This is a genomic window from Acidimicrobiia bacterium (genome assembly GCA_041394025.1).
Taxonomy (GTDB): Bacteria; Actinomycetota; Acidimicrobiia; order IMCC26256; family JAOSJL01; genus JAOSJL01.
This window is the reverse complement of record JAWKJA010000002.1, coordinates 747,672-805,342: the sequence shown is the minus strand read 5'-3', so window position 1 is coordinate 805,342 and position 57,671 is coordinate 747,672. Positions and strand designations below refer to the sequence as shown.

General features: G+C 69.9%; 51 protein-coding genes and 1 riboswitch (1 of these 52 only partly in view). Of the genes, 48 read left to right on the top strand and 3 right to left on the bottom strand.

Translation table 11 applies throughout. The features are described from left to right. From R3A49_03720 to R3A49_03690, 7 genes are all read left to right on the top strand, one after another. Window positions 1-397, top strand: partial view of an alkaline phosphatase family protein gene (locus R3A49_03720; protein MEZ5169837.1) — the 3' portion only. Its footprint begins 698 nt before the window's first position; the window shows 397 of its 1,095 coding nt (coding positions 699-1,095); its start codon lies beyond the left edge, outside the window; it ends in the stop codon at window positions 395-397. A gap of 237 nt (window positions 398-634) precedes the next feature. Further along, window positions 635-4,135: a DNA polymerase III subunit alpha gene (gene dnaE / locus R3A49_03715; protein ID MEZ5169836.1), complete on the top strand. Its 3,501-nt coding sequence runs from the start codon at window positions 635-637 to the stop codon at window positions 4,133-4,135. A gap of 56 nt (window positions 4,136-4,191) precedes the next feature. Next, window positions 4,192-4,848, top strand: coding sequence for an NADPH-dependent F420 reductase (gene npdG / locus R3A49_03710; GenBank protein ID MEZ5169835.1), 657 nt, complete (start codon window positions 4,192-4,194; stop codon window positions 4,846-4,848). A gap of 2 nt (window positions 4,849-4,850) precedes the next feature. Beyond that, window positions 4,851-6,017, top strand: coding sequence for a cysteine--tRNA ligase (cysS, locus tag R3A49_03705; protein MEZ5169834.1), 1,167 nt, complete (start codon window positions 4,851-4,853; stop codon window positions 6,015-6,017). 75 nt (window positions 6,018-6,092) lie between these two features. Then, complete coding sequence (gene thrS, locus R3A49_03700) at window positions 6,093-8,060, top strand: threonine--tRNA ligase (GenBank protein MEZ5169833.1); 1,968 nt, start codon at window positions 6,093-6,095, stop codon at window positions 8,058-8,060. A gap of 45 nt (window positions 8,061-8,105) precedes the next feature. Beyond that, window positions 8,106-8,633, top strand: coding sequence for an HIT domain-containing protein (locus R3A49_03695; protein ID MEZ5169832.1), 528 nt, complete (start codon window positions 8,106-8,108; stop codon window positions 8,631-8,633). After that, window positions 8,630-9,160 carry a hypothetical protein gene (locus tag R3A49_03690; protein ID MEZ5169831.1) on the top strand — a complete coding sequence of 177 codons (531 nt, stop codon included), beginning with the start codon at window positions 8,630-8,632 and terminating at the stop codon, window positions 9,158-9,160. The genes R3A49_03695 and R3A49_03690 overlap by 4 nt, the downstream gene beginning before the upstream one ends. 1 nt (window position 9,161) lies before the next feature. Here R3A49_03690 and R3A49_03685 read toward each other — a convergent pair whose 3' ends face one another. Beyond that, entirely contained in the window at window positions 9,162-11,156 is a 1,995-nt protein-coding gene (locus tag R3A49_03685) for an elongation factor G (GenBank protein MEZ5169830.1), read from the bottom strand. A 193-nt stretch (window positions 11,157-11,349) separates the two neighbouring features. Here R3A49_03685 and R3A49_03680 point away from each other — a divergent pair, with 193 nt between their 5' ends. The 23 genes from R3A49_03680 to R3A49_03570 all read left to right on the top strand — a co-directional run bounded on the left by R3A49_03680 (window position 11,350) and on the right by R3A49_03570 (window position 36,146). Next, the gene (locus R3A49_03680; protein ID MEZ5169829.1) at window positions 11,350-12,069 is read left to right on the top strand and encodes a CDP-alcohol phosphatidyltransferase family protein; all 720 of its coding nucleotides are present in this window, start codon (window positions 11,350-11,352) and stop codon (window positions 12,067-12,069) included. A gap of 14 nt (window positions 12,070-12,083) precedes the next feature. Beyond that, a complete protein-coding gene (locus tag R3A49_03675; GenBank protein ID MEZ5169828.1) occupies window positions 12,084-13,031 on the top strand; it encodes a phosphatidylinositol mannoside acyltransferase in 948 nt (315 codons plus the stop codon). A gap of 19 nt (window positions 13,032-13,050) precedes the next feature. Beyond that, window positions 13,051-14,148, top strand: coding sequence for a glycosyltransferase family 4 protein (locus R3A49_03670; GenBank protein ID MEZ5169827.1), 1,098 nt, complete (start codon window positions 13,051-13,053; stop codon window positions 14,146-14,148). 146 nt (window positions 14,149-14,294) lie between these two features. After that, the gene (locus tag R3A49_03665) at window positions 14,295-14,846 is read left to right on the top strand and encodes a LemA family protein (protein MEZ5169826.1); all 552 of its coding nucleotides are present in this window, start codon (window positions 14,295-14,297) and stop codon (window positions 14,844-14,846) included. A gap of 102 nt (window positions 14,847-14,948) precedes the next feature. Then, window positions 14,949-15,803 (top strand): M48 family metallopeptidase, encoded by an 855-nt coding sequence (locus tag R3A49_03660; protein MEZ5169825.1) that lies wholly within the window; start codon window positions 14,949-14,951, stop codon window positions 15,801-15,803. A 61-nt stretch (window positions 15,804-15,864) separates the two neighbouring features. Then, window positions 15,865-16,935 carry a DUF3048 domain-containing protein gene (locus R3A49_03655; protein ID MEZ5169824.1) on the top strand — a complete coding sequence of 357 codons (1,071 nt, stop codon included), beginning with the start codon at window positions 15,865-15,867 and terminating at the stop codon, window positions 16,933-16,935. A 77-nt stretch (window positions 16,936-17,012) separates the two neighbouring features. Continuing rightward, window positions 17,013-17,924 carry a pyridoxal 5'-phosphate synthase lyase subunit PdxS gene (pdxS, locus tag R3A49_03650; protein ID MEZ5169823.1) on the top strand — a complete coding sequence of 304 codons (912 nt, stop codon included), beginning with the start codon at window positions 17,013-17,015 and terminating at the stop codon, window positions 17,922-17,924. 69 nt (window positions 17,925-17,993) lie between these two features. Beyond that, window positions 17,994-18,545 carry a pyridoxal 5'-phosphate synthase glutaminase subunit PdxT gene (gene pdxT, locus R3A49_03645; protein MEZ5169822.1) on the top strand — a complete coding sequence of 184 codons (552 nt, stop codon included), beginning with the start codon at window positions 17,994-17,996 and terminating at the stop codon, window positions 18,543-18,545. Beyond that, entirely contained in the window at window positions 18,542-19,294 is a 753-nt protein-coding gene (locus tag R3A49_03640) for a YebC/PmpR family DNA-binding transcriptional regulator (protein MEZ5169821.1), read from the top strand. Before pdxT ends, R3A49_03640 begins: the two co-directional genes overlap by 4 nt. Next, entirely contained in the window at window positions 19,294-19,887 is a 594-nt protein-coding gene (locus R3A49_03635; protein ID MEZ5169820.1) for a nucleotidyltransferase family protein, read from the top strand. The genes R3A49_03640 and R3A49_03635 overlap by 1 nt, the downstream gene beginning before the upstream one ends. Window positions 19,888-19,941: 54 nt before the next feature. Continuing rightward, the gene (gene ruvC, locus R3A49_03630) at window positions 19,942-20,616 is read left to right on the top strand and encodes a crossover junction endodeoxyribonuclease RuvC (GenBank protein MEZ5169819.1); all 675 of its coding nucleotides are present in this window, start codon (window positions 19,942-19,944) and stop codon (window positions 20,614-20,616) included. Beyond that, window positions 20,613-21,203 (top strand): Holliday junction branch migration protein RuvA, encoded by a 591-nt coding sequence (gene ruvA / locus R3A49_03625; GenBank protein ID MEZ5169818.1) that lies wholly within the window; start codon window positions 20,613-20,615, stop codon window positions 21,201-21,203. The genes ruvC and ruvA overlap by 4 nt, the downstream gene beginning before the upstream one ends. Continuing rightward, window positions 21,204-22,232 (top strand): Holliday junction branch migration DNA helicase RuvB, encoded by a 1,029-nt coding sequence (gene ruvB, locus R3A49_03620; protein MEZ5169817.1) that lies wholly within the window; start codon window positions 21,204-21,206, stop codon window positions 22,230-22,232. Window positions 22,233-22,369: 137 nt separating this feature from the next. Beyond that, complete coding sequence (gene yajC / locus R3A49_03615; protein ID MEZ5169816.1) at window positions 22,370-22,699, top strand: preprotein translocase subunit YajC; 330 nt, start codon at window positions 22,370-22,372, stop codon at window positions 22,697-22,699. Between the two features lie 6 nt (window positions 22,700-22,705). Continuing rightward, entirely contained in the window at window positions 22,706-24,325 is a 1,620-nt protein-coding gene (gene secD / locus R3A49_03610) for a protein translocase subunit SecD (protein ID MEZ5169815.1), read from the top strand. Beyond that, window positions 24,322-25,767 (top strand): protein translocase subunit SecF, encoded by a 1,446-nt coding sequence (gene secF, locus R3A49_03605; protein MEZ5169814.1) that lies wholly within the window; start codon window positions 24,322-24,324, stop codon window positions 25,765-25,767. Before secD ends, secF begins: the two co-directional genes overlap by 4 nt. A gap of 83 nt (window positions 25,768-25,850) precedes the next feature. Beyond that, entirely contained in the window at window positions 25,851-28,103 is a 2,253-nt protein-coding gene (locus tag R3A49_03600; GenBank protein MEZ5169813.1) for a bifunctional (p)ppGpp synthetase/guanosine-3',5'-bis(diphosphate) 3'-pyrophosphohydrolase, read from the top strand. 141 nt (window positions 28,104-28,244) lie between these two features. After that, the gene (locus tag R3A49_03595) at window positions 28,245-29,621 is read left to right on the top strand and encodes a hypothetical protein (protein MEZ5169812.1); all 1,377 of its coding nucleotides are present in this window, start codon (window positions 28,245-28,247) and stop codon (window positions 29,619-29,621) included. Then, the gene (locus R3A49_03590; GenBank protein MEZ5169811.1) at window positions 29,618-30,286 is read left to right on the top strand and encodes a prepilin-type N-terminal cleavage/methylation domain-containing protein; all 669 of its coding nucleotides are present in this window, start codon (window positions 29,618-29,620) and stop codon (window positions 30,284-30,286) included. The genes R3A49_03595 and R3A49_03590 overlap by 4 nt, the downstream gene beginning before the upstream one ends. A 49-nt stretch (window positions 30,287-30,335) precedes the next feature. Continuing rightward, a complete protein-coding gene (locus R3A49_03585) occupies window positions 30,336-31,982 on the top strand; it encodes a hypothetical protein (GenBank protein MEZ5169810.1) in 1,647 nt (548 codons plus the stop codon). 89 nt (window positions 31,983-32,071) lie between these two features. Continuing rightward, window positions 32,072-33,364: a histidine--tRNA ligase gene (gene hisS / locus R3A49_03580; GenBank protein MEZ5169809.1), complete on the top strand. Its 1,293-nt coding sequence runs from the start codon at window positions 32,072-32,074 to the stop codon at window positions 33,362-33,364. Continuing rightward, window positions 33,354-35,111, top strand: a complete 1,758-nt coding sequence (gene aspS / locus R3A49_03575) for an aspartate--tRNA ligase (protein ID MEZ5169808.1) — start codon at window positions 33,354-33,356, stop codon at window positions 35,109-35,111. The genes hisS and aspS overlap by 11 nt, the downstream gene beginning before the upstream one ends. A 138-nt stretch (window positions 35,112-35,249) precedes the next feature. After that, complete coding sequence (locus tag R3A49_03570; protein MEZ5169807.1) at window positions 35,250-36,146, top strand: hypothetical protein; 897 nt, start codon at window positions 35,250-35,252, stop codon at window positions 36,144-36,146. Between the two features lie 205 nt (window positions 36,147-36,351). Here the strand turns inward: R3A49_03570 and R3A49_03565 are convergent, their stop codons facing one another. Both R3A49_03565 and R3A49_03560 read right to left on the bottom strand, forming a co-directional pair. Beyond that, entirely contained in the window at window positions 36,352-37,035 is a 684-nt protein-coding gene (locus R3A49_03565; GenBank protein ID MEZ5169806.1) for a hypothetical protein, read from the bottom strand. 1 nt (window position 37,036) lies between these two features. After that, window positions 37,037-37,696, bottom strand: coding sequence for a SigE family RNA polymerase sigma factor (locus tag R3A49_03560; GenBank protein MEZ5169805.1), 660 nt, complete (start codon window positions 37,694-37,696; stop codon window positions 37,037-37,039). 200 nt (window positions 37,697-37,896) lie between these two features. Here R3A49_03560 and R3A49_03555 point away from each other — a divergent pair, with 200 nt between their 5' ends. The 18 genes from R3A49_03555 (at window position 37,897) to R3A49_03470 (ending at window position 57,584) form a co-directional block, all read left to right on the top strand. Beyond that, a complete protein-coding gene (locus R3A49_03555; GenBank protein ID MEZ5169804.1) occupies window positions 37,897-39,276 on the top strand; it encodes a replication-associated recombination protein A in 1,380 nt (459 codons plus the stop codon). Continuing rightward, entirely contained in the window at window positions 39,263-39,622 is a 360-nt protein-coding gene (locus tag R3A49_03550) for a DUF948 domain-containing protein (GenBank protein MEZ5169803.1), read from the top strand. Before R3A49_03555 ends, R3A49_03550 begins: the two co-directional genes overlap by 14 nt. Before the next feature lie 4 nt (window positions 39,623-39,626). Then, window positions 39,627-39,890 carry a hypothetical protein gene (locus R3A49_03545; GenBank protein MEZ5169802.1) on the top strand — a complete coding sequence of 88 codons (264 nt, stop codon included), beginning with the start codon at window positions 39,627-39,629 and terminating at the stop codon, window positions 39,888-39,890. Window positions 39,891-39,900: 10 nt separating this feature from the next. After that, on the top strand, window positions 39,901-42,537 hold the full coding sequence (alaS, locus tag R3A49_03540; protein MEZ5169801.1) for an alanine--tRNA ligase: 2,637 nt from the start codon (window positions 39,901-39,903) through the stop codon (window positions 42,535-42,537). Beyond that, entirely contained in the window at window positions 42,524-42,991 is a 468-nt protein-coding gene (ruvX, locus tag R3A49_03535) for a Holliday junction resolvase RuvX (protein ID MEZ5169800.1), read from the top strand. Before alaS ends, ruvX begins: the two co-directional genes overlap by 14 nt. After that, a complete protein-coding gene (gene mltG / locus R3A49_03530; GenBank protein ID MEZ5169799.1) occupies window positions 42,984-44,165 on the top strand; it encodes an endolytic transglycosylase MltG in 1,182 nt (393 codons plus the stop codon). Before ruvX ends, mltG begins: the two co-directional genes overlap by 8 nt. Then, a complete protein-coding gene (aroE, locus tag R3A49_03525) occupies window positions 44,162-45,025 on the top strand; it encodes a shikimate dehydrogenase (protein MEZ5169798.1) in 864 nt (287 codons plus the stop codon). The genes mltG and aroE overlap by 4 nt, the downstream gene beginning before the upstream one ends. A gap of 96 nt (window positions 45,026-45,121) precedes the next feature. After that, entirely contained in the window at window positions 45,122-46,324 is a 1,203-nt protein-coding gene (locus R3A49_03520) for a DUF4388 domain-containing protein (protein ID MEZ5169797.1), read from the top strand. Window positions 46,325-46,441: 117 nt separating this feature from the next. Further along, entirely contained in the window at window positions 46,442-48,130 is a 1,689-nt protein-coding gene (locus tag R3A49_03515; GenBank protein MEZ5169796.1) for an ATPase, T2SS/T4P/T4SS family, read from the top strand. A gap of 107 nt (window positions 48,131-48,237) precedes the next feature. After that, on the top strand, window positions 48,238-49,794 hold the full coding sequence (locus R3A49_03510) for a PilT/PilU family type 4a pilus ATPase (protein MEZ5169795.1): 1,557 nt from the start codon (window positions 48,238-48,240) through the stop codon (window positions 49,792-49,794). A gap of 17 nt (window positions 49,795-49,811) precedes the next feature. Continuing rightward, window positions 49,812-51,032 carry a type II secretion system F family protein gene (locus tag R3A49_03505; GenBank protein MEZ5169794.1) on the top strand — a complete coding sequence of 407 codons (1,221 nt, stop codon included), beginning with the start codon at window positions 49,812-49,814 and terminating at the stop codon, window positions 51,030-51,032. 317 nt (window positions 51,033-51,349) lie between these two features. Next, window positions 51,350-52,264 carry a cation diffusion facilitator family transporter gene (locus R3A49_03500; protein MEZ5169793.1) on the top strand — a complete coding sequence of 305 codons (915 nt, stop codon included), beginning with the start codon at window positions 51,350-51,352 and terminating at the stop codon, window positions 52,262-52,264. A gap of 158 nt (window positions 52,265-52,422) precedes the next feature. Beyond that, a riboswitch (cyclic di-GMP riboswitch) is annotated at window positions 52,423-52,522 on the top strand. A gap of 88 nt (window positions 52,523-52,610) precedes the next feature. Continuing rightward, entirely contained in the window at window positions 52,611-53,117 is a 507-nt protein-coding gene (locus R3A49_03495) for a type II secretion system protein (GenBank protein ID MEZ5169792.1), read from the top strand. 113 nt (window positions 53,118-53,230) lie between these two features. Further along, complete coding sequence (locus R3A49_03490; protein ID MEZ5169791.1) at window positions 53,231-53,998, top strand: prepilin peptidase; 768 nt, start codon at window positions 53,231-53,233, stop codon at window positions 53,996-53,998. Between the two features lie 166 nt (window positions 53,999-54,164). After that, a complete protein-coding gene (locus R3A49_03485; protein MEZ5169790.1) occupies window positions 54,165-54,365 on the top strand; it encodes a helix-turn-helix domain-containing protein in 201 nt (66 codons plus the stop codon). Continuing rightward, entirely contained in the window at window positions 54,350-56,218 is a 1,869-nt protein-coding gene (gene pilM, locus R3A49_03480; GenBank protein MEZ5169789.1) for a pilus assembly protein PilM, read from the top strand. Before R3A49_03485 ends, pilM begins: the two co-directional genes overlap by 16 nt. Continuing rightward, complete coding sequence (locus R3A49_03475; protein MEZ5169788.1) at window positions 56,211-56,915, top strand: hypothetical protein; 705 nt, start codon at window positions 56,211-56,213, stop codon at window positions 56,913-56,915. Before pilM ends, R3A49_03475 begins: the two co-directional genes overlap by 8 nt. A gap of 3 nt (window positions 56,916-56,918) precedes the next feature. Further along, on the top strand, window positions 56,919-57,584 hold the full coding sequence (locus R3A49_03470; protein ID MEZ5169787.1) for a hypothetical protein: 666 nt from the start codon (window positions 56,919-56,921) through the stop codon (window positions 57,582-57,584). The last annotated feature ends 87 nt before the right edge of the window (window positions 57,585-57,671 follow it).

The window sequence follows — 57,671 nt, the reverse complement described above, 5'->3', positions numbered from 1 at the left end:
CGCCGATCACGGTCACGTGCAGGTCGGTCCGGACGGCTGGGTGGAGCTCGACGGGCTCCGCGAGCTCGTGGCGTCGTGCTCGGGTGACGGCCGGTTCCGCTACCTGCATGCGGAGCGGGGGAGCGCCATGGAGCTGGCAGCAGCGGCCCGCGAGGAGTTCGGGCACGTGGCGTGGGTCTTCGAACGCGACGAGCTGCTCGACGACGGCTGGCTCGGGGCCGAGGTCGCGGCGTCGGCCCGTCGCCGCGTCGGCGACGTCGTCCTGGCCGCGCGGGAGCCCGTCGGGTTCGTGGACCCGGCGCTTCCGCGCGAGACCTCCCTGGTGGCGGCCCACGGGAGCGTCACGCCCGACGAGATGCAGGTGCCGCTCCTGGCCGCGACGGGCGGGGGCCCGTGAGGTACCACGCGAGCGTGCGCCGGCCGGCGTCTCGGCCGGGTGAGGGAGCCCCGCCGGGGCGGGACGCGCGCTAGGATCGACGCGCCGAGTTACACCGATGTAGTTCTCCACAGGCTTCCCCGGAACCTGTGGAGAACTCTCGCCGGGGGGACTGAACACCGACATGGCCGACGTGCACCACGAGTCGTGCTCCGTGAGCGACATGCCCGTGAGCGGGCGGTGCGGAGTCGGCCGGCCGTGAGCGCGTCCTTCGCCCACCTGCACCTCCACACCGAGTACTCCATGCTCGACGGCGCCTCGCGGATCGACGAGGTCGTGGCGGCCGCCGCCGGCGACGGCCAACCGGCCATCGGCATCACCGACCACGGCAACATGTACGGGGTCCTCGACTTCTACCGCTCGGCGCGTGACGCGGGCCTCGACCCCGTCATCGGAACCGAGGCCTACTTCGTCACGACCCCGCGTACCGAGCGGCCCAAGCGCTCCGAGCACGAGATCTTCCACCTCACGCTGCTCGCGGAGAACGACGTCGGGTACCACAACCTGATGGCGGTGTCCTCACGCGCCTACCTCGACGGCTTCTACTACAAGCCGCGAGCCGACTGGGATCTTCTCGAGCGCCACAGCGAGGGCCTCGTCGCCACCAGTGGCTGTCTCGGCGGGCTCGTCTGCCAGCTCCTCCAGAAGAACGACCGGGCGGGGGCCGAGAGTGCCGTCGAGCGCTTCCAGAGTGTGTTCGGGCGCGACTCGTTCTTCGTCGAGCTCCAGGATCACGGATTGGCCGAGGATCACCTCGTCAACCCGCAGCTCGTCGAGATTGCCCGGCGCCTCGACGCCCCACTCCTCGCCACCAACGACAGCCACTACACCCACAAGCACGACGCCGAGGCGCACGACGCATTGTTGTGTGTGCAGACCGGCTCCACGATGGACGACCCGAACCGCTTCACCTTCGACGCCGAGGAGTTCTACCTCAAGAGCGCACAGGAGATGCGGGATCTCTTCGCGGACCACCCCGATGCCTGCGACAACACGCTGCTCGTCGCCGAGCGGGCACAGGTCGAGATCGAGTTCGACCAGCCGGTCCTTCCCGAGTTCCCGGTTCCCGAGGGCCACGACCAGGACACCTACCTCCGCCACCTCACCGAGGAGGGCGCCCACCGCCGCTACGGCGACACTCTTCCGCCACACGTCGCGGAACGGATCGACTACGAGCTCGGGGTCATCTCCGCGATGGGCTTCTCGGCCTACTTCCTCGTGGTGTGGGACCTCGTGCGCCACGCCCGCAGCCGCAGCATCCGGGTCGGCCCGGGCCGGGGCAGCGCCGCCGGGTCGTGCGTCGCCTACTGCCTCGACATCGTCGACATCGACCCGATCCGCTACGACCTGCTGTTCGAGCGCTTCCTCAACCCCGGCCGCAAGCAGATGCCCGACATCGACATGGACTTCGACAGCCGCTACCGCGGCGAGATGATCAGGTACGCCGCCGAGCGCTACGGCGAGGACCGTGTCGCCCAGATCGTCACGTTCTCCACCATCAAGGCGCGCGCGGCCGTGCGCGACGGTGCCCGCGTCCTCGGGTTCCCGTATTCCGTGGGCGACAAGATCGCCAAGCTCATGCCACCGCTCATCATGGGTCGCGACACACCTCTCGCTGCATGCCTCGAGAAGACCGACAAGCACGCAGAGGGCTACAAGATGGCGGCCGACCTCCGCGAGCTGTACGGGTCCGACCCCGAGGCCAAGCGCGTCATCGACGTCGCACGCGGCCTCGAGGGGATGCGGCGCCAGGACGGCATCCACGCCGCCGCGGTCGTGATCACGCGCGACCCGCTCACCGAGTACGTTCCCATCCAGCGCAAGCCGCAGCCCGGTGGCGACCTCGACGACGCCCCGATCGTCACGCAGTACGAGATGCACGGGGTCGAGGACCTGGGCCTGCTCAAGATGGACTTCCTCGGGCTCCGCAACCTCGACGTGATGGAGATCGCTCTCGACCTCGTGGAGGACAGCACCGGCGAGCGTCCCGACATCGACCGCGTCCCCCTCGACGACGACAAGACCTTCGCGATGCTGCGCGCCGGCGACTCCATCGGCGTGTTCCAGCTCGAGGGGGGCCCGATGCGCTCCCTCATGCGATCTCTCGCGCCCACGACGTTCGAGGACATCTGCGCGCTCGTGGCTCTGTACCGACCGGGCCCGATGGAGTCGAACATGCACACCGACTTCGCCGACCGCAAGAACGGCCGCAAGCCCGTCACCTACTACCACGACGACCTCGTCGAGATCCTCGAGCCCACCTACGGGCTGATGATCTACCAGGAGCAGCTGATGCGCGTGGCCCAGAAGCTCGCCGGCTACTCCCTCGAGGAGGCCGACAACCTCCGCAAGGCCACGGGCAAGAAGATCCGCGAGCTCATCGCCGAGCACCGCTCGAAGTTCGTCGAGGGATGTGTCACGCAGGGCCACGACCGTGCGTTCGGTGAGGAGATGTTCGACATCATCGAGCCGTTCGCCGACTACTCCTTCAACAAGTCGCACTCCTTCGGGTACGGGCTCGTCGCCTACCAGACCGCCTGGCTCAAGGCGAACCATCCCCGGGAGTACCTGGCCGCGTTGCTCACGAGCGTGAAGGGCGACAAGGACAAGAGTGCGGTCTACCTGAACGAGGCGCGCCGGCTCGGTGTCGAGGTCCGGGTTCCCGACGTCAACGCCTCGGAGAGTGACTTCACCGTTCGCGACGGGGCCATCCGGTTCGGCCTGTCGGCGGTGCGCAACGTCGGCGAGGGCCTGGTGGGCCTCATGATCGACGAGCGCCGTGCCACCGGCCCGTTCGAGGACTTCTACGACTTCTGCGAGCGCGTCGACCCGGTCGTTCTCAACAAGCGGACCATCGAGTCCCTGATCAAGGCGGGTGCCTTCGACTCACTCGGACACCCCCGGCAGGGACTGCTCAGCGTGTTCGAGACGATCGTCGACCGCACGGTCGCCCGGCGGCGCGAACGCGACGCCGGGATCATGAGCCTCTTCGGCGACGTCGGTGGCGACCTCGAGAACGGCAGCGGCTTCGGCGAGCGAGAGCCGATCCCCGACGGGGAGTTCGACAAGAAGAAGCGCCTCGGCCTGGAAAAGGAGATGCTCGGGCTCTACGTGAGCGAGCATCCGATGCTCGCGGCGCAACGGTCACTGCGTCGCTACGTCGAGTGCGGGCTCTCCGAGCTCCGTGAGCTGAGCGACGGCGAGACGCGCACCACCGCCGGCGTCGTCACGGCGCTGGCTCGCCGCTACACCAAACGCGGCGACCTCATGGCCACGTTCACCCTCGAGGACATGGATGGTGCGCTCGAGGTGATGGTGTTCCCCAAGACGATGGTCGCCTTCGGCCACCTCCTCCACGACGACGCCGACGGCGAGATCGTGTGCGTCAAGGGCAGGGTCGACCGTCGCGACGACCAGCCGAAGATCATCGCCATGGAGATCACCGCACCCGATGTCGTGTTCGACGGCGGCCCCCCCGTGCGGCTCCGCGTCCCGGTCGGGTCCCTGGCCCCGGAGAGGGTGCGTGACCTGAAGGCGCTCCTCCTCGAGCACCCCGGTGACAGCCCCGTCTACGTGCAGCTCGAGGGCCCCGACAAGACGACCGTCGTTCAACTCGGCGACGAGTTCGTCGTCGACTCCTCCAACGGGCTCTACGCCGAGCTGCGGATACTCCTGGGTGACGGCTGTGTGGCCTCGTAGCCGCACCCGCCACGCGCAATCCCGACGGTCCACGCCCGGTCTGCCAACCTAGGCCCGTGCAGATCGGGATTTTCGGGGCCACGGGCCCCGCCGGGCGTGGCCTCGCCGCGCGGCTCGCGTCCGTCGGCCACGACGTCGTCGTCGGGTCCCGCGACCCTGCGAAGGCCCAGGCGATCGTCGAGGAGCTCCGCACGCGCTGGGGGGGCCGGGTCGCCACGTTGCGGGCGGCCGACAACGCCGAGGCCGCCGCAAGCGACATCGTCGTGATCGCCACGAAATGGGATGCAGCAGCCTCCACCGCCGAGCAGCACGCCGACGCCCTGGCAGGCCGGATCGTGGTGTCGATGGCCAACGGCCTCCAGAAGGTGGGGAACGAGTTCCGCGCCATCCTCCCCGAAGAGGGGTCGATCGCGCTGGCCATTCAGGCGGCGGCACCCGACGCGCGTGTCACGGCGGCGTTCCACCACGTTCCAGCCGCTGTCTTCGCCGATCTCGACACGGCCATGGAGGACGACATCACCGTCGTCGGTGACGACGACGCCGCGCGGAGGGCCGTGATCGAGCTCGTCGGCTCGATTCCGCACGTCCGTGCCTTCGACGGCGGCTCCCTGCACAACTCGGTCGGCCTCGAGGCATTCGCGGCGGTCCTGCTCACCGCCAACCTCCGCCACGAGGGCCGGGGCAGCGTATCGCTGCGCGGCATCGAGCCCTGAGCGTGGGGCTCCGTCTCTACGACACCGCCCGCCGCGAGGTGGTTCCCTTCGAACCACCCGAGACCGTGCGCATGTACGTGTGCGGTATCACCCCCTACGATTCGACCCATCTGGGCCATGCCGCGACATACCTGGCGTACGACCTCCTGATCCGTCGTCTCGAGGAGCTCGGCCACGACGTCCGGATGGTTCGCAACGTCACCGACGTCGACGACTCGATCCTCCCGAAGGCCCGCGAGCTCGCCGTTCCCTACCTCGAGCTCGCGGAAGCGGAGATGCGCCGGTTCCGCAGCGACATGGAGTCCCTCGGGATGCGCCCCGCCGTCGCCGAGCCCCGCGCCACAGAGGCCATCCCCCACATCCAGGATCTCGTCGGTCGACTCCTCGAATCGGGTCACGCCTACCTCACGCACGGCACCGTCTACTACGACGTGTCCCGGTTTCCCGACTACGGCAAGCTGTCGCACTACCCGGAGGACCAGATGGTCCGACTGGCCCGTGCCCGCGGCGGCAACCCCGACGACCCCAGTCGGCGGGCGCCGCTCGACTTCGTGCTGTGGCAGGCCTCCGGGCCCGACGAACCGGCGTGGCGGGCACCGTTCGGAACGGGTCGGCCGGGCTGGCACATCGAGTGCTCCGCCATGGCCATGCACGAGCACGGCCCGACCCTCGACCTCCACGGCGGTGGCACCGACCTCATCTTCCCGCACCACGAGAGCGAGATCGCCCAGAGCGAGGCGCTCTCGGGCGAGCCGTACGCACGCCACTGGATGCACTCGGCGATGGTGAACTACGAGGGCGAGAAGATGTCGAAGTCGCTCGGCAACCTCGTGTTCGTCAGCGACCTGCTCGACACTGCCGACCCCCGGGCGATACGCCTGGCGCTGCTCCGCCACCACTACCGCGCCGGCTTCGAGTGGTACGACACCGACATCGAGGAGGGCACGGCGCTCCTCAACCGGCTCACAGCTGCGGCGAGGCGCGACTCCGGTCCCGACCCCCGGCCGTTCTCCGCGAGGGTACGCGCCGCGCTCGACGACGATCTCGATGCACCGCGCGCGCTGGAGGCGCTCGACGACCTGGCGAGCGCCATCCTCTCGGGCGGCTCCGACGAGTCGGCGCCGTCGACACTTTGCGAGCTGTCGGAGCTCATGGGCGTCGGCCTCTGACACGCTGCGACGTCCGCACCTGTCCGGGTAACAGTCGCGGGGTTCACAGGGGGCCGCTGGTAACGTCGCCCGCCGATGAGCGACCTCACCATCACGCTTCCCGACGGCTCCACGCAGCAGCACCCCGCTGGTGTGACGGCAGGGGAGATCGCGTCCGGTATCGGACAGCGCCTCGGCCGTGACGCCCTCGCCGCGCGTGAGGATGGCGCCTGGACCGACCTCGACCACCCGATCGAGCGCGACGTCGCCCTGGAGATCATCACGCCCGCGTCGCCCGAGGGTCGTGAGGTCCTGCGTCATTCCACGGCGCACGTGCTCGCCCAGGCCGTGACGGACCTGTTCCCCGGTGCCAGGTTCGCGATCGGCCCGGCCATCGAGGACGGCTTCTACTACGACTTCGAGCTCCCCGGGGGAGAGCACTTCTCCGAGGGGGATCTCGAGCGCATCGAGGAGAGGATGCGCCAGATCGTGGCGGACGACGAGGAGTTCGTGCGCGACGAGGTCGACCGGGACGACGCGCTGCGGATCTTCTCCGACCAGCCCTACAAGCGTGAGATCATCGAGCGCGTCGACCCGACGGACTCGTCCGAGGTCGAGGACGGTGAGGTGATCTCGCTCTACCGCAACCCGCGCGACGGCGCCGACGAGTTCGTCGACCTCTGCCGCGGCCCGCACGTCCCGTCCACGGGCCGTCTCGGTGCATTCAAGCTCCTCCACGTCGCGGGGGCCTACTGGCGCGGTGACGAGAAGCGCCCGATGCTGCAGCGGATCTACGGCACCGCGTGGGAGTCGCAGAAGGCACTCGACGAGCACCTGGAGCGGCTTGCCGAGGCCGAGCGGCGCGACCATCGGCGCCTCGGAGCCGAGCTCGACCTCTTCTCCTTTCCCGAGGAGCTCGGAGCCGGGCTGGCGCTGTGGCACCCGAAGGGCGCTGCGGTACGCCGCGTGATGGAGGACTACTCGCGCGACGAGCACGAGGCCGCCGGCTACGACCTCGTGTTCACACCCCACATCGCCAGGTCGAACCTGTGGGAGACGAGCGGTCACCTCGACTTCTACGCCGAGGGCATGTACCCACCCATGGAGGTGGAGGGCGCTCAGTACTACCCCAAGCCCATGAACTGCCCGTTCCACATCCTGATCTACAGGTCCCACACGCGCTCGTACCGTGACCTGCCCGTACGGATCTTCGAACTGGGCTCCGTCTACCGCTACGAACGGTCGGGTGTTCTGCACGGTCTCCTGCGGAGCCGTGGCTTCACGCAGGACGACAGCCACATCTTCTGCTCGCGCGATCAGATCGTCGACGTGCTGAGCGAGCTCATCGAGTTCGTGACCCGGCTGCTACGGGCCTTCGGCTTCGAGGACTTCGAGGCCGACGTGTCGACACGCCCCGAGGGGAAGTCCGTCGGCTCGGGGACCGACTGGGACCTGGCGACGGCGGCGCTCATCGAGGCCATCGGGGCGACCGAGATCCCGTTCGAGGTCGCGGAGGGGGAGGGGGCCTTCTACGGCCCGAAGATCGACATCCACGTGCGCGACGCCATCGGGCGGCGCTGGCAGCTCTCGACGCTCCAGGTCGACTTCCAGGAGCCCGCTCGCTTCGGGCTGAGCTACGTCGGCTCCGACAACGAGAAGCACCAGCCGATCATGATCCACCGTGCGCTGTTCGGCTCGATCGAACGGTTCTTCGGCCTTCTCATCGAGCACTACGCCGGAGCATTCCCCACGTGGCTGGCGCCGGTGCAGGTCACGGTGCTGCCGGTGGCCGACCGCCATGATCCGTACGCCCTTCGCGTCGCCGACCGACTCGAGTCGGAGGGATACCGGGTCGAGCGCGTCGACGCCTCGCACGATTCGCTCGGCGCCCGTGTCCGCGATGCCCGCCTCGCCAAGGTTCCCTATGTTCTCGTGGTCGGTGACGCCGACGCGGAGGCCGGGACCGTGGGCGTGAACCGGCGTGGTGTGAAGGAGCCCGAGCGCGACGTTCCTGTGGACCTGTTCGTGGACGAACTCGCCGCGTCTGTTGCTGCTCGATCATGACGGAGTTCAGCCCGTGACCTGTCCTGTGGCGCCCATCGCCTCGTCATGAGCATCGAGCGGATCTGGGCGGGGTGGCGTTCGTCCTACGTGGAGGGCGTGGCCGACGACAACCGCTCCGAGGGCGAGGCGGCGACCGGCGATCTCTTCGAGCGCCTGGCCGATGCAGATCCTGACGAGGCTCTCGTGCTCGCCCGCGACGCGTCGGTGTTCGCCGTCATGAACGCGTACCCCTACTCGTCGGGCCACTGCATGGTGGCGCCGCTACGCCGGGTCGGTCCGCTCGAGGACCTCACCGACGAGGAGCTCACGGCCCTGACCCGGATGGTGCGCGACGCCACGGTGGCCGTGAAGGCCGCCTACCGCCCCGACGGCGTGAACATCGGCATGAACCTCGGCACGGCGGCCGGTGCCGGGGTCCCGGGCCACCTGCACGTCCACGTGCTGCCGCGCTGGGCGGCCGATACGAACTTCATGACGACGGTCGCGGAGACTCGCGTCATGCCCGAGGACCTCCGCACGAGCTACGAAAAGCTGCGTGCGTCCTGGCCGGGCGGCTCGGGGACAGCGGAGTGAGCGACGCAGACGCAGGCGACGTGGTCGACCACGAGGTCTCCGACGACGTCGTCGACGAGGGTGACACGCTGCCCGACGATCTCGACGTCACGGCGTATGTCGGTCCCTACACGTTCCCCGACATCGCCCGGCGGCGCATCGCCGGCACGCTCTATCTGATCACCGCTGCCGGCTGCCTCGTGGCGTGGCTGCTGGGAGCGACCGCGGCGTTGCTCGTGGCGGCCGTGGTTCTCACGCTCATCGCCGCCTACCACTTCATCGCCGGCTGGCACCTGGCTGTCGACCAGACCGAGGCGCTGGCCATCGCCAACCGGGCCATCGGGATGCCGGTGGGGCACGCCTCGGCGCAGCTGGCGTGGCGGGGCCTGCGCAGCCGGCCCACGTGGCGGATCCTCGTCTACTCGGCGGAGTCACCGCCGAAGACCCGGGGGCTCGTGGAGCTCGACGGCGTCGACGGCGAGGTCCTGGGCTCCTACACCGAGGACAACCCCGAGGACTGGTCCGAGTTCGGCCTCGACGCGGAGTGACTCAGCCGCCGAGCGAGTCGGCGATGTGGGCGGGCACCTGCTCGTAGGAGTCGTGCTCGGCGTGGAAGCGCCCCCGGCCGTGGGTCATGGAGCGGAGGTCGATGGCGTAGCGCAGGATCTCGGCCGTCGGCACATGGGCCACGATTTCGGCCTCGCCGCGCCCGAGCGACGCCGATCCCTGGATGCGACCGCGCTTGGCGTTGAGGTCGCCCATCACGTCGCCCTGGAACTCCTCGGGGACCATCACGACGAGCTCACTCACGGGCTCGAGCACGACGGGCCTGGCGCTCTCCAGAGCGTTCCGGAACGCCAGCGATCCCGCCATCTTGAAGCTGGCCTCGTTGGAGTCGACGCTGTGGTGCTTCCCGTCGAAGAGCGTGACCTTCACGTCGACGACAGGGAAACCGTGGAGCCCGCCGCGCTCCATGGCCTCACGGATGCCCTTCTCGACGGCGGGGATGAACGGCCGGGGTATCGCGCCACCCACGACGGCGTCGACGAACTCCAGACCCGTTCCGGGCGGTGCCGGCTCGAGCTTGATGACGGCGACACCGAACTGGCCGTGGCCACCGCTCTGCTTCTTGTGCTTGCCCTCAGCCTCGGCCGACGTGGTGACGGTCTCGAGGTACTCGACCGCGACCGGCTCCTCGGTGGCGTCGACGCCGTACTTGTCGCGCAGGCGCGACATCGTGAGCGAGAGGTGGGTCTCTCCCATCCCCCGGAGAACGACCTGGTGCGTCCGGTCGTTGCGCTCCACCGTGAGTGAGGGGTCCTCGTCCTCGAGGCGGTGAAGTGCCGTGGCGAGCTTGTCGTCGTCGGCCTTGGTGGCCGCGCGTACGGCCGTGGCGAGAACCGGGGGCGGGCTCTCGAGAGGGTCGACCGTGACCGTGGCGCCGGAGGCGCGCAGGAGGTCGCCCGTGGCGGTGTCGGTCAGCTTGGCCACGGCACCGATGTCGCCCGCGCCGACCTCGGGCGTGGGCTCCTGCTCCTTCCCGCAGATCGTCGTGATCTGGTGGAGGCGGAGATCGGCCCCGGTGCGGTCGTTCGTGAGGTGGTCGTCGGATCGGACGGAGCCCGCCAGAACCTTGAAGAGGTTGACCCGGCCCACGTAGGGATCGGCGATGGTCTTGAAGACGAAGGCGGCCGTCCCGCCATCGTGCACGGTCGGGGGCGGGCCCTCGTCCACGATGAACCGCAGCAGCCGGTCGATGCCGATGTGGGTCGTCCCGCTCCCGCACAGCACGGGGAACACGTCGGCTGCGGCGATGCCGTCGGCGAGGGCGTGCACGATCTCGCCGAGGTCGAGCTTCTCGTCCGCGAGATACCTCTCGGTGAGGTCGTCGTCGCCCACGACGATGCCCTCGATGAGCGCCTCGTGGATCTCGTGCTCGGTGACCGCCATGTCGTCGGGGACGGGCCCGACGGTCGCGGTGCCGTCGACGTAGGTGCGCGCGCTGTCGTCGAGGAGGTCGATCACGCCACGGAAGTCGGCCTCGACGCCGATGGGGAGCTCCAGCGGCGCCACGCCCGCTCCGAACTTCTCCTTGAGCTCCGCGAGGGTCCGGTCGAATGACGCACGCTCCCGGTCGAGCTTCGTGACGAACACGGCGCGCGGAAGGTCGCGCTCCTCGGCGAGACGCCACGCTGTCTCCGTCCCGACTTCGACGCCCTCCACGGCGGACACGACGAAGACCGCCAGGTCCGCGACGCGCAGGGCTGCCGTCACGTCACCGATGAAGTCGGCGTAGCCGGGCGTGTCGATGAGGTTGATGCGGTGACCGTCGTAGAGGAGCGGAGCGACCGCGAGTGACACCGAGAGCCCACGGCGGACCTCCTCGGGGTCGAAGTCGCACACGGTCGTGCCGTCCTCGACGGTGCCGGCGCGGGGGACCGCTCCGGCTTCGAAGAGGGCTGCCTCGGTCAGGGTGGTCTTCCCGGAACCCCCGTGGCCCACGAGCGCCACGTTGCGGATCCTGTCGCTCGCCTCCGGTGACATGTGCCGGTCGTCCTTTCGAACCTCGGGAGCGGCGAGTGTAGGTCGCGAGCCCCGCGAGCGGCAGGGGTGCTCCGCCCCGGGGAACCTGCTAACCTGCTCGCGAACGCGAGCACTCCGTGCCGCAGCCGCGCGGCTCCGGACGCTTGCGTGTGGGCCCACCTGCCCGGGCCCTCCCGGTCGGAAGGACGACAGGATGCTCGACGGACGCATGCGCAACGGCGTGCAGCGGGGCCTCACCCCCGTGGGCGCCGGGCTCCGCCGCATCGGCGTCACCGCCAACCTCCTCACGGTGCTCGGCCTTCTCGCCTCGATCGCCACGGCCCTCCTCGTCGCCACCGGCCACCTCATCTGGGGCGTCGTCGGCCTGTGTGTCAGCGGGCTCCTCGACGTCCTCGACGGCACCGTCGCCCGCGGCAGCGGCGACGACGGTCCCCGCGGTGCGTTCTTCGACTCCGTCACCGACCGCGTGTCCGACGCCCTGCTGCTCGGTGGCGTGGCGTGGTACCTCGCGGGCACCAGCGCCTACGCGCCGATCCTGGCCTTCGCCGTGGCGGCCCTGGGCGCTGTCATCTCCTACGAGCGCGCCAAGGGGGAGGCGCTGGGTTTCAGTGCCAAGGGTGGCCTCATGGAGCGGGCGGAGCGCATGATCCTGCTCGGCGTCGGCCTGGCCTTCGACATCCTGATCCCGGTCCTCTGGGTGATGCTCGTCCTCAGTGCGGCCACCACGATCCAGCGTTTCGTGAAGGTCTGGCGACAGGCCGGCCCCCCGCGCGAGTCACGCACATGGCGCGTCCGGCACCGCCGCGCCGCGTCAGCCGAGGGAACGCAGCGCCGACGCTGGTGGGAGCCGCGGCCCGGCTCGAGCCGTGCCCGCCGCGAGCGCACGCGGGCGGGCCGTAGCACCCGACCCTGACAGCGGCCCGTCACGTGGCCGAGCCTCGACGGCCGACCGACCACTTCGCGTTCCTCGCGTACCGAAGCGCCGCGGAGATCGCCACGCGCGTTCCCGGGCCCATCGGCGAGCCGACGGCCCGTGCGCTCGGCCGCGCCCTCTCGCTCGCCCAACCAGGAAGGCGCCGCATCGTCCGTCGCAATCTCGAACGGGTGTGGGGTGGCCCGCGCGGGGCGGCCGCGACCGGGCGCGCCGTGTCCGCAGCGTTCGACTCGTACGGTCGCTACTGGCTGGAGCTGTTCCGGCTTCCCTCCGATCCCGACGGGGTGCTCCGGGGGTGGTCGATCGACGGCTTCGAACACGTGGAAGCGAGCATCGGGCTCGGCCGGGGAACACTCCTGGCGCTCCCACACCTCGGGGGGTGGGAGGCCGCGGGCCTCTGGATGACGTCGCAGGGTCACCACCTGAGCGTCGTCGTCGAGAAGGTGGAGCCCCCGGAGCTCTTCGACTGGTTCGTCGACATCCGTGAGTCGCTCGGCATGGACGTGATCCCGCTGGGCCCCGACGTGGCGACACGATCGCTGCAGGCCCTGGCCGACAACAGTGTGCTGTGCCTCCTGTGCGACCGCGACCTCACCGGCGACGGCGTCGAGGTCGAGTTCTTCGGCGAGACGACGACGCTGCCCGCCGGTCCCGCGCTCCTGGCACTGCGCACCGGAGCGCCGCTTCTTCCCGCGGCCGTCTACTTCAGACCCCGCGGCGGGCACCATGCCGTGGTCCGGCCTCCGCTCGACGCCGCCCGCCGTGGCAAGCTGAGGGACGACATCGTGGATCTCACCCAGCGCCTGGCTCATGAGCTCGAGGAGCTCATCCGGGCAGCGCCGGAGCAATGGCATCTGATGCAGCCCAACTGGCCCAGCGACCGCACCACCGGCGGCCGGGGACGGCGCGCCCCGTTCCGGATGCCGTTCCGGGCGCCGTGACGGCAGGGGACACCGGCCGGTGAGGGTCGCGATCGTCAGCCCGTACTCCCTGTCGGTACCCGGCGGTGTCCAGGGCCAGGCCCTCGGGCTCGCCCGTGCCCTCCGCGCGCAGGGAGTCGACGCGCGTGTGGTCGGCCCGTGCGACGGCCCACCACCGGAGCCCGGTGTCGTGCCCGTCGGAACGACAACGGGCGTCTCCACGAACGGGTCGATCGCACCCATCGCACCCGGGCCGGCGGTTGCCCGCCGCACCCGCGACGCCCTGCGCGACATCGACCCCGACGTCGTGCACCTGCACGAGCCCTTCGTGCCGGGACCGACGATCTCCACACTGATCGAGGGTGCCTGGCCCATGGTCGGGACGTTCCACGTCTCGGGAGATCCCGTGGCGGTGTACCAGATGGCCCGGTCGCTGACCCGGCGGGGGAGCCGACGGCTCTCCGCGGCGGTGGCGGTCTCGGAGGAGGCGCGGGAGACCGCGAGCTCCCTTCTCGACATCGAGTGCACCCTCCTTCCCAACGGCGTGGAGGTCGAGAGGTTCGCGGAGGCGCTGCCGTGGCCATCGGACCGTCCGGCCGTCGTATTCGTCGGACGCCACGAGCCCCGTAAGGGACTCGACGTCCTCCTGGAGGCCTACCGCGACCTCGGCGACGTCGCAGATCTCTGGGTGTGCGGTGACGGCCCCGCCACGAAACGGCTCCAGGCGTCGGCACCCGACGGGGTCGCATGGCTCGGCCGCGTCGACGACCGTGAGCTCGCTCGGCGCCTGAAGGGCGCTGCGGTTTTCTGTGCGCCCTCGGTGTCGGGGGAGTCGTTCGGGATCGTTCTCGTGGAGGCCATGGCCGCGCGCACGCCCGTCGTGGCGAGCGACATCGACGGCTACCGGCGTGTGGCGCGTGATGGCCGCGAGGCGCTGCTCGTGGAGCCGCGCCGGCCCGGCGCGCTCGCCGAGGCGATCCGCAACGTCCTCACGGACCCCGGGCTCGCCGCCGGTCTCGTCGAGGCCGGCATCGCGCGCGCCGACGAGTTCTCGATGAACGCCCTCGCGGAGCGCTACCGGGAGATCTACGAGTCGATCCGCGCCACGACGCCCGGATCGCTCGCGGGTCGTCGCTGACCCCGCCGTCGGTGGGCAGGTCCGAACGGCGTCGGCGCCCCCCCGGTGGCCGGGAACGTGCGGCTCCCGCCGTATGATGGTGCACCGGACCGGACCCACAGCACCACCCGCCGTCCACCGACCCGTCCGAGAAGAGGGGACACCCCGTGACCGCCTTCATCATCATCGCCGTGATCGTCGTCCTGCTCGTCATCACGGTGGTCGTCATGTACAACCGCCTCGTGCGTGACCGCAACCGGGTCGACAACGCCTGGTCGCAGATCGACGTGCAGCTCAAGCGCCGCTACGACCTCATCCCGAATCTCGTGGAGACGGTCAAGGGCTACGCCGCTCACGAGAAGGAGACCTTCGAGCAGGTCACGGCCGCACGCGCCCAGGCCATCAACGCGGAAGGCGTCCACGAGCAGGCCAACGCCGAGAACGTCCTGGAGGGAGCACTCAAGTCGTTGTTCGCGGTGTCCGAGGCGTACCCCGACCTCAAGGCCAACCAGAACTTCCTCAACCTCCAGGAGGAGCTCACCGCCACCGAGGACAAGATCGCCTACGCACGCCAGTTCTTCAACGACTCGACGCTGAACTTCAACACCCGGATCCAGAGCTTCCCCAACAACATCCTCGCGGGGATGTTCAACTTCACCGAACGCGAGTACTTCGAAGCCGACCCCGAGAGCACCGGGCCCGTGCAGGTGGAGTTCTAGACCGCTCCACGCCCCGGAGGCCCTCCCCGGGCCACCCCCGACAAGGACCGCAGAACCATCTACGAGCAGATCGCGTCCAACAAGCGCAAGACCTTCCTGATCATGGCGGGCTTCGTCGTCCTGATCGTCGGCGTCGTCACGGCCTTCGAGCTGGCCTTCGGCTACGGGCCGATCTGGATCGTGGTGGCGTTCGTGATCGCCATGCTCATGGTGTGGGGCTCGTACTACAAGTCCGACACCATCGCGTTGAAGGCGAGCCGGGCGAAACCGGCGCCCCGGGAGGAGTACGCGCGCTACCACAACCTCGTGGAGGGGCTGTGTATCGCCGGCGGCCTCCCCAAGCCCCGTCTCTACATCGTCGACGACCCCGCCCCCAACGCCTTCGCCACGGGTCGTAACCCCCAGCACGCCGCCGTGGCCGTCACGACGGGCCTGCTCGAGAAGATGAACCGTGTGGAGCTGGAGGGCGTCCTGGCCCACGAGCTCAGTCACGTGAAGAACTACGACATCCTGGTGTCGACCATCTGCGTCACGATGGTCGGCGTCATCGCCCTGCTCGCCGACATGGGCTTCCGCATGATGTGGCTCGGGGGCGGGCGCCGCCGCGACAACAGCTCCGGGGGCGCCGGTGCACTTCTCCTGGTGTTCGCCCTGCTCCTGCTGGTCCTGGCGCCGATCATCGCCCGGATCATGCAGTTCTCTGTGTCACGCAAGCGTGAGCTGCTGGCGGATGCGTCGGGGGTCCAGCTCACCCGGTACCCTCCGGGGCTGATCTCGGCCCTCGAGAAGCTGAAGGACGACCAGACCGTCGTCCACTCCGCCACGAAGGCCACGGCCCAGCTCTGGATCGAGTCACCGCTCGACGAGGAGGAGGGCCACAAGCAGGCGAAGCTCAACCGGATGTTCCAGACGCATCCGCCACTCGACGAGCGCATCCGGATCCTGCAGGAGATGTAGGTCCACCGGTTTCCTCGACTCGTCGTCCAGACTCTCACCAACGCCACGCCCGGGAGGTCGCGTGCCCACACGTTCCCGTTCCACGGTCCCCGTCCTGCTCGCATTCCTCGTCGCTCTCGCGCTCGTCGTGGGGGCCTGCTCGGGGGGTGACTCGAAGGAGGCGACCGCCACGGGCGAAGAGGTCGAGGCCCCGGCCGAGTCGAGCCCCACGGCGCCGCTCACCGGCCTGCCCGACCCCGACGGCGAGGCGGCCTCGCGGCCGGCGCTGTCGGTCAAGATCGACAACAACCCCGACGCGCGCCCACAGAACGGCCTCAACCAGGCCGACATCGTGTGGGAGGAGGTCGTCGAGGGCAAGGCGACGCGGTTCCTCGCCGTGTTCAACTCGCAGTCCCCCGAAACGGTCGGCCCCATCCGCTCGGTGCGCTTCACCGACCCCGACCTCGTGTGGCCCCTCGGCGGCCTGTTTGTGTACTCGGGCGGTGTTCCCGAGGCGGTGGCGGCGCTCAACGCGGTCCCGGTCCAGTCGGTCGACGAGAACATCGAGGAACCCGAGATGTTCCGGTTCGGCGACCGCCCGGCTCCGCACAACCTCTACGGCCGCCCGAACGAGCTCTGGAAGCTGGCCGAGGACCCTGCGGCCCCGCTGCCGCTGCTGCGCTATCTCGAGGGCGACGAGACCTTCGGGAACGACGGCGGGACCGACGTCGAGGCGGTCACGATCGACTTCGACTCCATCGGGGGCGGCTACACGGCCACGTGGATGTGGGACGCGGACGCCGGCCAGTTCGTGCGCTCCACGGAGGGGGAGCCGCAGGTCGACGCCCTCGACGACTCGCCTCTGGCCTTCCCCAACCTCATCATCCAGTTCATCGACTACAACGGCGGCGCAGGGGTCGAGGGTGCCAAGGGAACCGTCGTCGGGAGTGCCGACGCCTGGGTGCTCAGCGAAGGCCAGTTGGTGATGGGCACGTGGTCACGCGCGGATCTCGACTCGCAGACCGAGTTCCGCGACGCCAACGGTGAGCTCGTCAAGCTCCCACCCGGACGTACCTGGATCACGCTCCCGCAGATCGGCAGCTCGGTGGACGTTCAGGCCGCGGCTCCGACCGAGAGCCCGTCCCCGGAGTAGCCCCGGAAGCGCGCTGCACGCCGCGTCACGGTGGATTCGACCACGTGGGCGGGCAGGTCGCCCGGTAGCATGAAGCCGTGAGCGACTCCACCCCCGACCCGGCGGCGCCCGCCGGAACCACCGGCACGACCCGGGTCAAGCGCGGCCTCGCCGAGATGCTGCGCGGGGGCGTCATCATGGACGTCGTCACGCCTGAGCAGGCGGTCGTGGCCGAGCAGGCCGGTGCGGTGGCCGTGATGGCCCTCGAGCGGGTGCCGGCCGACATCCGTCGCGACGGTGGCGTCGCCCGCATGAGCGACCCCGAGATGATCGAGGCCATCCAGGCCGCCGTCTCGATCCCCGTGATGGCCAAGTGCCGCATCGGCCACTTCGCCGAGGCACAGGTCCTCGAGTCGCTGGGTGTCGACTACATCGACGAGAGCGAGGTGCTCACACCCGCCGACGAGGCCCACCACGTCGACAAGTGGGCCTTCACCGTGCCCTTCGTGTGCGGTGCCACCAACCTCGGTGAGGCCCTGCGCCGAATCTCGGAGGGCGCCGCCATGATCCGCTCCAAGGGGGAGGCCGGCACCGGCGACATCGTGCAGGCGGTGCGCCACCTGCGGTCCATCCTCGGCGACATCCGCGCGCTGACCGTCTCCGACTCCGCCGGGATCCACCGCCGGGCCAAGGAGATGCAGGCGCCCGTCGACCTCGTCGCCGAGGTCGCCGAGCGTGGCGAGCTACCCGTCCCGCTGTTCTGCGCCGGGGGGATCGCCACGCCCGCCGACGCGGCGCTCGTGATGCAGCTCGGCGCCCAGGCCACGTTCGTCGGCAGCGGGATCTTCAAGAGCGACGATCCCGCACCGCGCGCCAAGGCCATCGTGGAGGCCACCGCGCACCACGCCGATCCCGCCATCGTCGCCAAGGTGTCGCGCGGCCTGGGTGATGCGATGCCCGGGCGAGCCGAGGGCGAGCTCGGCGAGCACCTGGCCGACCGCGGCTGGTGAGACCTTCGTCTCCGGGCCCGCTCCTCGATGACGGTCGGCCCGTGAAGGTCGGCCCGTGAAAGTGGGCCCGTGAAAGTCGGCATCGTCGCCCTCCAGGGCGCGTTCCGCGAGCATCGTGAGGTCCTCGAGGCCCTCGGCGCCACCACGTGGGAGGTCCGCACCCCCGAGCACCTCGCCGGCGCCGACGCGGTCGTGCTGCCGGGCGGCGAGTCCACCACGATGGGCAGGCTCCTCGACACGAGCGGCCTCGGCCCCGCGCTGGGTGAGGCGATCGACGACGGCACGCCCCTGCTCGCAACGTGCGCCGGCCTCATCCTCGTGAGCGAGGGCGGGCCGCTGGCGTGTCTCGACTGCTCGGTCGTCCGCAACGCCTACGGGCCGCAGGTCGCTTCCTTCGAGGCGCCGCTCACGGTGTCGGGGCTGCCAGGCGGTACGTTTCCGGGGGTGTTCATCCGTGCACCGGTCGTCGAGCGTGTCGGCGCGGGTGTCGAGGTGCTGGCCACCCACGGGGATCACCCGGTGTACATCCGCTCGGGATCCGTCCGGGCGACAACGTTCCACCCGGAGCTCGCCGACGACCCGCGGCTCCACGAGCAGTTCCTCTCCGAGGTGACCGCATGAGCGGACATTCCAAATGGCACTCGATCAAGCACAAGAAGGGCGCGGCCGACAAGGCGCGCGGGAAGCTCTTCGCGAAGCTGATCAAGCAGATCGAGGTGGCGGCCCGCACCGGGGGAGGCGACGTCGACGCCAACCCCACGCTGCGCACCATGGTGCAGAAGGCGCGAGACAACTCCGTCCCGGTCGACACGATCGAGCGGGCCGTCAAGCGCGGTACCGGTGAGCTCGAGGGCGTCAGCTACGAGGAGGTCTCCTACGAGGGGTATGCGCCCCACGGCGTGGCCCTCTACGTGGAGTGCCTCACCGACAACCGCAACCGCACGGGTGCCGAGATCAAGAACCTCTTCGCGCGCAACGGCGGCTCCTTCGCCGAGCCGGGCGCCGTGGCGTGGCAGTTCGAGCGTCGCGGCATCGTGATGCTCGACACATCAGCCGGCAGTGAGGACGACATCATGCTGGCGGCCCTCGAGGCGGGCGCCGACGACGTCGAGACCCAGGGCGACGCCATCCAGGTCACGACGCCCGCCACCGACGTCCACGCTGTGCGCTCCGCCCTCGAGGAGGCCGGGTTCGCCGTGTCGAGCAGCGACCTCACCATGCTCCCCACCTCGACGGTCGACCTGGCCGACGAAGCCGAGGCCAAGGCGGTCCTGCGGCTCATCGACGCGCTCGACGACCACGACGACGTGCAGGACGTGTTCGGCAACTTCGACATTCCCGACGACGTCCTCGAGAGCGTCGGTGCCTGATGACCGTGGCGGCGGCCATCTTGGCGGCCGGCGCCGGGTCACGCTTCGACGGGGAAGTCCCCAAGGTGCTGGCAGGCCTGGGTGGGCGAACTCTGCTGTCGCGTGCGCTCGGCGCAGCGCTTTCTTCTCGTTGCGCTCCGGTCGTCGCAGTTGTTCCACCCGCTCCTCCCGACATCGCCGACGCGGCTGCGACGCAGCCTGGCGTGACCGTGCTCACGAACCCGGATCCCGCGCGGGGGCTGTCCTCGAGTCTGGTGTGCGCCATCCACCACGTGAGCGGCCTCGCCGACGTCAGTGCCCTGTGTGTCGGTCTCGGGGATCAGCCGCTGCTCGACGCCGCGGCGTATGACCGGCTGATCGAGGCGCACCGGACCGGCGCGGACCTGGCGGTGGCGACCTACGAGGGCCGTCGTGGCCACCCTGTTCTCCTCGGCCGTGGTTCGTGGGCGGAGGCGGCGGCGCTCGGCGGCGACCGCGGCGCCCGGGCACTGCTCGACACGGGAGATCCGACCGAGGTGGCGTGCGACGGTGCCGGTCGGCCCGACGATGTCGACACCCCGGCCGACCTGCGTGCCCTCGGCCACCGCAGCTGAACGCCGCGCCGTTGGTCCGCCACATCGGTCCCGCCGCGCCGTAGGATCGAACCCATGTTCGATCATGGGGCGGACGGGCACCGTCCCGACGGAACGGTGCTCGGAATCGACCCGGGCCTGTCGCGCTGCGGCTACGGGGCGGTGCGGCGCGAGGCCGGCGGCGCCCGGGCTGTCGCCTACGGCGTGCTGCGGACTCCTGCCGGCGACGGCCTGCCGGAGCGCCTCGCCGCCCTCCAGGGCGACCTCGAGTCACTGCTCGACGAGATCCGCCCGGCGTCGGTCGCCGTCGAACGGGTCCTGTTCCAGAACAACGTCCGCACGGCCATCTCGGTGGGTCAGGCCAGCGGGCTCGCCCTAGCCACGGCGGCGTGCCGCGGTGTTCCGGTCGTCTGTTACAGCCCCAACGAGGTGAAGCTCGCGGTGGCGGGTCACGGAGCGGCCGACAAGCGCCAGGTCCAGGACATGGTGGCCCGCATGCTCGGCCTCGAGGAGCCACCCCGCCCGCCCGACGCCGCCGATGCGCTGGCGCTGGCGCTCGCCCATCTGTGGGGCGCACGGATGCGGTCGCTCGTCCCGAGCGCGGCCACGTCGACGTCGAGCTCCACATCGCGGGGAGCCTCACGTCTCGACGCGGCGATACGCCGCGCCGTCGAACGCGACAACGGCACCGGCGGGGCCCCGTCGTCCGGGGCGCGCAGCACAGCAGGTGGTGCCGGGGGGCCGGCGTGATCGGCTCTCTGCGTGGCGAGGTGCTGGAGCGCACCACGACGGGAGAGGTCATCGTCGACGTGGGCGGTGTCGGCTACCGGGTCGCCGTGCCGCTCGGCGCTGTTCCCTCACTCGAGCCCGGTGGCCCCACGTTTCTCTTCGTCCACACGAAGGTCCGCGACGACGCGATCGAGCTCTTCGGTTTCCCGACGCGTGACGAACGCGACACCTTCGAGGCGCTCATCGGTGCGAGCGGTGTCGGTCCGAAGGTGGCGCTGGCCATCCTGTCGGTCCACCCACCCGCCGCGTTGCGGCGCGCCCTGGCCGACGACGACCAGAGTGCTCTCACCGCCGTCCCGGGGGTCGGCCCACGAACGGCCAAGCGGCTGCTCGTGGAGTTGAAGGAGCGCCTCGACGTTCCCGACCTCGACCTCGCCGCCGGTGAGCCGGGTACCGTCACGCCGCGTGCGGAGGTCCGTGCCGCGCTGGCCGAGCTCGGCTACGGCGCCGACGAGATCCGCGACGTCGTCGGGCGCCTCCCCGAAGACGCCCCCGTCGAGGAGCTCCTGCGCGAGGCGCTCCAGCTCCTCAACGTCAGGTCGGCCTGAGTGTCCCGCGAGGAGCTTCTCCAAGGGAGCGCGGAGCCGGCGGAGCAGGCCGAGGAGACGTCGTTGCGGCCGCGTCGCCTCGACGACTTCGTCGGGCAGGCGCGCCTCAAGGAGAAGCTCACCGTCCTGTTGGAGGCGGCGCGTGGCCGCGAGCAGGCGGCCGACCACATGCTCTTCGCCGGCCCGCCCGGCACCGGCAAGACGTCGTTGGCCGGCATCATCGCGGCCGAGATGGGGGTACGTCTCCAACCCACGAGTGGGCCCGCACTGGAGCGCGCCGGCGACCTGGCGGCGATCCTCACGAACCTCGACGACGGCGACGTGCTGTTCGTCGACGAGATCCACCGGCTCCCGCGTCCCGTCGAGGAGGTCCTCTACCCGGCCATGGAGGACTTCCAACTCGACATCGTGATCGGCAAGGGCCCCGCCGCCCGGTCGATCCGCCTCGACCTGCCACGCTTCTCGCTGGTCGGGGCCACGACCCGCACCGGGCTCATCACCGGCCCGCTGCGCGACCGCTTCGGTTTCGTGGGGCGGCTCGACTTCTACGAGACTGCCGACCTGGTCGCCATCGTCACGCGCACCGCCGGCATCCTCGGGGTGGCGTTGGCCGAGGAGGGTGCCGCCGAGGTGGCGATCCGTAGCCGGGGGACACCGCGTATCGCCAACCGGCTCCTCAAGCAGGTGCGTGACTACGCGCAGGTCCGGGGTGACGGCACCGTCGACGCCGACATCGCCCGCGACGCGCTGGCGCTCTTCGAGGTCGACGCCCGGGGCCTCGACAAGGTCGACCGGGCCGTCCTCCATGCGCTGTGCGTGACCTTCGCCGGGCGCCCCGTGGGGCTGAGCACGCTGGCGGTGGCCGTCGCGGAGGAGCCCGACACCGTCGAGGACGTCTACGAGCCGTTCCTCCTGAAGGAGGGCCTCCTGGAGCGCACGCCCCGCGGGCGCATGGCCACGCCCGCCGCCTTCGAGCACCTCGGTCTCGACCTGCCCGAGCCCCCCTCCCCCGGCCACGCCCTGTTCTGATGTGTCAGTAGACGTCGGCGGCCTCACGTGGTGAGCGCGCTCCGGACGCCTCAAGGGTGCCCGCTGCCCGCTGCCGCCGGGGTGGGCTGTACGATGACTCCACACTCCACCGCTTCCGAACCTGTCGAGGTAGACCCGTGGTACCCCTGATCTTCCTGGCCCTGATGGTCGCGGCCTTCTGGTTCCTGATCATCCGCCCGCAACGCAAGCAGATGGCAGCCCACCAGGAGCTCCTGGCCGCTCTGGAGGAGGGCGACGAAGTGGTCACCAGCTCGGGGATCTACGGGCGCATCGACGTGATCGACGAGGCCACGATCGACCTGGAGATCGCCGAGGACGTCGTGATTCGCGTGTCACGCGCCTCGGTCACGCAGCGCCTGGGCGACGAGCCCGAGGCCGGCCCCGATGACGTCGAGGACGATCTCGACCTGTCGGGCGCCGACGGAGACGCTCACAGCTTCGAGTAGCTCTCTGTGCGCCGAAACCGGGTTCTTCTCTTCGGGACGATTCTCGTCGTCGTCGCCGCTGTCGCCGCGACGATCCTCGTCGGCAACAAGCCGGTGCTGGGCCTCGATCTCCAAGGCGGGATCTCGGTCCGCCTCATCCCGGTCGGTGACAAGGGTTCCGACTGGGACGCCGACGGTCTCGACCAGGCCGTCGACATCATCCGTCAGCGCGTCGACGCCCTCGGGGTCGCCGAGCCCGAGATCACGCGTGAGGGCGACAGCATCGTCGTGCAACTCCCCGGGGTGAAGGACCGCGACAAGGCCGAGCAGCTCGTCGGCCAGACGGCCGAGCTGCGGTTCCGCCCGGTGATCCAGACCCTGCCGATCGACTCGTTCGATGAGAACGGTGTCCTGATCACCGAGCCCGAGGGGAGCACCACGACCACGACGGCCGGCGACGAGACCGCGCCTGAGGATCCGGCCGAATCATCGACAACGACGACGGCCGACGACGGGACGGCACCCGAGACTCCGGCCGCCGAGTCGACCACGACGACCGCACCCGCCGACGCCGCCGCCGACCCGGGTGCCCAGGAGCCCGGAGCGGAGGCCGGGACGACGTGCCCCGACGACACGGAGATCCGCATCACGCCCCGCGAGGAGGATCTGGCCGAGTGCACCGTCGCGCTCCCCGACAGGGAGGAGGAGTCGGTGCTCCTGATGGGCCCCGCTGTTCTGACGGGTACCGCGGTCGACACCGCCCGTGCGCAGTTCCTCCAACCCGGCCAGCAGCAGTCGGGCTCGGGCCCGTGGGTGGTCACCGTCGACTTCACGAGCGAGGGGGGCGATGAGTTCGTCTCGAAGATCGCCGAGCCACTGGTGGGCCAGCAGGTCGCCATCGTCCTCGACGGTGTCGTGCAGTCGGCGCCCGTCATCAACCCGGGGATCACGAGCGGCTCGGGTGTCGAGATCACCGGGGACTTCTCCGAGGATGACGCCAAGGACCTCGCCACGGTCCTGCGATTCGGCTCGCTTCCGGTCGTTCTCGAGCAGGAGGCGGCGGTGGCCGTGTCGCCCACGCTGGGCCAGGACCAGCTGGTCGCGGGCATATGGGCCGGCGCCATCGGCCTCGCACTCGTGGCGTTGTTCATGACGTGGTACTACCGGATCCTCGGTTTTGTCGTGCTGGGGGGGTTGGTCGTCGAGGCCGGCGCCCTCTGGGCCCTCGTGGCCTACCTGGCCGGCGCCATCGGCCTCGCTCTCACCCTCGCGGGGGTCACCGGGCTCATCGTGTCGATCGGCGTCACCGTCGACTCGTTCATCGTCTACTTCGAGAGGCTCAAGGACGAGGTCCGCACCGGCAAGACGATCCGCTCGGCCGTCGACAAGGGCTTCCAGAGGTCGTTCCGTACGATCATCACGGCCGACACGGTGTCGCTGATCGGCTCGGCTCTCCTGTACTGGCTGGCGATCGGTGCTGTGAGAGGTTTCGCACTGTTCCTCTTCCTGTCGACGGCGCTCGACATCATCGTGGCCTACACGTTCATGCATCCTCTCGTGGCGGTGATCGCCCGGAGCCCGAAGCTGGTGCAGGCACGCTGGATCGGTCTGGCGGCGGCGCTCCGGGCCGAAGAGGCACGTCGATGAGCATCCGGTCGACGATGCACGCCGTCGGCGAGGGGACCACGACATATCCGTTCGTCGAACGACGGTGGAGATGGTGGATCCTGTCACTGGTCCTCCTCGCGATCAGCCTCGTGTCGTTGTTCACGCGGGGACTCAACCTCGGAATCGACTTCGAAGGAGGCACGTCCTTCCTGGTCAAGTCCGAGAACGCCGACCCGACCGTCGGCGGCGTCCGCGACGTACTCGGCCGGTTCGACCTGTCCGACGCGAAGGTCGCGATCCTCGGCGACGACACGATCCGGGTGCAGACCGAGGAGCTCGACCCCGGGGCCACGACCGTCACGGTGACCGTCGACGAGGCCGGTCCCACCCTCGACGCCGTCGATGCCCAGACCGCGTCGATCGGGTTGGATCTCGCCGTCGAGGAGGGCGATGCGGTGATCGAGGTCTCGGCGACCCGGGAGCTCGACGAGTCCGACCAGGAGCGCCTCACCGACGCCATCGGATCCGTCGAGGGAGTCGAGCCGGGCGAGATCGACGTCGTGGTCCGCTCCGGAGGGGCCACGGAGGTGGCGGTGGCCCTGGCCGACTACGCCGGTGTGGAGCCCCGCGACGTGAGCATCTCGGAGGTCGGCCCGACGTTCGGAAAGACCGTGGCCGAGAAGGCCCGCAACGCCCTCGTCCTGTTCTTCGGCGCGGTGGCGCTCTACCTGACCATGCGGTTCCGGGGTAACTGGAAGATGGCTGTGTCGGCGCTGCTGGCCGAGGTCCACGACATCGCGATCACGGTCGGCGTGTACTCGGTCACGGGATTCGAGGTCACTCCGGCGACGGTCATCGCCTTTCTCACGATCCTCGGCTTCTCCCTCTACGACACCGTCGTTGTGTTCGACAGGGTCGACGAGAACCTCTCGCGCCTCACGATGTCGGGACGCCAGACCTACTCGGATGTCGTCGACCGCTCGATGAACGAGGTACTCGCTCGTTCGTTGTCGACGTCGCTCGTGGCGATCCTTCCCGTGACGTCCCTGCTCGTCATGGGCACCTACGTGTTCGGCGCGCCCGCCATCCTCGAGTTCGCGCTGGCGCTCTTCGTCGGCATCATCGCCGGTACGTACTCGTCGATCTTCGTGGCGACGCCGATCCTGGCGGTCTGGAAGGAACGCGAGCCGCGGTACCGGGATCTCCGCCACCGGGTCGAGGCCCGGGAGGCCGCCCGCCCGAAACGGGTCAACGCCGTCGTGTCCGCGGCAGTCGACGCGGTGCCGACGGACGCCGCGGAGGAGCCCGAGGGTCACGGCTCCGTGGAGATGCACGACGACACGACAGGCGCCGCGCACGGCGACGTGCCTGTCGAGGACTCCCCGTCACGGCGTACGGCGACACCAGGCACGCGCCCGGACAGCTCGAGCCCGATCGCGCCGCGAGGCCGGAAGAGGAAGCGCCGCAAGAAGCGCCGCTGAACCGTCGCCGGGTAGATCGGCTCGCCGGCGCCCAGCTCTTACACTGGTGAGGTGGGGAGCGTTCCGCCCCGTGCGGGCACACCGTGAGCACCACCGAGATCCGCGGCGACCGGCGCCTGCCCTTCCCGTGGCGGCGTCACCACGTCGATGTCGAGATCGCCCCTCTGATCCAGGCGTTCCGCGCGCAGCACAAGCGGGCCGACACGGCGCTGATCGAACGGGCATTCACGGTCGCCCGCGAGGCCCACGCCGATCAGGTCCGCCGCTCGGGCGAGTCCTACATCGCCCACCCCCTCGGTGTGGCCCTCGTCCTCGCCGACCTCGGGCTCGACGACACGACGTTGGCCGCCGCCCTGCTTCACGACGCCGTCGAGGACACGAGCCTCACGCTCGACGACATCACCGACGACTTCGGCGCCGACATCTCGGCCGTCGTCGACGGCGTCACGAAGCTCGACCGGCTCCAGTTCGAGTCGAAGGAGGAGCAGCAGGCCGCCACGATGCGCAAGATGCTCGTGGCGATGGCCAACGACATTCGCGTCCTGCTCATCAAGCTCGCCGACCGGTTGCACAACATGCGCACGATCGCGTCACTCCCGCAGTTCAAACAGGAGCGCATCGCCCGCGAGACCATCGACGTCTACGCACCCCTCGCCCACAGGCTCGGTATCCAGGACGTCAAGTGGCAGCTCGAGGACCTTGCGTTCGCCGTGCTCCATCCACGCCGCTACGCCGAGATCGAGCACATGGTGCTCACGCGATCGCCCGAGCGCGCGGAGCTGATCGAGGAGGTCCTCGCGGCCGTGAGTGCCCGGCTGGCCGAGCTCGGGATCAACGCCGACGTCGTCGGTCGCCCGAAGCACTACTGGTCGATCTACGAGAAGATGGTCGTGCGCGGCAAGGAGTTCGGCGAGATCCACGACCTGGTGGCGATCCGGGTGATCGTCGACTCCGTGAAGGACGCCTACGGGGCGCTCGGGTCGATCCACGCCCTGTGGACCCCCGTGCAGGGGCGGTTCAAGGACTACATCGCCATGCCCAAGTTCAACCTGTACCAGTCGCTGCACACGACGGTGATCGGGCCGAAGGGCAAGCCCGTCGAGGTGCAGATCCGCACCGAGGAGATGCACCGCCGGGCCGAGTACGGCATCGCCGCCCACTGGGGCTACAAGGAGCAGCGCTCGCCGGAGGAGGACCTGGCCTGGCTCCAGAGGATCGTCGACTGGCAGCAGGAGACCGCCGATCCGGCCGAGTTCATGGAGACGCTGAAGGTCGATCTCGAAAAGGACGAGGTCTTCGTGTTCACGCCCAAGGGCCGGGTGATCACGCTGCCGGCGGGCGCCAACCCGGTCGACTTCGCCTACGCCATCCACACCGAGGTCGGGCACCGCTGCATCGGGGCACGGGTCACGGGCCGCCTGGTGTCACTCGACACCGTCCTCGTGTCGGGCGACACCGTCGAGATCGTCACGAGCGACGTGGAAGGCGCGGGGCCGAGCCGCGACTGGCTCCAGTTCGTCAAGACACCCCGCGCACGCAACAAGATCCGGCAGTGGTTCTCGCGTGAGCGCCGCGAGGACGCCCGCGACTCCGGGCGAGACGAGCTCACCCGTGCGTTCCGCCGCGAGGGTCTACCCCTGAACCAGGTCGCCGGGTCCGATGTGTTGCAGACGGTCGCCGTGTCGATGAACTACGCCGACGTCGACGCCCTCCAGACCGCCGTGGGGGAGGGGCACGTCTCGGGCCGGAGCATCGCCCAGCGTGTCGCCCGCGAGCTCGAAGGTGGTCCGGAGCACCTGCCCGTCACGGCACGGCGGCCGGCCCGGGCGTTGCGCCGCCGGGCGCCCGCCGGTGTCCACGTGGAGGGCCTCGACGACGTGATGGTCCGCCTGTCTCGTTGTTGCACGCCCGTACCCGGCGACGAGATCATCGGATTCGTCACCCGTGGCCGTGGGGTCTCGGTACACCGTGCCGACTGCGCGAACGCGGTGGGTCTGGCCACCCAGCCCGACCGCCTCATCGAGGTCGAGTGGGACCAGGAGTCCACGGGGTCGTACGTCGTGTCCGTCGAGGTCGAGGCACTCGACCGGTCCGCTCTCCTGCGCGACGTGTCGCAGGTCGTGAGCGAGCACCATGTGAACATCGTGTCGGCAGACACCCAGACCTCCACTGACCGGGTGGCCCGCCTCCGCTTCGAGTTCGAGCTCGCGGAGCCCGCCCACCTCGAGTCCCTCATCGCTGCTCTCCAGCGCATCGAGGGGATCTACGAGGTGTACCGCGTCGTGCCCGGGGCGCCCCGTACCGGGGCGGCCCGCCGCGCCGCCGAGCACGGCTGACTCCGACATATCCGGCCAATACCCCCACGTGGCGGCGCTCCGGCGCCGGGAACGCGCCGCCCGGCGGCACACCGCACCGATTCCTCAAGGCGGACCGCCCTTCGGGCCGATACCCGGGAGAGGAGAAGGGATCGGACTCGCATGGGTCGAGGACGGCGTCGTGCCACGAGTGTTGCCGCGCGCATCAACCGCCGTTTCTTCGCGCACGGGCGACACCGGACCGTGTCCGACGAGGGCGGCTTCTCGCTCATCGAGCTGGTCGTCGCGATCGCCTTCTTCGCCATCGTGATCACCGGGATCGCCGCCATGACGAGCAGCGGGTTGACGCTCGCGCGCAACAACCGCAATCGGAGCATCGCCGCCAACCTGGCGAGCGAGCAGGTCGACGCCTTCCGGGCTGCGCCCTTCGAGGACGCGATCACCGATCTCGGGCTCACGACCGAGACGGTGGCGGTCAACGGTGTCGACTACGAGGTGACCCGCGAGCTGTCGTGGGTCGACCAGGAGTCCGAGGCCGGGGCGTGTGACATCGCAGCGACCGGTGCGACGACGCCCCGGCTGCTGAGGGTCGTCGTGAGCGTCGAGTGGGCCGCCATGGGAACCATCGACCCTGTCACCTCCGAAACGGTTCTCGCGCCGCCCATCGGCGCCTTCGACCCGACGCTCGGGAACATCGCCGTGCGGGTCTTCGACCGCAAGGCCGGTCCCGGTTTCGGCCACCCGGTCACCGTGTCGGGGCCCGACAACCCCCCGCAGCAGGTGACGATCGACGACAACGGCATCGTGGGGTGTGCCTTCTTTGCCGGTCTGACACCCGGGAGCTACACCGTCACGATGGGGACGGCCTCGTTCGTCGACCGCCAGGGCGTCGCGAGCCCGAGTCAGACCGTGGCCGTGACGTCGGGCACGGTCAGCTCCGTGCAGTTCGATTACGACCGCTCCGCAACGCTGTCGCTGGCCGTTGCCGCTCCGGGCGGTGGCAACATCCCCGCTGACGTCCCCCTGACCATCGGCAACAACCAGATCCTCCCGCTCGGGACCCGGATCGTGAACGGCACGGGGACACTCCGCACGGTCGCCGATCTTTTCCCCTTCTCCGACGGCTACCAGGCGTGGGCCGGATCCTGCGCCGACGCCGACCCGGAGGGCGTCGACCTCGTGGGCGGTGGGCCGTACTGGGTGGGAGGGGTCCGCTCCCCGTCGCTGCCCACCGATCCGGGGCAGGTGACGGCGGGCACGGTCGACATGGAGACGCTTCAGGTCGACGTCACCCGCTCGGGCTCCGCTGTCCCGTCCGTCAACGTCGTGGCTGTACACGCAGCTGACGACCGCTGCGAGTCGGGAGAGACGCTGGATCTGGGGACGACCGACGCCACTGGGCAAGTCAACGGTGCTCTGCCGTTCGGAACGTGGGAGATCCGGGTGTCGGGTGAGTCACCGGCCTCGTCGTGGCCCGGGGCCGTGAACGACCCGACGAGCACGCCGCCGGCCGACGTCGTCGTGGAGCTTGCGCCGTGACCCGCTCCTCGCTCCGACACCGTCGCCGCCGCGGCGGAACGGAGAGGGGGTCGACCCTCATCGAACTGCTCGCCGTGATCACTCTCCTCAGTCTGGTCCTCGGCTTCGTCTACGCGGGTGTGGCCTCGTTGCGCGACGCCGTGGAGGGAACCGATCGACGTCTCCAGAACCTCAGCGAGGGACGCATCCTCATGGCCACGCTGAGCAAGGACCTTCGGACGGCCATCCGGCCCGCTCCGGGAGCGTCACCGTTCGTCGTTGCCGACGCCAACCATCTCGAGCTCTACGCCAACCTCAACCCGACACCCGCCCCGCGCCTGCTCGACATCTCCATCAGCGCGAGCGACGAGCTCGTGGAGTCGACGACGATTGCCGGTGCGGGTGCGGCCGCACCGTACGCCTACAGCGATTACGACCCCGATGACGCCGAGGTCCGCCTCGTCGGCCGCTTCGTCAACAACGACGCGTCGGACCCGATGTTCACGTACTACGACAGCGACGGCGACGAGCTCGGTCCGACGCCGCTCACCACAGCCCAACGGCTCGCCGTGCACTCGATCGGCATCAGCATCAGCGTCAAGAAGGAGAGCACGTTCGCGAGAAACCCCACGGTGATCCAGAACCGCGTGCGCCTGCCCAACGTGGACTACCAGGAGGTTCAGTGACATGAGCCCGCGTCGGCACCGTGGGTGCACGTCAGACGGTGAGAGCGGTATGGCCCTGGTCACCGTGGTGCTCACCACACTCGTTCTGATGACGGTCGCGACAGCGGCGGTGGGATACGGGCTGGGGTCCCAGAACCTGTCGCGGCGCGACCAGGACTGGAACGCGGCTCTCGCCGCCGCCGAGGCCGGTATCGACGACTACGTGCTGCGGTTGAACCAGGACAACAACTACTGGCAGAGCTCCGATCCCGACGACCCACCGTTCGACACGCTCAACGGTGCCCTGACCGGCTGGGTGGAGATCCCGGGTGGCTCCGAGGAGGCCGAGTTCCACTACGAGATCGACGGCAGCGACGTGTTGTCGTCGGGCACCGTCAACATCGTCTCGACCGGCCGGCTCCGCAACGTCGAGCGGACGATCGAGGCGACGCTGCGCAAGCGGAGCTTCCTCGACTACCTGTACTTCACCGACTTCGAGACCCTCGACCCCGTCGCCTACACCGGCAGCCCTTCGCCGGCCTGGGCGCAGGCCAACTGTTCCAGGTACTGGTACAACGGCCGCCCGGAAGGAAGCGGCCAGTGCGTGAACATCCGCTTCGGCGGCAACGACGTCATCAACGGCCCGCTGCACTCCAACGACGCCATCCTCATCCGGAGCACCCCGCAGTTCCTCGGTGACACGTCCACGAGCTGGAACGACCCGGGTGGGAAGTTCTGGAGGGATGACAATCCCGTGAGCACACCGTTCTTCGCCAACCCCGGCGACCCGTCGTTCGCGCCGCCCCTCACGATGCCGCCGAGCAACACGGCGCTGCGTGCCGAGGCCGATGTCGACCAGGGCGGCCAGGGGTGCCTCTTCACCGGACCCACGAGCATCGAGATGAACGCCGACGGCACGATGACCGTCCTCAGCCCGTTCTCCGACGACACCTCACAGAACTGCTGGACGAGCGATCTCGACACCGGCGACACGATGCCGCTACCGGCCAACGGTGTGGTGTTCATCGAGAACGTCCCGACCGGGCACGCTCACGCGGGATGCAGCTCGCACCCGTTGGGCTACCCCCAGGACGACGACGAGTACAACAGCTACAGCTGCAAGAGCGGTGATGCCTTCGTGCAGGGGACTCTCGACGGCCAGCTGACGATTGCGGCCGAGAACGACGTGACGATCGTGTGGCACACGACCTACGAGGACGGCGTGGCGGGTGATGATCTTCTCGGCCTCGTGGCCAACAACTTCGTCGAGGTGTACCACCCCATCGAGGGCTACTGGATCTACGGCGGCGGAAACCCCTCCAACAGCCACCGGTACTGCTCGTACCAGGGGAGCAACTGGTGGTACTGCTGGGACAACGTCGACGTCGTCACGAACCAGGGAACACCGCTCGAGTCGGACAAGAACGACCCGTTCGAGGACGCGCGGGTCGATGCGGCGATCCTGTCGGTGCAGCACTCCTTCCTCGTGCAGGAGTGGGCGAGGCCGTACAGCAAGGGGCTGGGGGACCTCAACGTCACGGGCGTCATCGCCCAGCGCTTCCGCGGCCCCGTGGGCACGACGAGCGGGAGCGGCTACGACAAGGAGTACGTGTACGACACGCGGCTCCAGTACCTCCAGCCACCGAAGTTCCTCGACCCCGTCGCGGCGTCGTGGTCGGTGGCCACCTGGGCAGAGGTCTCGGAACCGGCGCAGTGAGCGGGGAGTCCGGGCGTGGTCAGCGCCCGCAGGCGGAACCAGCGGATTGAGAACAGGAACGTACGGGGGCGACCGGTAGCATCCGGGCCGTGCCCGACACCCCACGACCCCCGAACCCCGACGCGTTCCGGGCGCCCACCGGCACGCACGACGTCCTGTCGCCCGAGTCGTCGCGCTGGTCGGGCCTCATCGCCGCATTCGCCCGGAGAGCCGAGCGTTTCGGCTACGGGTTGGCCATCACCCCGGTTTTCGAGCACCTCGAGGTGTTCCGGAGAGTCGGTGCGGGCACCGACGTGGTCCGCAAGGAGATGTACACGTTCACCGACGCCGGCGAACGCGAGCTCGCACTGCGCCCGGAGGGAACCGCTCCGGTGGTCCGCGCGTTCGTTGAGCACCGACCCACCCCTCCCTGGAAGGCCTGGTACGTCGCGCCGCACTTTCGCTACGAGCGCCCCCAGAGGGGCCGCTACCGCCAGCACCACCAGCTCGGCGTCGAGGCCATCGGCGTCGACGACCCCGACCTCGACGTCGAGGTCGTCGACCTGGCCCACGGCTTCTTCACCGACATCGGTCTGTCGGATGTCCGGCTTCGCCTCAACTCCATGGGAGACGAGGAGAGCCGTCCCGCGTACCGCGCCGCTCTCCGCTCCTACCTCCTCGACCACGCCGACGGCCTGGGTGGTGACTTCGTCGAGCGTGTCGAGGCGAGCCCACTCCGGGTCCTCGACTCCAAGCGCAGCGACTGGCGCGAGATCATCGAGCGGGCACCCCAGATCACCGAGTATCTGAGCGATGCTGCGCAGAACTCCTTCGAGCGGGTGCAGCGCGGCCTCGACGCACTGGCGATCCCCTACGAACTGGACCCACGTCTGGTCCGGGGCTTCGACTACTACACGGGAACCACCTTCGAGTTCACCGTCGAGGATCTCGACGCGGCACAGGACGCCATCGGCGGCGGCGGTCGCTACGACAGGCTCGCCGAGGAGATGGGCGGCCCCGCCGCCCCCGGGATCGGCTTCGGTATCGGCATCGAGCGCCTCCTGCTCGCCGCCGACGCGCAGGGTGTCGTCGGTTCGAGGGTGCAACGCCCCGACGCCTTCGTCGTCGACGCCCTCGGGGGCCTCGAGGCCGTCCGGGTCGTCCACGAGCTCCGCTCACTCGGGCTCCGTGCCGACCGCTCGTACGGAGGACGCTCGGTGAAGGCCCAGTGGCGCCAGGCCGACCGGTCCGACGCACGCTTCGGCGTGATGCTCGGTGCCGACGAGGCGTCCCGGGGCGCGGTCGCCGTGAAGAACCTCGACACCGGCGATCAGACCGAGGTCGACCGCGACGAGGTCGCCGCCTGGATCGAGACACGCCTGGAGACCCCCCATGATGCGTAGCCGCTACGCAGGGTCCCTGCGGCCGGTCGACACGGGCGAGAGCGTCGCCCTGTGCGGTTGGGTCGCCAACCGGCGCGACCACGGGAGTGTCATCTTCGTGGACCTGCGCGACGCCGAGGGCCTCGCCCAGGTCGTGATCGACCCGTCGAGGGAGAGCTGCGCTGACGGCCACGCCCTGCGCAACGAGTTCGTCATCCGTGTCGAGGGAACGGTCAGGGCCCGACCTCCCGGCACCGTCAACGACAGCATGCCGACCGGCGAGGTCGAGGTCGACGTGGAGTCCCTCGAGATCCTCAGCGCCGCGGAGCCCCTGCCGTTCCAGGTCGACGACCGGATCGAGGTCGACGAGGCCCTCCGCCTCCGTCACCGCTACCTCGACCTTCGTCGCGCGCGCATGCAGCGCAACCTCCGACTGCGGGCCCGCGTCGTTGCCGCAGTCCGGCGCTCGATGGAGACCCAGGGATTCGTCGACGTCGAGACACCCACACTGACGCGCTCCACGCCCGAGGGCGCGCGCGACTTCCTCGTGCCGAGCAGGCTCCAGCCCGGCTCGTTCTATGCGCTGCCGCAGTCACCCCAGTTGTTCAAACAGCTCCTCATGGTGGGCGGTGTCGACCGCTACTTCCAGATCGCACACTGCTGGCGCGACGAGGATCTCAGGGCCGACCGGGCTCCCGAGTTCACACAGCTCGATACCGAGATGTCGTTCGCGGGCCCCGACGACGTCATGGACGTCATCGAGCAGGCCGTGGTCTCGGCCGTGGAGGAGATCACCGGGTCACGACCGGCCCGCTTCGACCGCATCACGTGGGAGGAGTCGATGACCCGCTACGGCACGGACAAGCCCGACCGTCGTTTCGGCACGGAGCTGCACGACTGCTCGGCGCTCTTCGCCGACGCCGAGTTCCGGGCGTTCTCCGGACGGTACGTGGTGGCGATTCGCCTCGCGGGTGGGGCCGACACGTCGCGCTCGGCGCTGGACGCGTGGACCGACACCGCCCAGACCCTCGGCGCAGGCGGTCTCGTGTGGATGCGGGTGCGCGACACCGAGCTCGAATCGCCGGTCGCGAAGTTCATCTCCGCCGACGAGCAGTTCGGGCTCCGGTCGACGACCGGTGCGGAGGCGGGCGATCTCCTCCTGATCGTGGCCGACGGTGACAGGCGCCTCGCCCAGAGGGTGCTCGGCGCGCTCCGCCTCGAGCTCGGCCGTCCCGAGCGTACGGACGTCCCCCTCGACCTCTGCTGGGTCGTCGACTTCCCCCTCTTCGAGGGCGTCGCCGACGGTGTCGCCCGCTCGGCCCATCATCCCTTCACGGCGCCTCACCCCGACGACGTCGACCTGCTCGAATCCGATCCGCTCGCGGTCCGGTCACTCGCCTACGACCTCGTGTGCAACGGCTTCGAGCTCGGATCGGGCTCCGTGCGAATCCACGACCGTGTGCTCCAGCAACGCTGCTTCCAGGCTCTCGGCATCGATGAAGCCGAGGCCCAGAGCCGCTTCGGGTTCCTGCTCGACGCCTTCCGCTACGGCGTGCCACCCCACGCCGGGTTCGCGTTCGGCATCGACCGCCTCGCCATGATCCTGGCCGGGGAGCACTCACTGCGTGACGTCGTGGCCTTTCCCAAGACCCAGACCGGGAGCGACCCGCTCACCGGTGCGCCTGCGCCCGTCGACGACACGCAGCTCGGGGATGTCGGAATCTCCGTGCTGTCGGAGTTCCGTCCCGACGTCGGTCCGCGGCCCTGACCGGCCGGGAACCAGACCTGATCACCCGCACGTGACGACGACCGTGCGATGATCGTCGGCGGGAGGAAACGCCACGTCAGCCGACCTCGAGAGAAGAGCGAGAGAAGAGCGAGAGAAGAGCGAGAAGGAGCAGGACTGATGGCAGGCGACCGTCCGGGCGGCTCTGCCGACGCGGACGAGCAGATCCACGAACCCGCCGGAACAGCCTCCTCCCGTCGACCCTGGTACCGGAGACCCCGGCGCGTGATCCTGATCGTGGTTCTGGTGGTGTTCGCAGGTGGCGTCGGCGTGTTCGCCGTTCTCTGGGCCAACCGGGGTCCCGAGGAGGTGTCCACGCAGGATGCGGTCGAGCGCTACCGCGAGGAGGAGGGCGGCGGCACCGAGACCGCCGGGTTCCTCCAGCCGGCCACCGGCGTGTACACCTACGAGGGTTCCGGCACCGAACGGCTGTCGCTGCTCGGGACCAACCAGGAGTGGGGACCGACGATTCCCGCCACCGTGACGCGGGAAACGGACGGCTGCTGGAGTTTCCGGATCGACTTCAGCACCAACCACTGGCAGGTGAAGAAGTACTGCCCCTCGGGGGACCAGCTCCTCGACCTCGGCGGCCCTCTCCACCAGAGCTTCGACCTCGTGGCCGCCCATGTCGGCGACACAACCGAGTTCACGTGCGATCCTCCGATCCAGGTCATCCGCGTGAACGCAGAGCCCGGCGAGTCATGGGATGCGTCGTGCGACGGTGGGAGTGAGGGTCGGGGCACGCAGGTCACAGCCGCCGGCACCAACACCTTCGTCGGAATCGAACAGATCGAGATCGGTGGTGAGGAGGTCGCCTCACTCCACTACCGGGAGTATCGGGAGCTGTCGGGAGACCAGACCGGCACCGAGGACACTCACGAGTGGTTCGATGTCGCCGATGGTCTACTGCTTCGCTCCACCCACGACACCCGCGTCGCGTCACCGTCTCCGATCGGCGACATCATCTACACCGAAGAAGGTGAGTTCCGGTTGACGTCCCGGACACCCCATTCCTGACCGAACCACGCGCGACGACGAAGCTCCTTGAGCTCCTGGACCCGTAGTCGTGCGGGCCTCCTCTATCCGCTCTTGGCGCCCTTGTTCGTCGCCTCGACTCGGGCGGCGCAGGATACCTACGCCGCGTGCCCTCGTCTCGGGTGGCGCCGGGCCGCTCGGGCCACGGCTCGGGTGACGCAGGATACCTGCGTCACCAATCCTCGCCTCAGACGTAGACCGTGACGGTGGCGGTCCGGCCGGACGTCACCGTGAAGTTCTGCTGGCCGGCGCGTGTGGCGGTTCCGATGTCGGTACCACCCTCACCCGGCGGGGCGGGGGCGCTGACCGCTGTCCAGGACAGGTGGTAGCTCCCCGACGCAACGTTGCCCTGGGCGAAGCCGGCTCCGTTGGTGAGGCCCGGGTGTGTCCACGATCCGCCGGGGCCCGAGACGGTGACTCTCACCGTCCACCCGTCCGGGACCACGACCGTGCCGCTGTAGCCACCGGGAGCAGGCGGGGGAGGCGTCGGCGACTCGGCCTGCGGTGCCGAAGGCGTCGGCGCCTCGGTCGGGGCCGGTGCCTCCACCTGCTCACCGGCCACCTCGGTGGGCGCGGTGACCGGAGGAGCGGTCGTGGGAGGCGCGGTGCTCGGTGGGGGCGTGATCACCTCGGGTGCGCCCGGATCCGTGCTCTCCTGCGCGCTGGCGGCGGCGTCGGTGGGTGCGGAATCGTCTGAGGCGAGAGCGGAGACGCCCGCCGTGACCCCGACGAGCCCGACCACCACGGCGGCGGCAGCGGCGCTCCGGGCGAGCATGCTCCGCCGGCGCAGCTGCGCGGAGCGGCTGTGCACGGCTGCGACCGTCTCGGGGCCGGCCTGCGGCGGGTGGGTGTCGTCCAGGTCTTCGAACATGTCAGGCCTCGATCCGGGCAGATTCCGTGTCGGAGCCCGCCGATGTGGGGTCCGGTCCGTCCGATTCGGCGAGCGTGGCACGCAGGGCCGCCAGGCCCCGGGATGCGTGCGTCTTCACGGTGCCGGCCGAGCAGCGCAGCTGAAGGGCGACGTCACGCTCGGACAGATCGGCGATGTAACGCAGCGTGACGACCTCGCGCTGGCGGCGGCTCAAGGTGCGCAGAGCACGTACCAGGTCGACGCGTTCCGAGTCGAGTGAGGTCGAGATGGTGCCGCCCGCCGGCAGACCCGAGGTCTCGTCGTCGAGGCCCGTCAGACGCCGGCTCGTTCGCCACCAGTCGATCGCCAGGTTCGAGGCGACCCGCACGACCCAGGGCTCGGCGTGATTCGAGACCTTCTTCCAGCGCGTGAGAGCGCGAGCGAGAGCCTCCTGGGCGATGTCCTCGGCCTCGGCACGCCGGCCCACGAGACGGTACGCGACCCGGTAGGCGCGGGCGTGGAGATTCTCGAAGGCCTCGTCGAACGACAGCGCCATCGCCGTGGTGTCGGGCGCCGCCTCACGGGCCTCCTCGGCCACGAGATCCACCTCGACGGTGGCATCGACGTCGACCGTCGGCGTCGGGGGCCCCGGGGGCCCGGTGCGGAAGGGGGCCGGGCTCATCGGTAGCGACGGTAGCGTCGCGGAGAGGGATGTGGCTGCCATACCCGGTACACGTGCCGGCCTCCCGACGGGTTGACACGGCCTCGAGAGAAAGTTCGCGAACCCCGCACTTCGTACACTCAGCGTGCAGACTATAGCACTCTCAGCGTTCGCCTGTTACCCGTCGGCCCCTGGCCCCACATCCGGCCTACGATCGGCCGGTGAGCGCGTCGCGGGGTTCGTCCGACCTGTTCAGCGCCCAGGCGGAATCGGAGCTGTCCCGGCGGGCTCCGCTGGCGGCCCGACTGCGCCCCCGCACCCTCGACGACGTCGTCGGCCAGGCCCAGCTGATCGGCCCCGACGCCCCGCTTCGTGTGCTGCTGGCGTCCGACCGGCTCACCTCGGTCATCCTCTGGGGACCGCCCGGGACCGGCAAGACCACCCTCGCCCGCCTCATCGCACGCGAGACCTCGCAGGCGTTCGAGGCCCTGTCGGCTGTCACCGCCGGGGTGAAGGACGTACGCGCGGTCGCCGAGGCCGCCCGTGCGCGCCTCGGGGAGCGGGGGCACGGGACGATCCTGTTCCTCGACGAGGTGCACCGCTTCAACCGGTCCCAACAGGACGCCCTCCTGCCGCACGTCGAGGAGGGCCTCCTCGTTCTCGTGGGGGCCACGACCGAGAACCCCTACTTCTCGCTCACGGCCCCGCTCCTGTCACGCTCCAGCCTCTTCCGGCTCGAGCCGCTCGGTGGCGACGACCTTCGAGCTCTCGTGAAGCGCGCGCTCGAGGACTCCGAGCGCGGTCTCGGTGACACCGGCCTCGTGATCGCCGAGGACGCCCTCGATCACCTGGTCGACCGGGCCGAAGGTGACGGGCGCAACGTCCTCACGTCGCTGGACGTCGCAGCAGGCCTCGCCCGCGAAGCGGAGCGCTCGGAGATCCTGCTGTCCGATGCCGAAGCGGCGCTCGCGACGCGGGCACTGCGCTACGGCGACGACGAGCACTACGACGTCCTGTCGGCGTTCATCAAGAGCATCCGGGGAAGCGACATCGACGCGGGGCTGTACTGGCTGGCCCGGATGGTGGAGGCGGGTGAGGACCCCCGCCTCATCGCCCGCCGCCTCGTGATCCTGGCCAGCGAGGACGTCGGGATGGCCGACCCGATGGCTCTCGTCGTGGCCGACGCCGCGGCGCGGGCGGTGGAGTTCGTCGGCCTCCCCGAGGCCCAGTTGAACCTCGCGCACGCCGTGGTGCACCTGGCCAGGGCCCCGAAGTCGAACTCCGTGACCACGGCCCTGGTAGCGGCGCGCGCCGACATCACCGACACATCGAGCAGCGGGGTTCCCGACCACCTGCGGGACTCGCACTACCGGGGGGCGGCGGCACTGGGCCACGGTGAGGGCTACGTTTACCCGCACGATCACCCGGACGGCCGGGTGGAACAGCGGTACCGTCCACCCGAGGTCGACGGCCACCGCTACTACCGGCCCACGGGCCGTGGTGCGGACATCGACGCCGCGGCCGACGGGCAGCCCGTCGGCCCGACCGACACGGCCGAAGGCACCGACGGTGAGGGAGGGCACCACGATGGACGCAGGTGAGTGGGCGGCGGTCGTCACGTCGCTGGCGGTGCTGATCCTGGTGGGCGGCCTCCTCGTGACGCTCACGACGCTGAGCCGGACGCTGCGTGCGCTGCGGTCCGCCGTCGAGGAGATGCGCGTGGAGGCCCTGCCGGCGGTCAGGGAGATGCGCGAGACCGTGGCGCAGGCCCAGACCGAGCTCGACAAGCTCGACACGCTCCTCTCGACCGCCGAGACCGTGTCCCAGACCTTCGACTCGGCGTCACGGCTCGCCTATCTCACGTTCTCGAGCCCGGCCGTCAAGGCGCTGTCGTTCGGGACGGGCGTCGGCAAGGCGGTGCGTAAGCTCCGGGGCGACGAGGAGTGACGACATGTTCAGACGGCTCTTCTGGTTGATGGTCGGGTTCGGTCTCGGGCTCGGCCTGGCCGTCCTCACCTTCCGCAGGATCGACGCGGTCCTCAACCGCTACGCGCCACCCCAGGTGGCGGACCAGCTCGCGACCTCGGCGAAGGCCCTGGGTCGCGACGTGCGTGAGGCCGTGCTCGTCGGTCGCGCGGCGATGCGTGAGCGCGAGGCCGAACTGCGCTCGGAGGTCGGGGTTTCTGCGCCGGGCGTGGGGGTCGGAGGGCGGTAGCCTGAGCCACGTGGTACCCCGAACCGCCGACGAGCTACGTCGCGCCTTCGTCGCATTCTTCGAAGAGCGCGGCCACACCGTCGTGCCCTCGGCCTCCCTGATCCCGCACGACCCGACCGTCCTCTTCACCGTCGCGGGGATGGTGCCCTTCAAGCCGTACTTCGTGGGCGACGAGCCCGCTCCCTACGACCGCGCCGTCTCGGTCCAGAAGTGCCTGCGGGCCGGCGGCAAGCACAACGACCTCGACGAGGTGGGCCGCAGCACACGGCACAACACGTTCTTCGAGATGCTCGGCAACTTCAGCTTCGGCGACTACTTCAAGGCCGACGCCATCGCGTACGCGTGGGAGTTCCTCACCGGCGTCCTCGGCCTCGACCCGGAGCGGCTCTGGGTCACCGTCCACGTGTCCGACGACGAAGCGGCCCACGTCTGGGCCGACGCCGTCGGAGTGGATCCGAGCCGGATCCAACGTCTCGAGGACGACAACTTCTGGCGCATGGGCGACACCGGTCCCTGCGGGCCGTCCTCGGAGATCTTCTGGGACAAGGGGGAGCGTTTCGGGCCTCCCGGCGGGCCGGCCGAGGGGGGAGAGGACCGCTTCGTCGAGTTGTGGAACCTCGTCTTCATGCAGTTCGACCAGCGCCCCGACGGCACACGCGTCGATCTTCCGCGGCCCAGCATCGACACCGGTGCGGGTCTCGAGCGCAACCTCGCCGTGCTCCAGGGTGTCGACAGCATCTTCGAGATCGATGTGTTCGCCCCGATCATCGCCGCCGCCGAGGACGCCACGGGCGCCACGATGGGCGCAAGCGACACCGGCGACGTGTCACTGCGCATCCTCGCCGAGCACGCACGTGCGATGACGTTCCTCGTGGCCGACGGCGTCGTGCCGTCCAATGAGGAGCGGGGCTACGTGCTGCGACGCATCATCCGCCGTGCCGTACGCCACGCATTCCTGCTCGGGGCCGACTCGGTCGTCACACCACGGCTGGTCGACGCCACCGTCGAGGTCATGGGCGGTGCCTACCCCGAGCTCGTCGCGAAGCGCGACGACGTGGCCCAGACGGTGGGACGCGAGGAGGACCGCTTCCTCACGACGTTGCGTCGCGGTCTCGACCTGCTCGACGGTGTCCTGGCCGACGGAGACGTGTCGGCCGCCGACGCCTTCCACCTGCACGACACCCTCGGCTTTCCCCTCGAGCTCACCCAGGAGATCGCCGCGGAGCGCCACCGCAGCGTCGATGTCGACGGTTTCGAGGATCTCATGGAGGAACAGCGGGCACGCGCCCAGTCGGCGCAGCGCACGGTCGCAGGCGACGACGGTGCGGCACCCGTGTTCCGCTCCCTGCTCGACGAGCACGGCGAGACGGAGTTCACAGGCCGCGGTGAGTACACCTCGAAGGCGACGGTCGTCGGGATCGTGTCGGGTGCAGCGGCTGTCGAGCGCTTGGATGCCGGTGAGTCGGGACGCGTGGTGCTCGACCGCACGCCCTTCTACGCCGAGTCGGGTGGGCAGGTGGGCGACACGGGGACGATCACCTCTTCCGACGGGGCGCGCGCCCGTGTCGACGACACGCAGTACGCGCTTCCGGGAGCACTGACGGCACACGATGTCGTGGTCGAGGAGGGCGCCCTGTCGGTGGGTGACGACGTGGAGGCCGCCATCGACGGCACGCGGCGCGACCGGATACGGCGAAACCACACGGCCACCCACATCCTCCACTGGGCGCTCCGGGAGGTTCTCGGCCCCCAGACGCGACAGGCCGGATCGCTCGTCGCACCCGACCGGCTCCGCTTCGACTTCAGCCACCACCAGGCACCCACGCCCGACGAGTTGGCGGAGGTCGAACGCCTCGCCAACGAGGAGGTCATCACGAACGCGGCGGTTCGCCACTACGAGACCACGATGGACCACGCCCGGGAGATCGGGGCGGTTGCCTTCTTCGGCGACAAGTACGGCGATGTCGTTCGTGTCCTGGAGGCCGGCGACCACTCCACCGAGCTGTGTGGCGGGACCCACGTGCACGCGCTCGGCTTCATCGGGCCGATCAAGATCGTGAACGAGGGGTCGGTGGGGTCGAACCTCCGACGCATCGAGGCGCTCACGGGTGGGGCCGCCTTCGACCACATCCGTGGCGAGGAGGCCGTTCTGCGCGACGCCGCCGGGTTCCTCAAGACATCTCCCGACGATGTCCCGGCGGGTGTCCGGCGGCTCGTCGACACCAACAAGGAGCTGCGCGCCGAGGTGGCGACGTTGCGCGCCGCACAGGCCGGCGCCGACGCGCGGGCGCTGGCTACCGACGCCGTCGAGGGACGAGTCGTCACGCGGCGCGACGGGTTGGGCCCCGACGATCTGCGTCGGCTGGCGTCCGAGACTCTTCGTGAGCTCGGGTCCGGTGTGGTCGCGCTCGTCGGGGAGGCCGACGGGAAGGCCGCCATCGCCGTCGCCCTCAGCGAGGATCTCCGTGAGGCCGGGGCGTCAGCCGCCGAGATCGCCGCACCCGCCGCGCGCTGTCTCGGCGGGGGAACCGCGCGCAACGCCGACCTGGTCGCCGGCGGTGGCCCGACGACCGACGGAATCCCCGATGCCCTCGACCGCCTCGCCGAGGAGGCCGCGGCGGCAACGAGCGCCCTTGCCGGGAGCTGACGTGGGTCGTGTACTCGGTGTCGACCTCGGTGGGCGCCGCATCGGCCTGGCCGTCTCGGATCCCGAGGGGATCCTGGCCTCACCCCACGGGATCCTCGAGCGTGCCCGGGGGGGCCCGAAGGGATCGTCCGGTCGGCACGCCGACCTGCGCGCCGTCCTCGACGCCGCCCGATCGCTCGGCGCCACCACCATCGTCGTCGGTCTGCCGCTGTCGATGTCGGGGTCGGTGGGTCCGGCCGCCCGTGGGGTACTCGAGGAGGTCGAGCACCTCCGCACACTCGCCGCCGCCGACGGCGCGAACGACATCGCCGTCGAGACGCACGACGAGCGACTGTCGAGCGTCGAGGCCGATCGGGCGCTGGCCGCGGCCGGGTCGCGAGGTCGCGGCGCACCCAACGACGACGCGGCAGCCGCCGTGATCCTCCAGAGCTGGCTGGAGGCCGACGGTGGATGACGAGCACCCGCCCGCCGACGGAACGGCTGACGTTCCCGCTCACGACGGACACGGCACCTGGTCGACCGACGATGACACCCCGCGCACCCGCGCCGAGATCCAGGCCGAGAAGCACCGGCGACGTCACCGACGCCGGCCTTCGGCGCGGGTCCGCCGCAACCGCGTCATCGCCCTGTTCCTGGTGCTCGGCCTGGGGCTCCTGGCACTCGTCGTGGCTCCGGGGGTGTGGTTCTGGTACCAGCTCGATCCACCCGGAGGCACCGGTGACGCCGTGGCGGTGCGGATCGAGGACGGGTGGGGCGTCAAGACGATCGGCGACGAACTCTCGAACGCCGGCGTGATCGGCTCGCCGCTGGCGTTCCAGATCTACACCGGCGCCACCCGGGCCGGGCCCTTCCAGGCGGGGGAGTACGAACTCGCCGAGAACCTCGGGGTCCGCGGGGCCGCCCGCGAGCTCGAGGACGGTCCGGATGTCACGTTCGACGAGCTGGCCGTTCCCCCGGGTCTCCGCCTCGACGAGATCGCAGCTCTCGTCGGTGAGCTGCCCGGCCGCAGTACGGAGGCGTTCATCGCCGCTGCCGGCTCGGGCGTCGTGCGATCGGCGTACCAGCCCGACGACGTCACGTCGCTCGAGGGCCTGATGTTCCCCGACACGTACTTCGTGGCCGACCACGAGGACGAGACCGACATTCTGCGCACGATGGTCGAGCGTTTCGACGAGGTGGCGACGGGACTCGACCTCACCGGGGGTTCCGCCGCGCTCGGCATCACGCCCTACGAGGCCGTGATCGTGGCGTCGCTCATCGAGTCGGAAACCTCCGTGGTCGACGAGGGGCCGCTCGTGGCCGCCGTCGTCTACAACCGGCTCGGCGACGACATGCGCCTGCAGATCGACGCCACGGTCCTCTACGCCATCGGGGAGCGCCGCCTCCAGACGACCGACGCCGAGCGCCTCACCGACTCCCCTTACAACACCTACGTGACGGGGGGTCTGCCACCGACGCCCATCTCCTCGGTCACCGAGGCGTCTCTCGACGCGGCGCTGCACCCGGCCGACGTGGACTACAGGTTCTACGTTCTCACCGACGACGAGGGCCACCACGCCTTCGCGGAGACCTTCGAGGAGCACGAGGTGAACGTGGCCGATTCGGCGCAGCGGGGTCTTCTCGGATGAGCACGGACCCGGTGGCGCCGTTCCGCCGCGTGTCGCCGACCGGCGCGACGCGCGTGGCGTGTGTCGTCGGCGAGCCGGTCACGCACTCGCTGTCTCCCGTGATGCACAACGCAGCGTTCGCCGCCCTCGATCTCGATTGGGTGTACACCGCGTTCTCGACCTCCGACGGTGGTGCCGCGGTCGACGCCATGCGCGCGCTCGGAATCGCGGGCATGAGCGTCACGATGCCCTGCAAGGAGTCGGCGGCGGCTGCCTGTGACGAACTGACGCCCGAGGCCGCCGCGCTCGGTGCGGCGAACGCGCTCGTGCTGCGCGACGACGGCACCGTGCTCGGACACTCCACCGACGGCGAGGGGCTCCTGGCGTCGCTTCGTGACGAGGGCATCGACGTGAGCGGTGTGAGAGCACTCGTGGTGGGGGCGGGAGGAGCCGCCCGGGCGTCGGCCCGGGCGCTGGGGGGGGCGGGCGCCGAGGTCGTCGTCGTGGCCCGTCGTCCCGAGGCCGCCGAGGCCGCCGCCGACCTGGCGGGAACCGCCTCGCACGGGGCGAGGGCCGCTGCGTGGGGCGATCTGCCCGAGGAGGCGCACGCCGCCGGCCTCGTCCTGAACGGAACGCCTCTGGGCATGGAGGACGAACCGCCCCCCTTCCCGGTCGCGGTGCTGACCGACCGCCACGTCGTCGTGGACCTCGTCTACGAGCCGCCCGAGACCCCGCTCCTCGCGGCCGGGCGGGCCGTCGGGGCGACGACGGTCGGGGGGCGGGGGATGTTGCTCCACCAGGGTGCGGCCGCCTTCCGCCTCTGGACGGGCATCGAGGCCCCACTGCCCGTCATGCGCCGGGCCCTCGACCACCGGTGCTGAGCTCCGCGCCCGGCAGGCCCGGTGGTCCGCCGGTCAAGAAAGCCGGGCGAGAGGTCGATACTGCCCCCGAGAGGTGGTGTCGACAAGGGAGAGCAGGTGCCACTCCAGGGCACGCTCGACGCGTTCTCGCTCGACGAGGTGCTGCAGATGCTGGGGCACGCCCGCAAGACGGGCGCGCTCGACGTCGACGTGCCCTCCCGCGTCGGGGGGACGATCTACCTCGCCGGCGGTCGGTTCTGCGGCGCCGAGTCGGGTGAGCTGACCGGAAAGGTCTCCACGTCCGAGGAGCTCGAGGCGCGGCTCATCGACGTGTGTTTCGCACTTCTCCGCGTCGAGGAGGGCTCGTTCGCGTTCGAGCCCGACAGGCTGCCGTCGTGGCCGGTCGGTGCCGGCGTCGACGTCGAGCCGGTCCTCGAGCACGTGCGTGGCCTGGTGCGCGACTGGTCGGCCATCGAAGACGTCATCCCGTCGTTCGAGTCGAAGCCGTCACTCGCCCGCGATCTCACGCGCGACACCGTGGCGATCGACCGGGACACATGGGCCGTCGTCAGCGCGGTCGACGGCGACACCGACGTCCGGGGCATCGCCCGGATTCTCGGACGCTCGGTCCTCGACGTGGCGGGAGCCCTCAAGGATCTCGTGGGGGCGGGAGCGGTCGCTGTCGACGGTGTCGTTGCCCCCACGACCTACGTCGCCGGCACCGTTCCCGCCGAGCGCCGGGTGCCCGTGCCCTCCGGGGCTCTCGAACCCGATGCCGTGTCGGTCGACCTCTCCGCCGAGGAGGTGACCGCGCCGGAGGTATCCGTCGCCGCCGAGCCACCTCCCGCGACGACGCCCGCGGGCGCGCCGCCGCGACGCGACGTCACGCCGTTCGACGTGTCCGAGCTCCAGGCGGCCCAGGCCGAGGCCGAGCGCGGCGTTGCAGGGCCCGGGCCCGCCGACGCCACGGCGAGCGCACCACCTCTCGGTTCCGGCCTTTCCGGGCCACTGGCCGAGGCGGTGGCGGAGGTCGCAGCGCTGGCCGAGGGCACGGCTCCACCACCCGTCGCCGGCCTCGGGCCGCCGTCACAGGGAGCCCAGCTCCCTCCGCCCGCCGTGTCGACGCCCCCGGCGACGAACAACGCGACCGGCGCGCCGACTGCGGCGCCTCCCGACGGAGGACCCGGAGGCGACACCGTCGACAGGTCGGATCCCGACGATGGTCCCGGTGTGACCGGGGAGCCGCCCGACCGCCCCAAGCCGACCGCGCGCCACCGGGGTGAGGCGCTGAGGATGTTCTCGAGCCTACGCAGGACCTGACCGCCCGGTTCCCGGTCGCCCGCCCGGTGACCGGGGACTTCCCGCGCCCGGTTCCCGGCGTTACAGGTTCGGCCGATTCCCGCCGATATGCGGGGAGAACACGCAACGGGAGGTCCCGTGTCCGAGGGTGCGAACCTGGGCACCCTGCTGCTCGAGCAGGGGCTGGTGACGAAGGCCGAGCTCGACGCGGCGCTGTCCCAGCAGCCCGTCACCGACAAACCGCTCGGTCGGATCCTGATCGAGAACGGTGCCATCTCCGAACTCGACCTCATGGCCACGCTCGCCCAGCAGGTCGGCCTCGACTTCGTCGACCTCAACGACTACTCGATCGACGCCTCGGTCGTGGGTCGCATCCCCGAGGCGCTCGCCCGCCGGTACCAGGCGCTGCCCGTGCGCTTCGACAACGAGAACGACGAGCTCGTCGTGGCCATGTCGGATCCGTCGAACGTGTTCGCGATGGACGACATCCGCGCCATCACGGGAGCGGCGATCCGGACGGTCGTGGCCACCAGCGGCCAGATCTCGGACGCCATCGAGCGCTTCTACCGGCTCGACACCGACGTCGAGACGATGGCCCAGCAGGCCTCCGACGAGTTCGCCGAGGGCGAGGAGCTCGCCGACGTCACCGCCGTCGTCGACGACGCACCGATCGTCAAGTTCGTGAACCTGCTGATCACACAGGCCGTCCACGACCGCGCCTCCGACATCCACGTGGAGCCGGGGGAGAACGACATCCGGATCCGTTTCCGGGTCGACGGCGTGCTGCACGAGGTGATGCGGTCGCCGAAGTCGATCCAGGCCGGTGTCACGAGCCGGTTGAAGATCATGGCCGAGCTCAACATCTCGGAGCGCCGCGTTCCCCAGGACGGGAGGATTTCGGTGAACGTGGGCGAGCAGGCGATCGACCTGCGTCTGGCGACGTTGCCGACGGTGTACGGCGAGAAGATCGTGATGCGGATCCTCGACAAGACGCAGGCGCTGCTGTCGCTCGCCGACCTCGGGTTCCTTCCCGAGCCCAAGGAGCGCTACGAGCGGGCGGTCGCGCGTCCCAACGGGACGATCCTGGTCACGGGGCCGACCGGCTCGGGGAAGTCGACGACGCTCTACGCCACGCTGAACCAGCTCAACGTCCCCGACCGCAACCTGATCACCGTCGAGGACCCGGTCGAGTACCGGCTGCCCGGCATCAACCAGATCAACGTGAACCCCAAGGCGGGGCTGACCTTCGCCTCGGCGTTGCGGTCGATCCTGCGCTCCGACCCCGACGTCCTGCTCGTCGGGGAGATCCGCGACTCCGAGACCGCCACGATCGCCGCCGAGGCGTCGATCACGGGGCACATGGTCCTTTCGACGCTGCACACCAACGACGCGTCGTCGACCCCGATGCGCCTCGTGGAGATGGGCGTCGAGCCCTTCCTCGTGGTGAGCGCGATCGACTGTGTGCTGGCGCAGCGCCTCGCCCGGCGCCTGTGCGACCACTGCCGCGAGGAGTACCAGCCGACAGAGCCCGAGCTCGTGGAGGCCGGCTGGCCCACGGAATCGCTCTCGGGCCACGACTGGCCGACTCTCTACCGGCCGGTCGGCTGTGAGAGCTGCAGCCGTACGGGCTACCGCGGCCGGTTCGCCCTCTTCGAGGTCCTCCTCTTCGACGAGGAGATCGAGCGGATGGTGATCGAGCGCCGCACGAGCGACGACATCAAGAAGATCGCCATGATGCACGGGATGCTCACTCTCCGTGACGACGGTCTCCGGAAGGTCGCTCTGGGTCACACCAGCCTCGAGGAGGTGTTCCGGGTCGTGGCCTGAGGCCGATCCGCTGCTTCAGTCGGGCCCCGGGGCGGCCGATGAGAGCGGAGGAGACGCCATCGGGATGCCGAGGGACATCGTGTCGAGGACGCCATGCTGAGTACACCGTGCTGAGTACACAGGCCCGTCAGGTCGGCGAGCTTCTCGTCGAGCGCCACGTTCTCGCGCGCGACGCGCTGGAGCGCGCTCTCGAGGAGGCGGGCCGCAGCGGCGACTCGCTGCCCGCCGTGCTGCGACGCGAGGGCCTCGTCGGCGACAAGGACCTCACCGCAGCCATCGCAGGTGCGTTCGGTCTGCGTTTCGTCGATCTCGGGACCACGCCGGTGCACCCCGAGGCCGCGACGCTCATCCCTGCCGAGGTGGCCGGTGAGTACCAGGCGCTCGGCGTCGACTTCGACGGGCAGAGCCTCGTCGTGGCGTTCGCCGAGCCCGACGACGAGGCAGCCCACGACGCGGTGCGCGCCGCGACAGGGTCGGAGATCGAGCCTGCGGTGGCCGACCGCTCCGAGCTGGCCGAGGCCATCATCGGCGTGTACGGGGAGGCCGCCGGACGCGGGTCCCGCCCCGCCCGCTCCGGTGGCGACGGGCCCGACGACGACGTCCACATCAACGAGTTGCTGAAGCGCGTCCTGGAGTCGGGTGGCTCCGACCTGCACCTGGCCGCGAACTCGCACCCGGTCATCCGAGTGCACGGCGCGCTGCACCCACTCACCGACTTCCCCGTCCTCAACGGGTCGATGATCCGCCAGATGGTCTACGCCATCCTCCCGCAGAGGGCCCGGGAGCGTTTCGAGGACGATCTCGAGCTCGACACCTCGTACACCGTGCCCGGCCTGGCGCGCTTTCGCGTCAACGTCTTTCTCCAGCGCAACTCGGTGGGTGTCGTCATGCGTGTCGTGCCCTTCGAGATCGTCGACTTCGAGAAGCTGGGGCTTCCCGAGTCGGCCCGTACGTTCGCCGATCTGCCCCGCGGGCTCGTGCTCGTGACCGGGCCCACGGGCTCGGGGAAGTCGACGACGCTGGCCTCGCTCGTCGACATCATCAACCGCGAGCGCCCGGTGCACATCATGACGGTCGAGGACCCGATCGAGTTCCTGCACGAGCACAAGCGTGCGGTGGTCAACCAGCGCGAGGTGGGTGAGGACACCCACGGGTTCGCCGACGCGCTGAAGCACGTGCTGCGCCAGGACCCCGACGTGATCCTCGTGGGGGAGATGCGCGACCTCGAGACGATCTCCACGGCCCTCACCGCCGCCGAGACCGGGCACCTCGTGTTCGCCACGCTGCACACCCAGGACGCTCCCCAGTCCATCGACCGTGTGATCGACGTCTTCCCCTCGCACCAGCAACAGCAGATTCGTGTGCAGCTGGCGGCCTCGCTCCAGGGCATCGTCACCCAGCAGCTCCTGCCGACACCCGACGGCTCGGGCCGGGTGGTCGCCGCCGAGGTGATGATGGCCACACCCGCCGTGCGCAACCTGATCCGTGAGGCGAAGGTCCACCAGATCTACTCGATGATCCAGGCCGGCGCGAAGCACGGCATGGTCGCCATGGATCAGAGCCTGGCGTGGCTGGTCCGACAGGGGCGGATCTCGATGGAGGTCGCCCTCGAGCGCTGCTCCAACGAGTCGGACGTGCGCCGGCTCGTGTCGAGCGCCGCCTAGAGGGACGGGGACCGGCCGTGCCCAGTACCTACGCCTACAAGGTCCGCGACTCGGCCGGCAAGGTCGTGGAGGGGACCCTCGAGGCAGACTCCGCCAACCTCGTCGTCGGCAAGCTCCAGGGGATGGGCTACACACCCATCAGCGTCGAGGAGGAGGCCGACAACAGGCTCCAGATGGAGATCAAGATCCCGGGGCTGACCAACCGCGTCAGGCTCAAGGACCTGGCGGTCTTCTCCCGGCAGTTCGCCACGATGATCAACAGCGGGCTCACGCTCCTGAAGAGCCTGAGTGTCCTCGAGGAGCAGACCGAGAGCGAGGAGCTCGGCAAGGTCGTCCGGGAGGTGCGCCTCGACGTGGAGCGCGGCAGCTCCCTGTCGGTGGCGCTCGCACGCCGGCCGAAGGTCTTCAACAGCCTCTATGTGGCCATGGTGAAGTCGGGCGAGACCTCGGGAACGCTCGACCAGTCCCTCGAGCGCATCGCGCACACGATCGAGAAGCAGGTCCAGCTCCGCCGCAAGGTCATCTCGGCGATGACCTACCCGACGATGGTGGGGTTGTTCGCCTTCCTGATCACCCTGGCGATGCTCATCTTCATCGTCCCGCAGTTCAAGGACATGTACGCCGACCTCGAAGGCACGCTTCCCGCGCCGACGCGGGCGCTGCTCGCCGTTTCGGAGTTCACGCAGAAGTACTGGTACATCTGGGCGCTCGGCGGCATCGTGGGGGCGTTCGGGTTCCGGCGCTGGATCAACTCCGAGTCGGGCCGGCAGCGCTGGGACACGATCAAGCTCCGGATCCCGGTCTTCGGACCCCTCGTGCGCAAGATCGCGCTCGCACGTTTCTCGCGGACACTGGCCGCCCTCACCCGCTCGGGTGTGCCGATCCTCGAGGCCCTCGACATCGTGGCCCAGACGGCGGGCAACTGGGTGGTCGCCACCGCGGTGCGTGACGCCCAGACAGCGGTGAAGGGTGGCGACACGCTCGCCCACAAGCTCCAGGACCACGAGGTGTTCCCGCCGATGGTCATCCAGATGATCTCGGTGGGGGAGGAGACCGGGGCGCTCGACGAGATGCTCGACAAGATCGCCGAGTTCTACGAGAACGAGGTGGAGACGACCGTCGATGCCCTCACGTCGCTCATCGAGCCCATTCTCATCGTGATCATGGGAGCGATCATCGGCGGCATGGTCATCGCCCTCTACCTTCCGATGTTCAACATCATCAACCTCATCGAGTAGCCCGAAGCAGAGTCCCGCCCGGGCGAGACACCCCGGCCGAGATGGTGCGATTTCCTGGCCATGGAACGGGTTATCGCACCAACCCGGCGGGGGGTGCCGCCAACGAGATGGTGCGATTTCCTGGCCATGGAACGGGTTATCGCACCAACCCGGCGGGGGGTTCCGCCAACGAGATGGTGCGATTTCCTGGCCATGGAACGGGTTATCGCACCAACCCGGCGGGGGGTTCCGCCAACGAGATGGTGCGATTTCCTGGCCATGGAACGGGTTATCGCACCAACCCGGCGGGGGCGGGCGGTGCCCGTAGGATCCGGCGCATGCACGAGGGGTCGAAGAAGGCGATCGCCGCGGCGTTCCTCGCCAATCTCGGGATCGCCGTCGCCAAGTTCATAGGCTTTGCCGTCACGCGCTCGTCGTCGATGCTCGCCGAGGGCATCCACTCGGTGGCCGACACGGGAAACCAGGGCCTCCTCTTCCTCGGGGGAGCGCGTGCGAAACGGCGCGCCGACGACACGCATCCGTTCGGCTACGCACGCGAGCGCTACTTCTGGTCGTTCATCGTGGCGCTCGTGCTGTTCGCTGTCGGGGGCCTGTTCGCGGTCTACGAGGGCTACGAGAAGTTCCGGCATCCCGAGCACATCGACTCACCCGAGTGGGCCTTCGGGATCCTTGCGGTCGCGATCGTGCTCGAGATGTTCTCGCTGCGAACGGCGGTGCGCGAGGCCCGACCGCTGAAAGGGCCCCGTTCGTGGTGGCGGTTCGTCCGGGAGTCGAAGACGCCCGAGCTCCCGGTCGTCCTCCTCGAGGATCTCGGCGCGCTGACCGGCCTGGCCCTGGCGCTGTGCGGTGTGGGCATGGCGGTCGCCACCGACGACGGCCGCTGGGACGCCCTCGGCAGCATCTCGATCGGCTGCCTGCTCGTCGTGATCGCTGTCGTCCTCGCCAACGAGATGCGCAGTCTCCTGCTCGGAGAGGGCGTGGATCCCGCCACGCACGAGGCCATGCGACGGGCCCTCGCCGACTCCGACGACGTCGACCGGGTGATTCACCTGCGCACGCAGCACCTCGGCCCCGACGACGTGCTCGTGGTGGCGAAGGTCGACTTCGCCGACGACCTCGCCGGAGATGAGTTGGCGGGGGCCGTCGACGCCGCCGAGGAGCGCCTCCGGGCGGTCGCCCCCGTCGCACGCCTCGTCTTCCTCGAGCCCGACGTCTACCGCGACGACACGTAGTCCCCCCACCGCCACTCGCGGGGTCCGCCCCCGGAGGATTCCTGTCGGATCTCGTGGTGAATCATGTCCGGTTTGTGGCACTACAAGGATTCTCACGGTGCGTGGCGAAAACCCTCAAGTGGGCCCGGGGGTGGGCCGATGAGGACACCAGCGAGGAGGACCGACAAAGGCAAAGCCGCCGGAAGGCGGTGACGCAAAGCCACGGGGCCCACCACCATCCGTCACAGGCGACGGGGTGGGGCCGGCCGGGCTACCAGGCGGAGACGGGTCCCGGGGTGTGGGAGACGGTTCCGCCGGGCGGAGGTCCGCCTTGCGTGCCATACACCCGAGAGAAAGGTACGTACCCATGCTGCAAGCTGCGATTCAGCGGCTGCGGAACCGGAAGAACGACGAGGAGCAGGGTTTCACGCTCATCGAGCTGATGGTGGTTGTGCTCATCATTGCGATCCTGATCGCATTCGCCATCCCGACGTTCCTCGGAGCCCGTCGCAGGGCTCAGGACCGGTCCGCGCAGTCGAGTGACCGCAACACGCTCAGTGCGGCGGACACCATCTACTCGGACAACCAGACCTACACGGACGTGGACGCCGCTGCGCTCGGCGCAGAGGAGCCATCGATCACGTTCAAGGCTGGGAACGCCGCGTCGACGGGTCCGAAGGACGTGTCGGTCGATGCTGCCGACGCGGACAACCTGTACATCGTCGCCCTGTCCGACTCCGGAACCTGCTTCGGGATCTGGAGCAACAAGGCCGTCGGTGGCGGTGGCGTGCAGTTCACCGAGGTCGATGGCGGCACGTGTGATGCCGACTCGGCTCAGGTGGCCGCAAACGTCAACTGGCAGAGCGAGTTCTAGAACCCGCCAGCCATCGAGTAGAGACGACCGGGGTGGGCTTCGGCCCACCCCGGTCTTCGCGTTCACCCACAGCATCACCATGGGTTCAGCGCCTCGGCAATAGCCTCCGGGCCGTGCTCGCCGCCGTCATCGCCGTCTGCGCCGTCCTGGGCCTCGCCGTCGGCTCCTTCCTCAACGTCGTGATCTGGCGCGTGCCCCGCGGCGAGTCGATCGTGCGGCCACCCTCGCACTGCCCGGCGTGCGGTCGCCCCGTGCGGCCCCACGACAACATCCCCGTCGTGTCGTGGCTCCTGCTTCGTGGCCGCTGCCGCGACTGCGCGGCGCCCATCCCGGCCCGCTACCCGCTCGTGGAGCTGGGCACGGGCATCGCCTTCGGCCTCGTCGGGGCCCGCTTCGACCTCACGTGGGCCCTCCCCGGCTACCTCGTGCTCACCGCCGGGCTCATCAGCCTGTCGGCCATCGACCTCGACACGTTCCTCCTGCCCAACCGCATCGTCTACCCGCTGGCGGTCGCCTCGGTCCCCCTCGTGGGGCTGGCAGCGGCGGGCGAGGGCGGCTGGTCCGCCTTCGGCCGCGCCCTGGCAGGGGGTGGCGCGATGTTCGGTGCCCTTCTGGTCATCCACCTGATCTCGCCCCGGGGGATGGGCTTCGGCGACGTGAAGTTGGCCTTCGTCCTGGGGGTCTGGACGGGCTACCTGGGCTGGGGAGAAGTCGTGCTGGCCTTCTTCTGGAGCTTTCTGGCCGGGGCCCTCGTGGGGATCGGTCTCATGGTCCTCGGGGGCCGCGGCCGCAAGGACCCTGTGCCCTTCGGGCCCTTCCTGGCGCTGGGGACCTTCGCCGCCGTCATCGCCGGCGAGGCGTTCCTCGACTGGTACCTGTAGCCACGGTCAGCGGATTGGTGGCCATCCGGTCACTGTCCGTGAGCGGCGCTAGAGAGGGGTCCCCACGCTGTGTGGCTCTTGTGGGTAATGTTAAAGAACGAGATTTGAGTTGACGATAGTGGGTACTGAGTCTTAACGTGCTCGTAGTCAACTCAGGGGGACACACGTGGCACTGGAGGCGCGGCTGCTCACGGTCCGCGAGGTCGCGGACGTGATGCGCGTCTCCCCGATGACCGTCTACCGGCTGATCAAGAGCGGCGACCTCGAGGCGATCCGCGTCGGGCGCCACTTCCGGATCAGCGAGGACCAGGTACAGGGCTACCTGGACCACCAGACGGTGCGGGGGGGATCGTGGCCAAGCGACTGATCGGCCTCGACATCGGCACCAACGCCGTGACGGTCGCCGAGGTGGCGCCCGGCGACCCGCCGGTGCTGCGCGCCTTCGGCCAGGTCGGCCTCCCGACGGGAGCCGTGATCCAGGGCGAGGTCGTCGACCCGACCGCCGTCACCGAGGCCGTGAAGCGGCTCTGGCACGAGGTCGGGCTCCCGAAGCGCGCCGAGGTCCGTGTCGGCGTCGCCACGCCCCGCGTCGTGGTGCGCCAGATCGACCTGCCCGAGATGGCCGACACCGACATCGCGGGGGCGCTGCGCTTCCAGGCGTCCGAGCTCATCCCGATCCCGCTCGAGGAGGCGGCCTACGACTACCTCGTCCTCGACCACTTCGCCGCACCATCGGAGTTCGAGGCCGACGCGGCTGCAGAGGATGTCGACGATGCGGCACCCGACGAGACCGCTCCGGAAGCACCTGTGGAGCAGGACACCGTCCGCATCCTGCTGGCCGCCGCACAGCGCTCGATCGTCGACACCCTGGTCGGCTGCGTGCGCAGTGCCGGCCTCCGGGTCGGGGCCGTCGACCTCGTGCCCCTCGCCCTCATCCGGAGTCTCGGCCGACGCGTGGCCGCCAACGGGCCGGGTGCCGAGGCCATCGTGTCCCTGGGTGCCGGTGTCAGCGTGGTCGTCGTGCACGAGGCGGGGGTCCCGCGCTTCGTGCGCATGGTCGGCCGCGGCGGCCATGATCTCACCGAGGCGCTTGCCACGTCCCTCGACGTCCCGTTCGCCACGGCCGAGGCCGTCAAGCGGGGAGCCGACGATCTGCCCGACGACGTCGTACGGGCTGCCGACGAAGCACTGGTGCGCCCCCTCGGCGACCTGCTGGAGGAGGTCCGCAGCTCGCTCGACTACTACCGGGCCCAGCCCGACGCGCTGCCACTCCTGCGCGTCGTGCTCACCGGTGGCGGCTCGCAGTTCCCCGGACTCGACGAGCAGATCCAGGAGCTCATCGACCTGCCGGTCGAGAGTGCCCAGCCCCGCCTCGGGCTCACCGTCGACGACATCGGTTTCGCCGACGAGCAGCTTCCCGATCTCGACCCCTACCTCCCCACGGCCACTGGTCTCGCGCTGGGCGGCCTGCCGTACTACGGGCGGACCGTCGACCTGCTCCGCGGCGAGAGCGGCGTCCCGTCGTCGCGGCGCAACGCTCTGATCGCCGGTGCAGCGGCGGCGGTGGTGGCCGCGCTTCTCATCGGTCTCTCGGTCCTGCGCTCCCAACAGGTCGACGACAAGCAGAACGAGGTCGACGAGCAAGTGGCGCAGAACGCGATGCTCCAGGCCCAGGTCGACGATCTCACCGAGGTGCAGCAGCGTGAATCGGAGGTCGAGGGCCTTCGGCAACAGGTCGTCGCACTGTTGGGCACCGACGTGTCGTGGTCGTCGTTGCTCCAGGAGATCGCCCGGACCATCCCCAACGATGTGTGGCTCACCGAGTTCCAGGGCCAGGTCACGCCCACCGACCAGGCCGCACTGCCCGAGGGCGGCCCGCCCCCCGATGACACGTCAGGTGCGGACGCCGACGGCACCACCGACACCTCCGGGACGACGGTACCCGGGCAGGCCGCCATCGGGACCTTGAACTTCCAGGCGCGGGGCCTCGACTACCCGTCGGTGTCGGCGTGGCTCCAGCGAATCGGCGACATCCCGGCGTTCTCGGGCCTGTGGGTACCCGACGCCACGGCGAGCGACGCCGACGGGCGTGTCCTCGTGGACTTCACGTCCGACGCTGAGCTCACGATCTCGGCCGCGAGCCGCCGGGCGGCGGAGTTGATCGAGGAAGGCCTCGGAGACGGCACCGGGCCCGGTGGTGGGGTGAACGGCAATGAGTAGCCGCACCAAGCTGCTCATCGGCGTGGGGGTCCTGGTCGCCGTCGTCGTGGCGTGGTTCTTCCTCTACTACAGCCCCAAGGGCGACGACCTCTCGGCTCTCGACGGCGAGCTCGACGAGGCGGTGGCCGAGGAGTCGGAGCTCGAGACGCAGCTCGAACTCCTCGAACGTCTGGAGGCCGAGGCGCCCGCGCGTGAGGCGGCGCTGCGACGCCTCAACGCGGCGGTACCCGTTCAGCCGGACCTCGACGTGTTCATCCTCGAGGCCAACGAGATCGCCGATCTCTCGGGTGTCGACTGGCTGTCGGTGTCGCCCACGCCGCCCGCAGCCGGCGGTACGGCCGGCGTCTCGGTGATCTCCATGACCATCGAGATCCAGGGCGGCTTCTTCCAGGTCCTCGACTACATCAACCGTCTCGAGGACATCGAGCGGCTCGTGATCACCGACAGCCTCAGCATCTCCACCGGTGGTGGCGAGGGGGACGACGGGAAGGGCGCCGACAGCGGGTCGGGTGCACCGACGCTGTCGGTGACCCTGACGTCGCGGATGTACACGCGCGCCGACCCGTCATTGGGCGACGCTGCCACCACCGACGGCGGGACGGCTCCGAGCGACGAGCCCGCTCCCGAGGAGCCGACCCCCGACGAGCCGCGACCCGACACGCCGCCCACGGGCGCCGACACCGAGCCGGCGGTCTGAGCCATGGCCCAACAGGACCCCCGCCGCCTCAAGATCCTCCTCGGGATCCTCGGTGTCGTCGTCGTCGGCGCGCTCGCCTACACGTTCTTCCTGAGCGGCGGTGACGACGGCACCGACGACGTCGCCACGACGACGACCGACGGTGGCAACCTCGGGGACGACACGGGGCGCGACGACGCGGTCGACCCCGGAGCCGGGGCCCCGGAGGACCTCGACGGCGACTCCGTGGCCGGCCCCGACGAGACCTTCGACGTGTTCGCCACGAAGAACCCCTTCGAACCCGTCATCGACCTCAACCGAGGAGGCTCGACGCCCACAGACCCCACGACACCCACGACACCGACGACGCCGACCACGCCCACGACACCGACCACACCGACAACGCCCACGGCACCGGGTGGCACCGGGGGGACGGGTGGCGGCGGCACCGGCGGCGGGGGCGGGGGCGTCGACCCGGTCCCCCAGCAGAACGTGGCCCTGCTCGACATCTTCGAGGCCGCCGGTGTGCGCAGCGCCCGCGTCCGGGTGGGCTCCACCGTCTACACCGTGACCGTCGGCGAGGTGTTCGCCACGAGCTACCAGGTGGTCGGCCTCGACGACACCTGTGGGCAGTTCCTCTTCGGTGACGACCCCTTCCAGCTGTGCCAGGGCGAAGAGGTCATCAAGTAAGCAGGCCAGTGCCCGAGGGGCAGCCCGGTACGCTCGGGCCCACGACACGCGCGTGCGCTGGCCGGGGGATTGCCCTCCGGCGGATCG

Bases quoted from the DNA above. Each gene is read 5' to 3' on its own strand.
- thrS (MEZ5169833.1), top strand. From the start codon at position 6,093: ATGAGCGACCTCACCATCACGCTTCCCGACGGCTCCACGCAGCAGCAC.
- R3A49_03695 (MEZ5169832.1), top strand. From the start codon at position 8,106: ATGAGCATCGAGCGGATCTGGGCGGGGTGGCGTTCGTCCTACGTGGAG.
- R3A49_03685 (MEZ5169830.1), bottom strand. From the start codon at position 11,156: ATGTCACCGGAGGCGAGCGACAGGATCCGCAACGTGGCGCTCGTGGGC.
- R3A49_03680 (MEZ5169829.1), top strand. From the start codon at position 11,350: ATGCTCGACGGACGCATGCGCAACGGCGTGCAGCGGGGCCTCACCCCC.
- R3A49_03660 (MEZ5169825.1), top strand. From the start codon at position 14,949: ATGGCGGGCTTCGTCGTCCTGATCGTCGGCGTCGTCACGGCCTTCGAG.
- R3A49_03640 (MEZ5169821.1), top strand. From the start codon at position 18,542: ATGAGCGGACATTCCAAATGGCACTCGATCAAGCACAAGAAGGGCGCG.
- R3A49_03635 (MEZ5169820.1), top strand. From the start codon at position 19,294: ATGACCGTGGCGGCGGCCATCTTGGCGGCCGGCGCCGGGTCACGCTTC.
- ruvC (MEZ5169819.1), top strand. From the start codon at position 19,942: ATGTTCGATCATGGGGCGGACGGGCACCGTCCCGACGGAACGGTGCTC.
- secF (MEZ5169814.1), top strand. From the start codon at position 24,322: ATGAGCATCCGGTCGACGATGCACGCCGTCGGCGAGGGGACCACGACA.
- R3A49_03595 (MEZ5169812.1), top strand. From the start codon at position 28,245: ATGGGTCGAGGACGGCGTCGTGCCACGAGTGTTGCCGCGCGCATCAAC.
- R3A49_03585 (MEZ5169810.1), top strand. From the start codon at position 30,336: ATGGCCCTGGTCACCGTGGTGCTCACCACACTCGTTCTGATGACGGTC.
- aspS (MEZ5169808.1), top strand. From the start codon at position 33,354: ATGATGCGTAGCCGCTACGCAGGGTCCCTGCGGCCGGTCGACACGGGC.
- R3A49_03570 (MEZ5169807.1), top strand. From the start codon at position 35,250: ATGGCAGGCGACCGTCCGGGCGGCTCTGCCGACGCGGACGAGCAGATC.
- R3A49_03565 (MEZ5169806.1), bottom strand. From the start codon at position 37,035: ATGTTCGAAGACCTGGACGACACCCACCCGCCGCAGGCCGGCCCCGAG.
- R3A49_03560 (MEZ5169805.1), bottom strand. From the start codon at position 37,696: ATGAGCCCGGCCCCCTTCCGCACCGGGCCCCCGGGGCCCCCGACGCCG.
- R3A49_03550 (MEZ5169803.1), top strand. From the start codon at position 39,263: ATGGACGCAGGTGAGTGGGCGGCGGTCGTCACGTCGCTGGCGGTGCTG.
- R3A49_03545 (MEZ5169802.1), top strand. From the start codon at position 39,627: ATGTTCAGACGGCTCTTCTGGTTGATGGTCGGGTTCGGTCTCGGGCTC.
- aroE (MEZ5169798.1), top strand. From the start codon at position 44,162: ATGAGCACGGACCCGGTGGCGCCGTTCCGCCGCGTGTCGCCGACCGGC.
- R3A49_03500 (MEZ5169793.1), top strand. From the start codon at position 51,350: ATGCACGAGGGGTCGAAGAAGGCGATCGCCGCGGCGTTCCTCGCCAAT.
- R3A49_03495 (MEZ5169792.1), top strand. From the start codon at position 52,611: ATGCTGCAAGCTGCGATTCAGCGGCTGCGGAACCGGAAGAACGACGAG.
- R3A49_03475 (MEZ5169788.1), top strand. From the start codon at position 56,211: ATGAGTAGCCGCACCAAGCTGCTCATCGGCGTGGGGGTCCTGGTCGCC.
- R3A49_03470 (MEZ5169787.1), top strand. From the start codon at position 56,919: ATGGCCCAACAGGACCCCCGCCGCCTCAAGATCCTCCTCGGGATCCTC.